Source organism: Halobacillus sp. B23F22_5 (assembly GCF_043497085.1).
In the GTDB taxonomy this organism is placed as follows: Bacteria; Bacillota; Bacilli; order Bacillales; family Halobacillaceae; genus Thalassobacillus.
In genome coordinates, this window is sequence record NZ_JBIEKI010000025.1 from 1 (window position 1) to 41,719 (window position 41,719).

A 41,719-nucleotide genomic window follows, 5' to 3' on the forward strand; every position below is an offset into this window, starting at 1 on the left:
AATTTGTATAGTGAAAGTTAAGGTTATGGTTGGAAAAATATTGAAAAAGAGATCGGTCATAACTCTCTTTTCGCAACACTCATTGTTAGCTTGACGGTTATGGGGAAATTGCGAGACTCCTATGGGATTAAAGTAGATGGTGAGATCCCGGAAGGCGAAGCCTGAGGAAGCTCACCGTACGCCCATGGAAAGCGAGTGATTTCCCGGACCTCCAGAGGTTCTCAACCGTAACAGAAACAGTTTCTCTCGAAACTGAGTCTTCAGCAAAAGGGAGCTTATATGTAAGAGCAGTACAGAGGTTTAATAGTGCCTTACCTTAATTAGCTTCTTAATTGTTATTTCGCTATCAATAAGGATAAATCCTTCTTCACCCAGACATAGGAAAAGGCCCGATCTCCTCCCTATCCATAGACAGATATTAAAGAGAACGGACCTATTTATTACTTTTCTTATTTATTTTTCATACGGTCATCTGCTGCTCGTGAGCGTGCTTGTGCTTCTTTATCTTCATGATCAGCGAATTCTTGTGAGAATTCAACATCACGTGCATGAGCTTTCTTCGCATACTTAGGAGTTTGCGGAAGTGAGGAATCGTTTTTCCCATTCGCTTTACGATGATCATCTCTACCCATTATTTCCACCCCTTTTCCTTTTTCATTAGGGTTATTATATGTAAGCTACAACAAAATAATCGGATGCTCACTTTTCCTATTTCTATATTGTTCTCCTTGAAATTCACTTACATATTAGTGATAATTATAATAATTGCTCTCTAGGGTTCCGCATGCTTAATTGGTCAGGTCCGAGAGGGAGCGCACAGCGAAGCTGTGACACGGAGGGACAAAAGCCCGGGAGATATCCACAGAGGTATCTCTCTTTTTTTATGAAGAAATGGGGAATGAAAATGAATGGAACATGGTTGAAAGTGGTGCTCGCTGCCGGATTTGAAGTTGGCTGGGTCATTGGGCTGAAACATGCTGATAGTGCATTGGAATGGACAGCTACAGTGATAGCTATGGTTGTCAGCTTTTATTACTTAGTTACTGCTGGACGGACTCTTCCAGTTGGAACAGTTTATGCAGTCTTTGTAGGGTTGGGGACAGCCGGTACTGTACTGTCAGAAATCTTGTTCTTTGGTGTTCCTTTTCAACTTTCTAAAGTTTTATGGATCGGCCTATTGCTTGTCGGTATCATAGGTTTAAAGGTCGTGACTGCAGATACAGCTCAGGAAGGTAGAGTTCAATGAGTTGGATTTACTTAATTGTTGCAGGAGCGTTTGAAATGAGCGGAGTTGTAATGATCAATAAAGTTAACCGTGATCGGAAGCTGACTACCCTATTATCCATGCTTATTTTGATGGCCTCCAGTTTTTTATTCTTGAAACTTGCCATGCAAAACCTTCCGATGGGTACAGCTTATGCAGTATGGACAGGAATCGGTACGGTTGGCAGTACCATTCTTGGGATGGTCTTTTATCAGGAACCAAGTGACTGGAAACGTATTTTCTTTATTACTGTCATTATCATAGCGACCATCGGATTAAGGGTTGTTTCATAAAACAGGCTGCCTCAGTTGGGGCAGCCTGTTTTAATCTTTCATCAATATCCTACTTCGATAGATGCATTTACCATATACATAAGATCGTTTCTGTCATCTTTATCCTCTAAAATGATTCCACTTGTAGTAGCCATCCCACCGTCTACTACTTCCACGGATACTGTGCCATACGGAATAGCTTGTTTGACTTCGCTTTCATCTAATTGACCTTGATCGCGAGGAATAGCAAGTTTGACATTCACCTTCATATTATCTAAGGAGTTTTCGGGCAGAGCTTCTTCAATACCTGGCATCGAGTTGAAGTTGATAGCATCCTGAATAGCTCTCAGGGAAGCTTTTGTAACGTTCTGTCCGTGCACATCGATACCCATACCTGTCTGGATGAATAGAATTTTATCCATAATTTCATGCTCCTTTCGATTCATAATTATTCTTTAGGACTGTCTTTACTTGTCACATATCCGTTATCCGGGATGTTAAATCCCCTATTTAGTCAAAATAATATTTTTGTAATATCCGTAACAATATACTACTCACAGCTAATTTATAGCCTATTCCGGCTGTTATCCTCTTATTTCTCTTTAATAAATAAGGATTTTATTTCCAATTGAAATATATCACTAAATTTGACCTAGTTTTCATCCATAAAGATGGGGTATCAACAACAGTAAGGGTCATCCCGATTCATTATTTTGGGAAAACTTCCAAAAGGAGGTCGTGTATGAGCAAAACGGATAAAGTGAAAGAAAATGCAGGAACAACCAGTTTAGCTGGGGGGCTTACCCTTGCTGCTTCTTCCCTGCTGCTTCCCAAAGTAAGGAAGAAGATGAAAAAAGGGGTGAAGCAATCCACTGAATTTGTGGAAGATAAACTCCCGAGAGTAGCAAGAATCGTAGATCGAGCTGATGACCCTACAGATCTAAAAGAAGAAACACAAGAAGAAATCAAAGATGAAATGGCCGATCAAATGAAAGAGCATTTTAAGGAAAGTATGCAGGATAAAGTAAACGAAGCTTCAGAGAATTTACAGGAAGCTAAAGATGAAAACGCAGATAAAGTTCATTCCAATGCTGAAAAAGTGCAGGAAAAAGCGCAAAACGCATTGCTGAAGTTTCGCGAGAAGTTATCCGGGGTAAAAGAAGCTGGTGAGGACTTTCAAGAGGAAATGAGCAAAAAAACCAATGGAAAGTCTAGTAACAAGATAAAAGGGGTCAATGATATCAAAGGCGCAAATGATATCAAAAGCGCCACAGACATCAAGAGTTCCACCAATATCAAAAGCGCTAATGATATCAAACACCCTTCAAATACAAAAACTTCCAGTTAGGAAATTAAAGAAAGGGGTATTTTATTTATGGCAGTACAAAAATCAACCGATAGCAGTAGCTTGGCAGAGGTTATTGACCGAATTTTAGACAAAGGGATTGTCATTGATGCCTTTGCACGAGTCTCAGTCGTAGGTATTGAATTAATTACCGTAGAAGCACGCGTTGTCATTGCAAGTGTGGATACTTGGTTGCGTTATGCGGAAGCGGTTGGACTATTACGCGATGAGGTAGAAGAAGATGGTTTATCAGACCGTCTATCTGCCCGTACAGACAGTCCTTCCAATTCTCAAAATAACGAGCGTAGTGAATTCAGTATTTAATGGTTCCGGAGTCAGAGCGCTGTCTCTGACTCCAACCTATGTTATGAAATATTATTAAATAAAGGTGAGGGTGATTGTGAGTCTTATGAAAGTAATGGATGAAGTAAATCAATTTTTCACTGAAAATATAGCACCTCCCCATAAGATAATCTCTGTCCGCAAACATAAGGAAGAAGACAGTGAAGAAAAGCAAGCAGGCTGGAAAGCCATGGTCGAAGTCATTGAGGAAAAGGAATATATGAAAAAGTATGCCAATGATCAAATGATTGGCCTTTATGAAGTATTTTTAGATAACAACGCAGAAATCACGGGGTTTTCCAGAATCAGTTTACGATATCGCAGTGACTTGGAAGATCAGCAGTCATCATGATAGCCGCCTGGATCTCCGAAGTTTTAGGAGGATGACGAATGACCGTATTGAAAGAAGCTAAACAGCAGCCCCATATCAATAATGAAGTATATAAACACTCTGCTTATTACCAGGGGCTGATCAAACGTTCACTAAGGTATCTTTCTTCCGGTTATCCGGTGCATTTCACAGGACCATCAGGAATCGGAAAAACAACACTGGCTCTTTTTATCGCCAAACAACGCAAACGCCCTGTCATGCTTATAAATGGAAATAAGGAATTATCAAATGAGGATCTGATCGGGGCTTTTACAGGTTACCAAAGCAGCAAAGTAAAAGATAATTTTATCAGAACTGTCTACAAAACAGAAGAAAACGTTACAGAATCCTGGACAGATGGAAAGCTGCTCGAAGCTGTAAAAAATGGATATACTTTGGTCTACGACGAATTCACCAGGTCACAGCCTGAAGCTAATAATATTTTTCTTTCTATATTAGAAGAGAGAATACTCCCTTTGTATGGAACTAAGAGGAAAGATGCCTTTATCCGGGTTCACCCTGATTTTTCGGTAATTTTTACAAGTAATCCAGCTGAGTATGCAGGGGTATTCCAATCTCAGGATGCTTTATTGGATCGAATGATCACATTACCATTGGATCATATGGATCATCAGGCAGAAGTAACTGCAGTTACGAGTAAAACGAGTTTATCCCAAAACGCAGCTGAGTCGATTGTAAATTTCGTAGTTACAGCCAGGGAGTTATGTGAGAGTAATGACCAGCTTCAAGGGCCGAGTCTTCGTGCTTCCATCATGATTGCAGAAATGGCAGAAAAGCATGACATTTCTATTGATGGTGAGGATGAAGAGTTCCAGGAACTTTGCCTTGATATTACTTGGTTTCCACTACAAACTTGTACACCAAAGGATCAACAGCCAGAAATGAGAGAAAAGCTTTTAGAAGCTTGTAAAAAAATCAAGGTTGGGTGATATGAATGGATAATGAAACAGGAATCTATATATTTTGTGCCATACAAACGAATGAAGAACATGACTTTGGAACGATCGACTTTGAGGGTGAAACACGAAAGGTTTTTACCATTCACTACAAAGATTCAGCTATGGTGGCGGCTGAAATGCCAATGAAAATTTACCACCCGAGCAAAGAGAATTTAATGATGCACCAAAACGTCATATCCGATGTGATGAAAAAAATGGATACAGTGGTTCCAATCAGTTTTGGAAATGTATTTAATTCTAAAGAGGATGTTGTTGCTTTATCAGAAAGCTTATACCCTCAATTCGAAGAGCTATTTCCAAAAATAAAAGGCAAAATCGAATTAGGCTTGAAAGTCATCGGTAAAAAGGAGTGGCTTCAAAAAGAAATCAATAAGAACCCTGAAGTTACAAAGCAGAAACAAACGGTCAATAAGAAAACCGAAGCAGCAGGGTATTTTGATCGAATCGAACTTGGTGAAATGGCATCGAAGTTTTTCCAATCCGTTCAGCAGGATATCGAAAAAGAAATTCACGAAGAGTTAAAAAATATAGCTGTAGCTGCTGAAGTAAATGAACCCATCGGTGAAAAAATGCTATTGAATGGTGCCTATCTCATAGACAGTAACAAGGAAGAAAAGTTTGATGAAAAGGTTAATGAATTACACGATAAGTGGAAAGATAAGGTCGATTTCAAATATACGGGACCTTGGCCAGCATACAACTTTATCAATATAAAATTAAAAGTGGAGGAAAACGCATGATTCATAAGTTATTCACTTCCCCATTGAATCTGGTTGTAAAAGTCGGAGAAAAGGTAAAGGAAGAAGTGGATAAAGAACTTTATGATTTAGATACGATTCAAAAAAAATTAGTACACCTTCAGATGATGTATGAATTAGATGAGATTTCTGAAGAAGCCTATAAACAACAAGAGAATGATTTGCTTATCAGGTATGAAGAAGCAAAAAGACGTGAAATGGAACAATGGAATGAATTGACTAAGCGTTGAAAGTGAGGAAGCACTAATGGCAGAACTAATTTATTTATACGGCATCATACCAACAAACGAAAAATCCACTACACCTCTTCCCTCTTTCAAAGGTTTAGATGACGAGCATGAATTATACACCCTCTCCTTTGATGGGATTGATGCAGTCGTATGTAACTTGGAAGAAAGTGAATTTAACCAATCTGCATTGGAAGAAAAAACATCAGATGTAGAGTGGCTTCATGAAAAGGCATTTCATCACCATGAGGCAGTCACCAAACTGCATGAAAAATATACCATTATCCCTATGAAGTTTAGTACGATTTATTCAGGGTATGAGAGTTTAGAGAGCACAATAAAAGAACATCACAAAAAAATGTCTGATTTGCTTGCATGGCTTTCAGATAAAGAGGAATGGAACTTGAAAATATATTGTGACAATGATGCGCTAAGGGAGCGTACATCTGCTCACAATTTGACTATAGAAGAAAAGAAAAAAGAAATTGAACAAATGTCACCTGGAAGACAATATTTAGAAAAGCGTAAGCTGGATCATCTTATCGATCAGGAACTGGAGAAGGATAAAGAAAACCACTCCTCCCGCATCCATGATCAGTTGGCTTCTTATAGTGAAAAAACGGATATAAAGAAAAATTGGAGTAAAGATGTTACAGGAAGATCAGACGAAATGTGCTGGAACAGTGTCTATTTGCTTAAGGAAACGAAGGTAGAAGATTTCTTAAGCCAGGTGAAGCACCTGCAAGAGGAATGGAAAGAAAATGGTTTCCAATTTGAGCTTACCGGACCTTGGCCCGCTTATCATTTCGCCAAACTGACGTAAAGTGAGGGGGATTCATGGCACAGAGAAAAGAGTTCGAAAATAAAGATGTTGCACTTATTGATATTTTAGATGTGGTTTTGGACAAGGGTGTGGCCATCAAGGGAGACATTATTATATCAATTGCTGGTATCGACTTAGTTTATCTTGACCTGAAGCTCTTAATTTCTTCAGTAGAAACACTTGTCCAATCGAAACTTGACTCAGATGGCCTATTATCCTCCAAACAATTTGATAAGGAAAAGGAGGAATTGGACCGTGTCACAAACAAAACTGGATCATCGTCCTGAGAAAAGCGGCAGAATCAACCTGGATTCACAAGGCGCCGAACAAGGTCTGGCACAACTTGTCCTGACAGTCATCGAACTGCTCCGGCAGCTGGTCGAACGCCAGGCTATCCGGAGGGTCGACGGAGGCACACTAACCGAAGAAGAAATCGAAAGGCTCGGAGTGGCTCTTATGAATTTGGAAGTAAAAATGGATGAACTTAAGGAAATTTTCGAGCTTGAGGATGAAGATTTAAATATCGATTTAGGTCCTCTTGGCAATTTACTCTAACTACTGAGAGCACTTTCAAGGAGGTGTTGAACATGGCAATAGAACAGTCCACTCAATCTAGTAATCTGGTAGATGTACTGGAAACCGTATTGGATAAAGGCGTTGTCATTGCCGGAGATATCCGTGTAGGAATCGCAGATGTTGAACTTTTATCAATCAAGATCCGGTTGATTGTAGCCTCTGTCGATAAAGCGAAAGAAATCGGTATGGATTGGTGGGAAACAGACCCATATCTTACTTCTAAAGCTGCTGAAAAACATCAAGATGATTTAAAAGAAGAAAATGATCAATTGCAAAAACGAATTGATGCGCTGGAAAAGAAAATGGCGCAAGATAATCGTTTAGTATAAATTATTAATTATTTATTATATTCAAGGAGGAATTAATCATGGCAGAACAAAAAACACAACTCAAGGAAGAAGCAAAGAATCAAACTGAGAAAGCGAAGAATGAAGCAAAAGACCAAACTCAGAAAGCAAAGCAGTCCATGCGAAGAAAAGACGTTATGACTGGTACGCTTGTAGGCAGCGTAATTGGAGCCGCAACCAGTCTGCTTTTCGCTCCAAAAACCGGTAAGGAATTGAGAAATGATATTTCTACCCAGACAGGTAATGTAGTAGACAAAAGCAAGCAATTTGGAAATTCCACTAAGACAAAATTTAATGACTTGAAAACCAGCACAACAGAAAAATCTCAGCAGCTGACAAGTAAATTCAAAAAGAACAAAGATGAAGAATCAAATGAAGAAGAAAACAAAGATCAAACTGCAGAAGGCCAGAATGAAGCTGCTGCTACTACAGAAACAGAATCTCCTCAAAAACAGCAAACAGAACAGAACAAACAAGACGGAGATACTCAAGAAAGCAATAACGCAGAGAATAAACAAAAAAACAATAAGAAAAACACTACTCAATCTAAGAATAATAACAAACAGCAAAACGAAGGTGAAACTACCCTAAAGTCAAACGACGATACAGCAAAATAATCCAGGTCGTGAGGAGGTAGAAGGTATGAGTGATGATGTGCTGGCCATGTATGTTAAAGCTGCAAATAAACATGATTTCTCATTAGCTATTACGCTTAATGTAAATGGTGCACTTGTAACAGGAACTACTATTTCCGCCCAGAGTTACTTCAAAAAAGTAAGCGAAAACTTTCAGGACGGAAATGACGTGGCTCAATCATTAAGCGAACAACTACAGGGTGCCAGTGAAAGTGCAGCTAAAAGCAATGATGAGGAAGCTAACTTCATTCACTTGGAAGAAGCACAAGTTTATTGTGGTGACAGCAACCCAACACCATCAAAAGGAAAATTCTTATGGCGAGGAAAGCTGTCTGAAGTAGAGGGCTTCTTTCTCGGAACCATTGCAAAAGATAAGTAATTAAAAAGGATGAACCGTAATTAGGTTCATCCTTTTTTGTTACGTTGATAATTCTTCTAGTACCCCGGTTTCCAGGTGGAACAAGTACCCTGCCAATTCCGTGTCTTTTCCATATTTCTTATAAACAGGATGTTGCTTCATCTTTTCTATCTGTTCTCTGATGTTTGCTTTTACAAGCTCATTCAATTCGTCTTGTGGCGAACGGTTTTGTGACTGAAAACCTTTCCTGATTCCCTTGATCCAACCCTTTAAATAAGGTTCCTCATTTCCATCCTTAGCAGCGGCTACCCCGCCACATCCAGTATGACCTTTAATGATAATTTTTTTTACTTTTAAATGCACGAGTGCATAATAAAGGCTGGCAGCTAAACTTTCATCATTTACATTCACTTGATTAGCGATATTGCGATGAACGAACATCGTTCCTAACGGTGTTTCAGAAATGACCGATGGACTGACACGGGAATCACTGCATGCCACCACAAAAAATTCTGGTGTCTGACCTTCCTTCAACTTATCGAAATAAGCTGGATCCTCTTTCAATATCTTATCTTTAAAAGTTTCGTTGCCCTTCACTAATTGATCAGGAGACATGGAATGACCCCCTTAAGGGCTGTAATGCCTGGTGGAGTGTCAAATACTCTATTTTTTCTCCATATTTTTCTTTCCACCCGGCCCGTTTCAATAAATCCATCACTGGACCTTTCACATGTGCCAGATGAAAATCTATCCCGGCTTCTTTATACTCATCCATTAACTTTTCCAATTCATCGATAGCTACTGCATCAATCGCGTTTACGCCTGAGAAATCAAGCACAACACGGTTGATGTCATCCTTATCGCTGATTTCTTTCCGTAATCGCTCTTCCAGGAAAGCTAAATTTGCAAAATATAAGGAAGCATCGATACGGAAAACCAGCGTATCTTTAAACATCTTTGCATGTTCATATCGATCTACGTTCTTGAATATGTCTTCTTCTTCAATATACCCAAGCTCTGCTGTGTGTGGGTATGCACTGCGCCAAATAAATAACAATAGCGACGCCCCTGCCCCAATCAATATTCCGGCCTCAATGCTGGTAAGCAATGTGGCAAAGAACGTTATGACCAGCACCCACCCATCGGATTGTTTAATGCGGAAAAGGTGTTTTGCTTCTTTTACATCAATCAACCCAAAAACCGCTACCATGATGATAGCCGCTAAAACGGCATTAGGAAGATAATAGAATAAATCGGTAAAGAACAAAAGCGTAAGCATGATCAATACTGCGGTGATTACCGACGCAAGTCCGGATTTTGCACCAGCCTGGTAGTTGACGGCTGTACGTGAAAATCCTCCAGTAACTGGTGAAGCGGAAAAGAAGGAACCGACAATATTAGCAGCTCCTAAACCAGTCAGTTCCTGGTTCGAGTCTACCTTATATTTTTCTTTAGATGCAATTGTCTTAGCTACAGCTATCGATTCCATAAACCCGACAAATGAGATCGTCAAGGCAATCGGTAATAAGGCTGTTATGGAGTCAACACTGAAAGCAGGTAGACTGAAGCCTGGCAAACCTCCTGGAACTTCTCGGATGATACTGACCCCATGCTCTTCCAGGTTAAAGAAATAAACCACTAATGTACTTCCTACAACCACCAACAGTGGGGCAGGGAATTTAGGAAATTTCTTTTTAAAGTAAATCAAAACAATAATACTTCCGATTCCTATCGCGAACGTAATCCAATTGATAACCCCTATTTTTTGGAACGCATCAAATAAAAGCAGGAACACATTTTTTCCACCTTCGAGCTTTACGCCCAACAGGTGTTTCAACTGACTGAATCCAATAATTAAAGCGGCTGCCGAAGTAAATCCACTTATTACGGCATGAGAAAGGAAATTTACGATAAACCCTAATCGGAACAACCCCATACTCAACTGTATGACCCCTACCATCAAAGACAGTAAAAGAGCATATGCTATGAACTGATCCGATCCAGGCTCAGCTAACGTCGACACACCTGATAAAACAAGCAGCGAAACCATTGCTACGGGGCCTACTGCCAATTGACGTGATGAACCCAGAAGGGCATATATGATCAGCGGTATCGTTGACGCGTAAAGACCAATTACAGGTGGCAGCCCTGCCAGCATAGAATAGGCCATGGCTTGCGGAATTAGCATAATCGCTACAATCAACCCTGCTGAAAAGTCACTTTTTAAAAAGTCTTTATTATAATGGGCAATCCAGTGATTGTTAGGCATGAAGTTTTTAAGCATCTAACCCCACCCCAATTTCATCCGTTTTATCAGTATCCTTATAATATTCAAAGGTTGTCCCTAACAAAGGATGGATTTCTTTCCTATAATGCTTGGCAGGGCATTCTTTTACGATAATATGTTTATTTACTTCATTAAGGTCTATTTCTAATGACATTTGGCATAACGGACATTTTTCTCTGGTTCGTATTTTTTTCATGTCCTTTTCCTCCCAAAAGTTTAATCGTCGTCTCTTTATATTTTGATTTTCTTTTTTATTTATACATCAGCTGTTGTCAGCTGGTATGATGGACAGCACAGCGGTTAGGTCCTATTTCTAATTCTTGCTGTCTCTCTTGAGTAGCTTCTTCGGTTCCCCGGTTCAGCGCAATGATTTCTTCAAAGTTCGGAGGAGTTTCAGAGCTTGCAGATTGCGCAACGAACTCGACAAAGTCCTTTTCACTTTGGTTAACCATCACTTCATTCTTACTGCGGATATCGCCTAGTTTTTCTCCAATAAACCCATCTTTATTGATTTCTTCTTCCAAGTCAGCATAGTGGGCTGGCAATACAATGACCTCATCCGCAATTTGCGATACTTTGTTGGAAATGGAATCGTAAAGGTCTTTCGCCCACTCTCTCACCTTTCCACCTAAATCAGGACGTCCCAAGCCACTGACAAAGATCGTATCGCCAGAAAATAGCAGTTTGTCATTTACAAAAAATGAAACAGAGCCTGGTGTATGACCTGGAGTTTTTAGCGCAATTACTTCAAGGGTTACGTTCTCGAACTTAATTTTTTCGTAATTTTCAAGGGGTTTAAAATCAAAGATTGCACCTTCACTCTTCATTAAATAGTAGTTAGCACCAGTCATTTCAGCCAGCTTGCGTCCGCCTGAAATATGATCGGCATGTAAATGAGAGTCTACAATATGAGTGATTTGGACACCATCTTGTTCAGCGGCCATCTGGTATTCATCAACAAACCTGGCTGGATCCACGATAAGTGCCTCATCTCCGGAAACGACCATATAAGACAGGCAGCCTTTTCCGGCACGAATGAATTGATATACTTTCATATCCTCATCTTGATAAACTTTTGTTTTATACAGCTGTTCACTCCACGACTTCATCCCCCCAGCCAGATAGGATGTTTCTAAGCCTTCATCACTTAACATTTCAGCTACCATTTTAGAAGATCCTTCTTTCGCACAGACTACAATAATCTCTTTGTCGGCTGAAATTTTATCTAATATACCCCCAACCCCATCAATCAACTCGAAATACGGGATGTTCAAATATTCGATGACGCTTCCTTCCACTTTCCAGTCTTCGAAATTCTTCACATTCCTAACATCAAAAATAAATATTTCTTCCTTATTTAATACCTTTTCCAATAGTTCTTCACTTGTGATTGCTTTCATAGTCATTTTTAAACGCACCTCTTTTAATTTTTTAAATTACCGTAACCCCTATGGGTATATTACAAAAGAAAACGCTTTCTGTCAACACAAAAAGAATGCCGACGATCGTCAGCATTCTTTTTTAAAGTACTTTATTAAGAAAGTCTTGGGCGCGAAGAGTTCCTGGCTTACTGAAAAATTTACTCGGAAGCGCTTCTTCCACGATTGAGCCATGATCCAGGAAAAGTATTTTATCAGCGACTTCTTTCGCAAAACCCATCTCATGGGTGACTACTACCATTGTCATACCCGTGCGGGTAAGTTTCTTCATCACATCCAATACTTCTTTGACCATCTCTGGATCAAGAGCTGATGTAGGTTCGTCGAAAAGCATGATTTCAGGCTTCATGGCAAGAGCCCTGGCGATCGCCACACGCTGCTTTTGACCACCGGACAAATGGTTAGGATAAGCACCTTTTTTGTCAGATAATCCTACAGTTTCCAATAGTTCTAATGCTTGAGATTCAGCTTCATGCCTATCCATCCCCTTTACTTGAATAGGAGCAAAAGTAAGATTGTCTAATACGGTCAGGTGTGGAAAAAGATGAAAATGCTGAAACACCATCCCGGTTTTGGCACGAATCTCATTCAATGACTTATTTGATATGGGCACCTCCGAAACTTTTATCTCTCCTGCAGTAGGCATTTCCAGTCCATTTAAACAACGAAGGAAAGTGGATTTCCCAGAGCCAGAAGGTCCGATGACAGCCACTACTTCTCCTTTTACAATCTCGGTGGATATTGCATTCAATACCTTTGTATTTTTAAAAGATTTATCAAGCTTCGTTACCTTAATCACTAAAACTCATCCTTTGCTCCAATTTTGCCCCGAATAAGGTCAGTATTCTTACCATTAAAAAGTAAATGACCAACGCCACCGTCAGCGGACCTAAATAGTTGAAGGTATCCGCCGATACGATCTGCGCACGTCTCATTATGTCCATGGCCCCTATGACAGAAACGACCGCTGACTCTTTCAAAAGCGTGATGTATTCGTTCATCAGAGCAGGCAAGATGTATTTGATTGCTTGTGGCAGGATGATTTTTTGCATCATGGTTCGGTAAGGAACATTTAATGCTTTAGCTGCCTCGAATTGTCCCTTATCCACTGCCTGGATTCCAGCCCGGATGATTTCAGACACGTAAGCTGCCGAATTTAATGAGAAGGCAATTACCCCGGCTGCAAAAGCTGTAATATCCCATGATGTCACTTGGGGAATGACAAAATATACATAGACAAGCTGAAGGATAAGCGGCGTTCCTCGGAAAAACGATGTATAAGCATCAGCAAGAACCTTCCATATACTCCGCTTTCCAAGCTTAGCCAATGCAAGCAATACCCCGATTAAAAAACCGATAATTCCAGAAACAATAACAAATTGTAGTGTTACACCTATTCCTTTTATAATGAACGGAATAGATGGCAGGATGTCACTCATGTTGCATACAACTCCTTCTATTTACTCGCCGCCAAACCATTTTTTAGCCAGCTCTTCAATCTCCCCGTTTTGTTTCATCTCTTGTAAATGTTCATTGTACTGCTCTGTCAAATCGCTTCCTTTTGGAAAAGCGGCAGCTGCCCCTTGTACCTCTGATTCATCTTCAATGATAAATTCACTCAGTTCTTCATTTTTTTCTAAGTAACCTTTTGATACAGTAGTTTCTACGATTGCTGCGTCAATTCGCCCTGCTTTCATTTCCTGGATTAGTTGCGGAATCGTATCACGTGCAGTCACCTGCATGCCTTCGACTTCTTTTTTCAATTCATCCGCGGTTTCTTCCTGAATGGACCCCAATTGAATACCGAGTTTTTTGCCTTTCAAGTCATCCACTGCCTTGATATCATCAGTTTTCTTACTCACAATGGCATCATTAGCAACATAGTAGATATCAGAAAAATCCACGGCCTTTTTCCTTTTTTCTGTCGGTGTCATACTTGCCATCACAAAGTCGACTTTATTGCTGTTTAATGCTGCAATCAAACCATTGAATTCCATATTTTTTATTTCTAAATCATACCCCATTTTATCCAGTACTCGCTTGGCAATATCAATATCAAAGCCAATAATCTCCCTACCGTTTGCCGTGTCGATATACTCGAATGGTTTATAATCTGCTGAGGTCCCCATAACTAATGTTTTTTGGGCACTTTCCGCTTTTTGCTCCCCGTCGGCACACCCTGCAAGTAATGCCACCATCAATACTAAAATGATAGCTGAGAATTTCTTCATGTTGAAATAACCCCCTATGTATTTTTATTAACACAAAAGGTATATTAATACATATAACAACCCGTAGTCAAGGGTTATTTTGTGTTATTATTCAATAATATGCATAAAAATAGATTTAAGCTATGTTGTATCCACTAATTGATGAGTTATGCTATAATGAGCAAACAACTTGAGAAGAAATGAGGATTGCAATGCTTAGCTTTGAACAAAAAATATCTATTCTTGAAGAATTCGCAGAGTTAACTCGTAAAGATGTCTCGCTCGGAAGAGTGAACTTTCATTTCTACGGGAGCGTATTCGATAAAACCATTGTTGCTTATCACATCCACCCAAATGGAAATGGTTTTGTTTATACAGGAGACATGGATGAATTTGATTCTAATCAAAAGGGCCTGGTCAATATAAGGGATTATAATGAAAAAGAACTCCGTAATATTGTTGAAGCTTCTATCGCTAACTTATCGAGTGATGCGGAAATATCCCACCAGCAAGTATGGAAAGGACCAGAGGATGAGTCACTACTCCTTGTCCAGGAAGACTATTTTTGGAACATTTATACTGGCGATATGTTAGAAGAAAGTTTTGAAACATATAATGAAGCGGAAGCTTATTTGAAGGAAGAAGGCTTCATCCGCCAATAAGAAAAAGACGAACTCGTTTTAGAAAGTTCGTCTTTTTCTTATTAGTAGAACATTCTGTTTTTAACAGCGGTGACTTGCAGTAGAGATCCCCATGTTTTATGCCCTCTATCTTGTATTCCTGCTATCGCTTCACAAAAAAGGTGCGCAGTAGTCAAAGCATCTCCTAAGGCGGTATGACGTTCGTATACCTTTGTATTCAACATATCTGCGTATTCAATCAGATCTTTTCTGCCTTCTGTAGGATACAAATATTTCAATAAACTGAGGGTATCTACTGCTCTCGGCTTGGGAAATTTATACCCTGCCCGTGACATTTCACATTTTATTAGGGTTAGATCGAACTGAATATGATGACCGATGAGGCAGGTAGCCTTATTTGCTTCCGCCTCTTGAAAAAAACCGCTGATTGCATGATAAGCAGCTGGTGCACTCTCCACGTCCCTATCCTGTATCCCTGTCAACTTGACAATTTGTTCAGGTATCTTCGTTTCAGGGTTTACATAGGTCTGGAACACTTTCTTTTCTTCTACAACTAATTGTCGAACCGGCACCGAGGCTATTTCAATCATGCGATCTTGTTTTTGAACATGAAAACCCGTAGCTTCTGTATCAACGACTTGAAAGTTGATATCTTCCAGCTTTGTCGATAAGGGAATGTCATCTTTCAAATTAAAATGGAATCGTTTCGCTTTTTTTATCATAGCTGTTTATCTCCTCCCATTCCCCTTAAAGCGAATACCGGCTCAACATAGTTGTTTGCAGTTTTCTCATTTCTTTTAAAGCTCGTATCAGCTTTTCTTTGTCACGTGTTGACAACTGAGAAAAAGTTACAATAGAAGACGGGGCCTTACCAACTGAAATACTTTCCCATTTCTGCTTAATATATAGGTCCATCACCTGGGACAAGGCATGCTTTAAATCTGTAGCCAGCCAATCAGTGATGATATCTTTTTCAACTAATGCATCAAGCTTTTCAATCGTTGTACCTTCCAGAATATGATGAGAAAGGGAAAGGATTTGTAAAGCATGGTGAAAAGGAAATAAGACTTGTTTTTTCAGGTCAAGCTGCTTTCGGTCAATTCTTAAAAGAGCCCTTATCGGCTGTTCTAAACTAGGTATTTGGTTTTCTTTTTCGACCTGGGCTAATCGATATAAAAAGATGCTTGATCTTTTAAGATCTTCCCTTACCATCCGAATGAATTCCGTATGTAAATCATCCGAACCGTAAAGTTTGCGGAAAGAAAAAAAGTTCTGTGCCAGCAGCAGGGTATCATTTGTGGACCTCATCGCCCACTTTCTTAAGGTTTCGTTCCACTTCCCCAACGACCCACGCCACATCGGTTCACTAGCCATCATCTTTCCTTTACATCGTTCGTACCCGGCTTGTTCAAGATAAGCGGTTATTTCTTCTCCCAGCTTTACAAAATAATCATCCACTTCTTTTTGATGGAGTTCCTCGACGTCTTCATAAACGAGAAAATGATCCTGGTCTGTCAAAACAAACTGTTCCCCTCGACCGGCACTTCCCATCTGATACCAGGCGAATGCCACAGGAGGCTCCCCTAAGCCTTTCTGTTTCAAGGTATCGATGGCAATCGTTACTGCCCGCTTCGTCAGACGGTCGTAAAGTTGAGTCAAAACATCCAGTACATGTAATGATGGAACATTATCACGAATCAGCAATGCCAATATGTCATAAATTTCTTTTTTGACTTCGCTTAAATGCTCTGCCTCTGTCTCCTCGACTTTCTTGATTGCCGAAAACATTTGACGGTTTTTCTTTCGCAGAAGGTCAGCCATGGTAATCATGCCGACTACCTTCTCTTCCCCATCCACTACTGGCAGATGCTTGACTCCTCTTAATATCATTTCAGATAGTGCATGATAGTAATAATCAGAACGATGTATTTGGTACGGTTGTTTAGTCATGATCGTCCCAGCATGCTCAGCGACCGACTTATTACGGGCAACTACTCGGTTCACAAAGTCCTTCTCGGTAATAATTCCTTCTAATCGCCCATTATTTGTGATAACAATGGAACTTGCTTTTTCACCTATCATCTTTTCAGCCGCCTCTTGTATCGTCACATAGCGATCGACCGCAGTTGCAGGTTTAGTCATAATATCCTGGACACGCAACAGGAATGGATCACTCTCACCCAATTCGTGGGCAAGCCTCACCTGCTCTGCCAATGACACGTATACATCCTTAAGCCTTGAAACAACCTGATGGAGGAAATAATCACGGATATTTTCGTGCCGCCATAACCTTTCCAGCACTCCATAAGGGATATAAAGACCCACCACAGTTTCCACAGCCCGGATTTCAACCATGTAGGAATAAGCATCCTCATTACTAATTCCGAGAAAATTGCTGAGGCTGCCAAGACCAAGAATACCACCCTCTTGGACAACCTCAAGCACTTCTCCTGCTTCCTGGTCTTCAGCAGCCGCATAAACCTCTGCTGTACCAGAAGTTATGACTAAAATTCCTTCACGACGCTTTCGAGCATGAGCAATAACTGCACCATCAGGATATAGTCTTTCTTCACATTGCTTATATAACTCATGGTAGTAATCATCCGTCAACTTTTGAAAAATCGGTTGATGCCGAAGCCTTTCCCGGACACGGTAACTACTTGGTGGAGTTTGGTACGTCTTCTGAGTCATCCATCCAGACCTCTCCATCTCTATATGTCATTTGTTCCGGATAACGAAGATCAATGACTTCTTCCTGCACTTCTTTAACTGGTTCTTTTGTAGCCAGAGAAACTATAACGTTGGTTAAAATGGCAGCACTGGCTCCAAATACACCTGCGCCTGTGTCAATTATGCCTAAAATCGTGAATCCGCCAAATTTAGCGGCGAATATATAACCAAGGGTAACAGATAAACCTACCACCATTCCCCATATGACACCTGGACCGTTTGACCGTTTCCACCAGACACCGAGTAATAAAGCTGGGAAGAACGATCCGGAAGCTAAAGCAAATGCCCAGGCAACAATTTGAGTAATAGCCCCTGGAGGATTTAAAGCAACCAGGCCGGCAACAACAGTGGCGATTACAATTGACCAACGTCCGACAAGAAGACGCTTTTTCTCACTGGCATTCGGATTAATCGAGCGGAAATAAATATCATGGGATAATGCAGCCGAAATGGCAATCATTAAACCACCAGCAGTAGACAATGCTGCTGCCATGGCACCAGCTGCCATCAAGCCAATCACGAAAATACCAAGGTTTGCGATTTCAGGTGTTGCCATAACAACAATATCGTTACTGATCACAATTTCCTGCCATTGTAAAATGTTATCCCCGTTTGTATCAGCAACAGACAGCAGACCAGTGTCTACCCACGACGCGGTCCATGCTGGCAAGTTGTTGATAGAGGACCCGGCCACCTGAGTCATTAAAATGAATCGTGAAAAAGCTGCATATGCAGGAGCCGACAAATAAAGTAATCCGATAAATAACAAAGCCCATGCACCACTCCAGCGAGCGGCTTTCATGGTAGATACGGTATAAAAACGAACAATGACGTGTGGCAGGCCGGCTGTTCCTGCCATTAAAGTAAACATTAAAGCGAGAAATTGCCATTTTGTTCCTTCTGTAAATGGAACAATATACTCTGTGATTCCGAGGTCCTGATCAAGTGCTCTCATTTCATCTATGACCTGTCCATAGGAGACCCATGGCATCGGATTGCCCGTCAACTGCAAGGCCATAAAAATGACCGGAATCAAATAGGCAATAATCAATACAATATATTGTGCCACCTGCGTCCACGTAATCCCCTTCATTCCACCAAGTGCAGAATAGAAAGCAATAAGAACGACGCCAATCAAAGTCCCCACAGCAGCATTCACTTCGAGAAGACGTCCAATAACCACGCCGGAACCAGAAAGCTGGCCAACAGAATAAGTGAAACTGATGATGATTGTCGCAACCGCTGCAATCAGCCTTGCAGTATTGCTGCGATAACGGTCTCCGATAAATTCCGGGACTGTATAACGTCCGTATTTTCTAAGCTGGGGAGCAAGTAAAAATGTCAGTAATAAATAGCCGCCTGTCCATCCCATAATATAAGCTAAACCATCATAGCCAAGAATCATGACTGTCCCTGCTAACCCGATGAAAGAAGCAGCACTCATCCAGTCAGCACCGATTGCCATGCCGTTGAATACAGGAGGGACGCCGCGTCCAGCTACATAAAAGTCCGATGTAGCCTTCGCTTTGTTATATAAGGCGATTCCTATGTACAGGCCGAATGTGGCAACTATTAGCGTAAGAGAAACAAGAAATTGTGCATCCATACGTTGACCTCCTTAAAATCTACAACTGGATCTAGATCCATATCTTTTTGTGGAATTAATGATCATTTGTTTTGCCTGCACTAATGGATTCATTTCTTTTTGCATCAATGCCATATTTTTTATCAATTTTATCGCTGACTACAGCATTGATGAAAAGCAGGATTATGAAAGTCAAAATAGCTCCTTGAGCGCCCATATAATAGTGTAATGGAAAACCATTGAAGGTGATTTGAGATAATGGCTCCGCAAATAGAACTACTCCATAAGAAACTATAACCCCGATAGCTAAATAAATGATGATCATGGTTGTTCTGGCACGGAAATAAGCATCTGCAACACTTTTTTCGATTTTCTTCATGTTTGGTCACCTCCTTTCATGTTCGCATTAAACGTTAAGCGCAAGCGTTCAGCCGCGCAGGTTAAAAATGAAGCGGATCGTTTCCCAAAATGGGACCGGTATCATGATGATTTTCACCAGCATAAAAATAAACACCGAAAGAAACGGTACAATCAGGAAAACTGGTTTTTTCTTGTTTAATGCAATGACTACAGACACAACTGTAATCAGTGCGAATATTAAAACCCATGTCATACGTTCAACCACCTTTGAAAGCGTTATCAAAAAAGTTAAAAATTATATGTAGTTAGTAACAACCAATAATACCCCTCCCATGCTTTAATTCATTAGTAAATAACAGAAAATTAATTCTATTGCTATTATTCTAAAGTTACAGTTTATTTGTCAAGTTATACGTGTATATCCATACATTGCAAAAAGGCATAAAAAAACCCCAGAAAAGCAATCTAATGGCTCTCTGGGGTAAAATGAATTTTTTTAGACTTTTTCAACTACATAAGCTTTTTTTTCCCGATAATATTTCTCTCCGTCTTGAGAAGAATGTTCAAAGAAACCTTCAAACTCCTGAATAACTTTATATTCGCGATCCGGCTCTGTGAATAATTGACTGCCATTGTTGGAAAGAAGCAATACGTCCTTCGTTGACACGAAACTATCCAGTTCTTGAGCGGAATAGTTATTTCCTGGTTTTAATGTATTGAAGCCACTGCTAGTCATAAAACAATCCACCTTCCTTTTTTTAGAACAAGTTCCCGGGAAGGAGGCGCCTAAAACATGAGTACGTCCTGTTACTCATGGAAATAGTTCACACACATGATGGGGAAAATCAGAAGCAAACTAACGATGTAAAGGGAAGGGGGTGTACGACGCGTGCAAAGACGAAATATCCAATGGCTTCCCATCATTGCATCTGTAGGTATTGGAGCGGCAACTTACAGCATGATGACCGGCCAAGGCGGGCAATTACAGAATATGATTCCAAGTTTAACGAACATGGCTGGGCAGAACCAACAACACAAGCAAGGGTAACTTGACCTTTGGGTCAAGATTAAATAAATGAAACGGACTCTCCTGTTAGGATGGGTTCGTTTCTTATCTTTATACAGCCATATGCAGGATGAATATATGGAATAGTTGGCAGGCTAAGGAATGGAGGTGAAGAAAATGAGCAAGAAATCGACAAACAGAAGCAAGGGGCGATCTGCTCCTAATATAAACCCTCAAGGGCTTACAGAAGACACAGCTGACCAGCAGCCCAAATCCCAGTTAGAACAACGCGCCAAAAAAAGCAACACAAAAATTTAGCAAATGAAAAAGGAGCACCTTACAGCGCTCCTTTTTTCCTTTCCTCAGCTGGAAACATGGACTACTACTTGATCAGAAATTTCATATCCCTGGTAAAAAAGGCGTTGATGATTGTTCAGGACCAATGCTACCTTGATTGCGTTTTTACCCTTGGGAAGTTCTAAGTTATAATAATCGCCGTACAACCGGTTTATCTTTACACCATTAATATATATATGCCCATGGCCTTTTTGAAAATCAATTGCAGATGAACCAGCCTGCTCCGGGGTGAATGTAAAATTCTTCTTATCGACTTGCAGCAGCCAGGATCCATCAGACAATTGGTCAACATTGACTTGGACTTCTGGAACCTCCACTCCCTCCGGAATTTCCACTGCAGGATGCCCAGAAGAATGCAAATGTTCATTTGTGCTGGTGAAATAGAAGAATAACACTAAGAATAACAAAAACAAACTGGAATAGCTCCATAAATTTCTCACGGTATCTCCCTCTTTCACTGACTTGCCACACGTGCCCGTCGTTTAATCATAAAACCGATACCCGCTAACAATAAACCAGAAGCCAGGAAGGCCAGGTCGTAAAGGAGTGGATTTTCAGACAATGGCCTTACTCGATGAACCTGGAGAATATGATGGTCGACAATTCCTTCGATTAAGTTGAAGACCCCTCCACCGATGAACATTCCTCCGACAAATAAATGACCACTTGTCCCTAACTGGTTATTTTTTGCATCAAAAAATATTTTAAAACCGCCCCAGATAAGCATGGCGGAGAATGCTGCTGTAAAGAGCCCATCCGTTATAATCTCCATACGGATATTTCCGCTATCAATCATGTGGTGCCACTGCAACAGCTGATGAAATACAATTCCATCCACTGCTCCCAGTATCCCGTGTCCTAATATCAAAGCGGCAAAAAATAAATTTTTATCTTTTTTGTTCATAATAATCCCACCTATTCGATCACTGCTATCGGTCTGTCCAATATAGGAGGAATTTATACATACAAAAGAGCCAGCCCTTAGGCTGACTCTTTTATATTAATCCAGTTCCAGGTCTGTTACAGCACCTTTTGCAGAGGATGACACAAGTCGAGCATACTTTGCCAGTACCCCTGTTTTATGTTTAGGTTTCGGCCTTTGCCATTTTTGCCGGCGCTGGTCAAACTCTTCTTCTGTTATATCAAAATTGATCTCTTGTGTTTCACTGTCAATCGTAATGGTATCCCCTTCTTCAAGGAGTCCAATCGGTCCTCCTACAACAGCTTCAGGGGCGACATGGCCGATGACAAAGCCATGAGATCCACCTGAGAAACGACCGTCCGTCATTAGAGCTACTTTACCACCAAGACCTCTTCCGACGATCATAGATGTGATCGAAAGCATTTCCGGCATGCCTGGTCCACCCTTCGGTCCAACATTGCGAATGACCAGCACATCCCCTTCTTTAATTTCTCCGCCTTCAATCGCTTTTGTAGCGTCTGCCTCACTATCATAAACTCGTGCAGGGCCCTCAAAGCGGCTGATTTTCAAGCCAGACATTTTAGCAACGGCCCCTTCAGGTGCCAGGTTGCCCCGCAGTACAACAAGAGGCCCCTCAGGTTTAATTGGTTTATCAAACGGCAGAATCACTTTCTGTCCTTCTTTTAAAGGTGGAGCTTCCGCGAGGTTTTCAGCTACTGTTTTCCCCGTCACCGTCATGCAGTCGCCATGCAATAATCCATGCTCATGAAGCAGCTTCATAACAGCTGGTACACCGCCAGCCTCATAAAGATCCTGCATGACATATTTTCCGCTCGGCTTCATATCTGCGATAAATGGTACCTTCTTACGTACACGCTCGAAATCATCCAGCGATAAATCGACGCCAGCTGAATGAGCCATTGCAGTTAAATGTAAGAGAGCATTAGTTGAGCCTCCCAGCGCCATTACAACTGTGATTGCATTTTCAAAAGCTTCTTTTGTCATGATATCCCTTGGATATATTTCTTTCTCCAGCAATTCAACCACTAATTCACCGGCTTGGCGGCATTCTTGTTCTTTATAATCATTTACCGCCGGAGTGGAAGATGAACCTGGGATACTCATTCCTAAAGCTTCCACTGCGGATGCCATGGTGTTGGCTGTGTACATACCGCCACAAGCTCCGGCACCAGGGCATGCATTGCATTCTACCCTGTGAAGCTGTTCATCATTTATTGTGCCTTCCTGATATTGACCTACCGCTTCAAAAGAAGAAACGATATCAATATCTTTTCCGTCCAATTTTCCTGGCTGGATTGTCCCTCCATATACATAGACAGAAGGTATATTCATCCGCCCAATTGCCATCACACAAGCCGGGGTTGTTTTATCACATCCGCCGATGGCTACTACTCCATCAAGTCGTTCAGCGTTTGTCACTGTTTCAATCGAATCGGCAATTACTTCCCGGCTAGGCAAGGAATAATGCATCCCTTCATGACCCATCGCAATACCGTCAGAAACAGTAATGGTGTTGAAAATCATTGGCGCTCCGCCATTGTCTGACGCGCCACTTTTAGCTTCTCGTGCCAGACGATCGATATGTACATTACAAGGAGTGACTTCGCTCCAGGTACTTGCCACACCAATCATAGGTTTTTTGAAATCTTCATCTTCAAATCCAACTGCTCTAAGCATGGAACGGTTCGGAACACGGTTAACGCCTTCACTGATCACTTTACTACGTATGCGTAAGTCTTTTTTGTTTTCCATTGACTACACCTTCCTATTCAGATATTTAAGTCAGACGATTAACCTGAATCGAGACTATTATTATGTAATGATACTAATTTGTCGCCTGCTTCGCAATTAATTTTCTGAATATATCAAGTTTTTACATAATTAAAGCGCTTTCTTTATTGTCAGCCCGCCTATATAAAAAATTTGACAGTTATGTGAAGGATAAGAGGTACTGGAACGTGAACGTAAACACCTTGTAACTTCACCTAGGCACCGCTCATATGCTAATATATTAGAATGACTGGTGACGATCATAATTTTTTAACGGGAATGATGTGCATGGAAAACAAACAGAAAATCTATGATAAATTGATGGAAATTGTAAAAGAAGAAAATGTGAAAGTCGATGAAATGCTGAGAGACCACTTATATACTAAACTTGGCGGAAAGGCTGATTTCTTTATCACCCCGACCACTTATGAAGAAGTACAAAATGTGGTCAAGTTTTCAAATGAAGAAAATGTACCTTTCACCCTGCTCGGTAATGGCTCAAACCTGATTATCAAAGATGGCGGTATTCGTGGGATTGTCATCAATCTAAAACATCTTGACGATATCTCCGCAGATGGCAATACCGTCGTAGCGCAAAGCGGAGCACGTATAATCGATACTTCCTACTATGCTTTGGAAGAACACCTATCCGGCTTAGAGTTCGCATGCGGGATCCCAGGGACAGTCGGAGGAGCATTGTATATGAATGCGGGTGCCTATGGAGGAGAAATCAAAGATGTACTCGACTATGCCTACGTGGTCGACAAAGAAGGCAACCTTGTCAAACGCCTCGCTTCCGAACTTGATTTAGATTATCGAACAAGTAATATACCGGACAATGGAGACATAGTCCTCGAAGCCACTTTCAACTTGAAGCCTGCTAAATATGAGGAAATTAAAGCTGTCATGGATGACTTAACGCACAAAAGGGAATCTAAGCAGCCTCTCGAATACCCCTCATGCGGTAGTGTCTTCAAGCGCCCGCCAGGCTACTTCGCCGGCAAATTGATCCAGGACAGTAAACTCCAGGGTACCAGCATCGGGGGCGCTGAGGTTTCTACAAAACACGCAGGATTCATCGTTAACAAAAACAATGCTTCTACAACAGACTATATTTCTTTGATTGAACATGTTCAAAAGACAGTAAAAGAAAAATTCGGGGTTGATTTAGAGAGGGAAGTCCGGATAATCGGAGAAGACCCTGAGTAAAAGGTAACTGCACATCATGGCATGTGCAGTTTTTTCTTTTTTCTTTTCAGCAAAAACCTACAATGCTTTTCATTTCTCAACTACATATTACACACAGTTGTCATCAAACGACACTTTTCCACCCAGTCAACTCGATGTTTGTAGAAAGTTTTATTGTTTAACCTTCTGCAAAAGGCGGTATAAGGCTTATATATAGAACTTTGCAGCTCCTCAGCCCACCTCAACATGATGATCTCCAGAACATTCCAAAACTAATTAAGGAGAGAAAATTCATGAAAATCAAAGTACGTAGTTGGCAGATGTTAACCAAGCAAGATAAACTGTTTATCTTAAAAGCAGTCAGTCAACGGTCCAGGGTGAAGAAAAGTGCTTGATTATAGAGATAACAAAATCAATACTTATAGTTCTCAAATACTTATCCATTCTTAAGCTTCCGTGACAAAACTAGCACAGTCACGGAAGTTTTTTATACCTTTGTTAAAAGCTTTAGTTAAATAGATGAATACTATTGTACTAATGACTTGGCAAAAGCCAAGTTTTTCTTATGTCTTCTTCCTTTCCCATTATACTTCTTGTATATTTTCCTTTGCACTAATTCTAAGTTTACAAATATTTCAACAGTAATTAGATTAAAATTATTATAAAAAAATATTGATTTTTGATTAATAAGTGTTATCATTATTTCAGGTAGTAAAATTACTCAATACGAGGTGGTACTTTTATGAGCGAAAATAAAAAGAAACTGACGACAAGCTGGGGGGCCCCTGTTGGAGACAACCAAAACTCCATTACAGCAGGTGCACGCGGTCCTGCCCTGATCCGGGATGTCCACTTGCTGGAAAAACTGGCCCACTTCAACAGAGAACGAGTACCTGAGCGTGTGGTGCATGCAAAAGGTGCAGGGGCACATGGCTACTTTGAAGTTACCAATGATGTATCCAAATATACGAAAGCTGATTTTTTGTCTGAAATAAGGAAACGCACCCCGTTATTTGTACGATTCTCCACAGTAGCAGGAGAGAATGGTTCTGCTGATTCTGTCCGTGACCCACGGGGGTTCGCAGTCAAATTTTACACCGAAGAAGGCAACTACGATTTAGTCGGTAATAACACACCAGTTTTCTTTATCCGGGATGCGATTAAGTTCCCTGATTTCATTCATACCCAGAAGCGTCATCCAAAGACACATTTAAAGAACCCTAACGCGGTTTGGGACTTCTGGTCTTTGTCTCCTGAATCACTGCACCAGGTTACCATATTAATGTCAGACCGGGGGATACCGGCTACATACCGTCATATGCACGGTTTCGGCAGCCACACATTCAAATGGACAAATGAAGATGGTGATAGCGTCTGGGTCAAATATCATTTCAAAACTGAACAGGGGATCAAGAACCTGACAGAAGAAGCAGGTACAAAAATTGCTGGAGAAAACCCGGATTACCATACTGAAGACCTCTTCAATGCTATTGAAAATGGCGATTATCCAGCCTGGAAGTTATATGTTCAGATCATGCCGCTTGAAGATGCTGATACTTACCGCTTTGATCCATTCGATGTCACTAAAGTTTGGTCTCAGAAAGACTATCCTTTAATTGAAGTCGGCCGAATGGTGTTGAACAAAAATCCGGAGAATTATTTCGCAGAAGTAGAACAAGCTACCTTCTCTCCTGGTACACTGGTTCCCGGCATTGATGTCTCCCCTGACAAAATGCTGCAAGGGCGCTTGTTCGCTTACCACGACGCCCACCGTTATCGTGTCGGAGCCAACCACCAGGCACTGCCGATCAACCGGGCGCGGAATGAAGTAAACAATTATCAGCGTGACGGGCAAATGCGTTTCGATGACAACGGCGGTGGATCCGTCTATTACGAACCAAACAGTGCCGGAGGACCAGTTGAGAATCCGGAGGACAAACAAGCCTCCTACCCTGTATCAGGGGTTGCAGAAAGCGTAGCTTATGATCATAACGACCACTACACGCAGGCTGGAGATTTGTATCGCTTGATGTCTGAAGAAGAGCGCGCACGCCTTATCTCAAATATCGTTGGTGCGATGAAACCAGTCGAAAGCGATAAAATTAAACAACGGCAAATCCAGCATTTCTATAAAGCCGACCCTGAGTACGGTCAGCGTGTAGCAGAAGGTCTAGGCTTGGCTGTAAAACAGGAAGTATGACGAAGAAAACCGATTCATTCTCAATTAAACCTCAATAATTATCAATTAAAAAGGAGATTCTCATTTATAGAGAATCTCCTTTTTTCAATTATTTATCTTTACCATCTTTCATTTCCCAGTTTTGTATCTGATCTGTTTCAATAATTGCGATAACCACATCATCTACATCAGGATCTGCTAAGACACTGTCCCTTACCCTGTATTTAATATCATCCGCTTCTGCTAACGTCATTCCTCCTCTTAACTCGATGGCACTATCGACATGGTAGTCATCCCCTTCTCGGATGATACGAAGCCTTTGGATATCCTCTACGTCTTTTTCGGCAAGTATAATGGAAGCAATCCTATTTTCTATAATCTCAGGAGCAGCAGCTCCAATTAATCCCAACGTGTTTTCATAACCCAGCATCAATGCGATGATGACCAGCAATACACCGATCAGCATCGTTCCAATGCCGTCAAGTATATATAAACCAGTGAAGTGAGCTAAAACCACGGATATAAGCGCCAAAACCGCTCCTGAAGTAGCAATGATATCTTCATAAAAAACAAGCTTCGTTGGCGGGGCTGCGTATTTGACATTTTTGAATGATGAAGAAATTATCTGCAGGCCTGAGGCATCGACTCTCGATTCTTTAACTACTTCTTTCATCGCTTTTATTAAAATAAAACCATCAACCGCAATGGATGCCAGTAAAATCAACACGTTAAGCCAAAAGCTTGTCGATGCTTTCGGATGCTGGATGATTTCCCATCCTTTTAAAATCGTTTCATAGGCCATAATGCCAATGATAATAACAGCGGCCAGAACGAATAAATTGACTACCCGCCCGAATCCCGTCGGAAACCGCTTGGTCGGCTCTTTTTCTGCCAGGGCACTGCCAAAATACACAAGCCCCTGGTTCGTAGCATCAGCAATGGAGTGGATGGCAGTAGCCATCATAGCCCCGCTTCCACTTACTGCCGCAGCTATGCTTTTGATGATCGCAAGGCCGGTATTCCCCAGAGCAGCCACACCTGAAGACTTATTACCTTTTTTCAAAAGTTCCAAGAAAGCCATATGTTCAACTCCTTTAACAGGCTAACTAAGACTAAGACATAATACTATTATTAGCTGCTACAACGTTTTAATGTATATAGTAAATGTTCATGTTATGAATTAATGCTGTATCAGTATATAAACTCTTTCCCTGTTTAAAAGGAGAGAAACCAAAATCGCGCATAAAAAATAGACCAGCTAATGCTGATCTACTACGTAGTTTGATGGAGACGGTGGGACATGTGCTTCCATGCTTTCGTCATGGCACTGACTATATCTTGAACCTGTTCTAACAGGTCCTCTGGCGTTTTATGTGAACTTTAGATTTCCTTAAGGAGAGTTCACATCCTAGTACTACCACTGCAAGTTGGCAGCCTATAAGTCGATACACGGCTGTTGGATTACTCCACATACCGCTCGGTATTGCCTTATCACCCGAAGTGACTTAGGTTTCACCGATAAAGCCAGATTTTCACTTATGTGTTGCCACATAAGGCGACTATAAACTAATCGAACCCACGTCCAGAGATATCGGCACTCAGGCTTCTACAAGCGTAGTCGGTATATTATGCTTCGCCACCTGTTCAGCCTACCAACAGGCTTCCCAGGCGCTAGCCTGATTAGTCTCTTCGTTTCTCCTCAGGCGGTGGAGAAACGCGTAGTCCGCTTCAGTTTGGGACCCTTCAATCTGGCACACGGACAATGCCAGGAAGGATCAGCTCAAGTCAGCTTACGCTGCTAGAGCTAGGTTATCGTTAGATTCGCCAGTTATATTTAGGCAAATGACGTTTTACGAGCCGTCGCCTCGACTTGCAACCTGAGCTCGACCTATCCCTGTCGAATCCGTAACGTCCCCGTTAGGATTAAATAGGCAAGCTATTATTTATTTGTGTTTCTTGTCTTCATCGACAACTACTATTATAACACACCCTTATGCATTTTCAAAAGAGATGCCTGACAGCATTACCATAATTTAGTATCTCTCTTTCAATGCCCGGTCGATGTCCCGTTTCATTTGTTTCTCTTTCAATACCTGACGTTTATCATATTTCTTCTTCCCCTTACCAAGGCCAAGCAATACTTTTGCAACGCCATTCTTAATATAGACCTTTAGGGGTACCAAAGAATAACCCTCTTGCTGGGTTGCACCGATTAAACGGTCGATTTCTTTGCGATGAAGGAGCAGTTTTCGCGTCCTTGTCGGTTCATGATTATACCTGTTTCCTTGTTCATAAGGAGAAATATGCATGTTATGGAGAAACACTTCTCCTTTACGAATGGTGGCAAAACTGTCTTTCAGGTTAACCCGCTTCGCCCGGATTGATTTAATTTCTGTTCCCTGCAGAACCATGCCGGCTTCGAAAGTTTCTTCTATAAAATAATCATGACTGGCTTTTCTGTTTTGTGCTATTGCATTTCCTTTTCCTTTAGGCATAATGGTTCCTCCTCTATTTGCCGTGAAGATTATTGTACCAAAAAAGCGCGGATATTCCAATAAACAGGCATGGTAATAGACATTCACAATTGGCATATGAGATTATATTTTTGGGAATTTCTTTTAGAAAAACTTGGCTTATTATCAGATACTTATAGTGAAAGGCTTAGTTTTTCTAAAACTTTAATCCTTTAACAAGGTTAAACTTTCTTAAAGTATAAAAAGGGGCGGGGACATTGGAAAGACAAGTGCTGGATATTAGAAAGCTGGAGCGGGAGGATTTGGAAAACCTAAAACAAATGGATACAGGAATTGTAGATGATTATGTCATCCGTATCTTTCCAAAACTAATTGATTCAAAAGAACATCAGATTTTCGGCTTATTCCAAGGAGAATCATTATTGAGTGTAGCAGGTTACACCATTTTTTCCGGAAAATTTGCCATGCTTGGCAGAATGCGCAGTGATCGACGCTACATCGGGAAAGGTTATAGTACCGAAGTGATGACCTTCATTGCTGATTTATTAAGTAAAGACCCGGATATCCAATGGATCGGCGCTAACACACAAACCCATAATTACCCCGCCCAGCGCGTAATTGAAAGATCGGGAATGAAACCTGGACCTGTGCATTACTATGCGATATTGAAAGAAAAAATAGATCATTTAGGCGTGAAAGGACAGCTATGGAAGAAGGTCGATGAACTTGCCCGGAAGAGGAGCCTGTTATCTTCCCTTGATTATAATGTCCTTGGGGCTTTTCCTTACGAGTGCTACTACCCGCTGCCGTTTGATGAGAAACTATTCACAGACGAATATTTAAACGAATGTACCTTTTACATAAATCCGGAAGAAGACAGGTTTGTCATCTTCCGCAATGACCAAAAAGGTGCCCTTCATACCCATGTAAAATATTTTTGGGACGATCACTTCGAACAGCCAGGCTTTTTTGAAACTGTCTATCATAACTGGGACGATAACCCTGAAGCTGTTGGAGCGTGGATCGATTTTTCTGAAACTGGCTACAAAAACATCCCTGATACATCTATCTTTGAAGTGCAAAAGCCTTGGCGACTATATTGTAGATGGTTTTAACTTCCCACCCATATGAAAAGCTGCCGGCATTACCGGCAGCTTTTTGTATAAAGTTACTTCTTTTTCTTTTTATTTTTCTTTTTTTGTTTCAGCCCTTTGTTATTATAAAAAGGCTTTTTACTTTTATCTTTACCCTTTTCTTTCTTTTTCCCACTTTTGTTTTCAGAAGTACGATTGGAACTTCTTGTTTTGATGACTTTTGGCCGTGCGTCCGGATCACGTTCTTTGCGTGGCTTCATCCCGACAATCTCAAAATCGACTACCCGTTCTTCCAGATTCACGTTCGTCACACGGACGGTCACTTCATCACCAATCCGGAAGACATTGCCGGTCCGCTCACCGATCATTGCGTATTGCCGTTCTTCAAAATGATAATAGTCATCCGTCAGATAACTTACATGGACCAGTCCTTCAACTGTGTTCGGCAATTCAACGAACAATCCAAAGCTCGTCACAGAACTGATAACACCTTCAAACTCTTCGCCGATTTTATCTTGCATATACTCCGCTTTCTTCAAATCATCGGTTTCTCGTTCTGCATCGACGGCTGCGCGTTCCATTTCAGAGGAATGACGTGCAATTTCAGGCATTTTCTCTTTCCAATGCTGCTGTGTTTTCTCATCCAGTTTCTTTTCTACCAAATAAGTCCGGATTAAACGATGGACGATCAAGTCTGGATAACGCCTGATTGGTGACGTGAAGTGGGTATAAAAATCAGTTGCCAGCCCAAAGTGGCCGATACTTTGCGGATCATATTTCGCCTGCTGCATCGAACGGAGCATCAATTTAGAAATAATCATTTCTTCCTGTGCACCCTCGATACCCTCCAACACTTTTTGCAATGCTTGTGGGTGAATTTCGTTAGCGGTACCGCGTACCACGTATCCAAGGTTTGCAACGAACTCAAAGAAATGCTGGAGTTTATCCGGGTCTGGATCCTGGTGAATCCGATGTATAAACGGCACATCCATCCAATGGAAATGTTCTGCCACTGTTTCGTTGGCAGCCAGCATGAATTCTTCAATCAACCGCTCAGCAATAGAGCGTTCACGAAGCTTTACATCAATGGCTTTACCTTGTTCATCAACAATGACACCGGCTTCTTTAAAATCAAAATCGATAGCTCCGCGTCCCATACGTTTTTTTCTTAATGTTGCAGCTAGCTTTCCCATGTCAGTGAACATCGGGATAAGCTCCTTATACCGTTCCATCAATTCAGGGTCCTGATCTTCCAGTATCTTGTTTACATCTTTGTATGTCATCCGCTCATTGGTCTTAATGACACTCTGGAAAATCTCATGATTGACTACCTCACCGCTTGAATCGATTTCCATCTCACAAGACAGCGTCAATCTGTCAACCTGGGGATTCAAGGAACAGATTCCATTAGATAACCGATGCGGAATCATAGGGATTACACGATCGACCAGATAGACACTTGTCGCTCGTTCAGCTGCTTCCTGATCAATAGGAGAACCCTCCTCCACATAGTAAGAAACATCTGCGATATGGACACCAAGCTTGAAGTTGCCATTGTCCAGCCTTTTGACCATGACAGCATCATCCAAGTCCTTCGCATCGGCTCCATCAATCGTAACAATCATTTCATCGCGTAAGTCACGGCGATTTTTGATTTCCTCCGGTGAGATTTCATCCGGAGTATTTTTTGCCTGTTCTAACACCTCATCAGGAAAATCAAGTTTGATACCATGTTTATAAATAATTGAAATGATATCGATCCCCGGGTCATTCTTATGGCCAAGAATTTCCTCTATTTCCCCTTCTGCACTCATCCGGTCTTCTGGGTACTTAGTTATTTTAACAATAACCTTATGTCCGTCCGCGGCTCCATTAGCCGCTCCTTTTGGAATAAAAATATCGTTCGGTATCCGTTTATCATCTGCAATGACAAACCCAAAGTTTCTACTTGGCTGATACGTACCGACTACTTTGTCCGTAGCCCTTTCCAGAATACGAATGACTGTTCCTTCCGGCCTTGCTCCTGATTCGTCTCTTTTCTCTACGCGAACCAGCACTTTATCATTATTCATGGCCGAGTGCAGGTCAGAATGGTGAATATAAATATCATCTTTTCCTTCTTCGTCCGGGATCAAAAACGCAAACCCTTTTGCATGCATCTGGATGCGGCCGCGAATCAAATTCATTTTTTCCGGCAGGCCAAAACGATTTTTACGTGTCCGTACTAATTCACCTTGTTCTTCCAACTCATTCAGTGTCTTCATGAGGTCTGAAAAGTCATCGGCTCCATCGAGCTCAAGCGTTTCTTCTAGTTCTTGCACTGATAGTGGTTTAGATGCTGATTCATGAAAAAAGTCCAATACTTTGTTCTTCAATTCCATATTCAAAACGCTTCATCCTCCTTTATCGTTCCGTGACATTCCGACCTTGAATGGACATTATATTAATCCCAGTCCAACGATTCTAAAAACTCGAGTACATCTTGATGAAGTTCATCTTTTTCCTGGTCCATAGTGATGACATGCCCCGAATTCTCATACCATTTGATATCTTTTTGATCGGATTCCACGTTCTCATATATATAATTAGCGCTGTCTTTGTTGATCATTTCATCTTGAGCGGCCTGAACAACGAAAGTCGGGGTATAAATGTGATCGATATGATCATGGACTTCATTGATAAACTGCCCCAGCTGCTTGAACATATCTTGTGACTGATCCATCAGGTCTTCTATTTCCTGCTGGATAGTCTCCTTGTCTTTACCCTCTAACTGTTTATATTCTTTTGCTTTGAAGCGAAATCCTCCCGTTAATTGTTCTTCATTATCAAAGAACATCGGCGCGCACATTGGAATGACTCCTCTAATCTTTTCTGTATAAGCAAGTTTCAGTCCAAGTACCCCTCCAAGAGAAAGACCTGCGACAGCGATTTTTTCGTATCCTAAATCACGCAGATGATTCAAGGCTTGCTCCACATCTTCCCACCATTGATCTGGCGATGCCTTCGTCAATTCTTCTGGAGGCAGGCCATGTCCACGATAAATGGGTGCATGACTAGTATAACCATGTTTCTGCAGAAAGCGTCCCATCATACGGACATCAGCGGAATGTCCTGTGAATCCATGTAGTAACAATACCGCACGTTCTCCTTCTTCAAACGTGAACGGTTGTGGTTGTTTTATTTTCATAAGTCAGTTCTCTCCTTACTTTTGTAATTCCCTATATCAGTAGTTTTCATTCTCATTCAGTCAGCCTTTTTATTTTAGCAAACTGCTTCTTATCGTTCATTATGTTTGCTTAGGAAGATGGATATTCAGAAAATAAGAAAGCCGCGCTAAATAGCGCGGCTTTCTTATTACTTTGGTTAACTTAACACATAAGCAGCTAAAAATGCGAAAACGAAGAATAGCACTCCAGTAACAATAGTAGCTTTGTGGAGCACAGCATCGATTCCTCTTGCTTTTTGCTTACCGAATAATTGTTCAGCCCCACCGGAAATGGCACCTGAAAGGCCTGCGCTTTTACCGGATTGAAGAAGAACTAGAACGATCATGACAAGTGTATCGATTGTTAATAACGTGATTGCGAGTGTTTGCATGATGTGACTGACACCTCCTAAGAACGCACAAATACATAATGTAAATGTAGCACAAATTCCCATTCTGGGCAAGATAATATCAATGTTTCAAGCGACAAATCGAAAGAGTTCATAATGCTCGTTTTCTTTCTTATAGCATTCTTCAACTATTGCTAGTATATAAGAAATGCGCACGTGAATGTTTCTGATTGATACCGTTCACAATCATGACATATTTTGATTGTTTATGAGCGTTTTTGATTGAAAAATGTAAGGGCTTCCTTTATGATGTAGATAGGATATTTTGAAAGGAGTGTCAGCCAGTGTTGACTCCTGAACGCCATCAAATGATTCTGCAGCTGCTCCAGGATAGAAAAACAGTGAAGATGAAGGATTTGGTTGAAGCTACCAAGGCTTCAGAATCGACTATCAGGCGAGATCTCAGCTTCTTAGAGGAACAAAAAAAGCTCCGTCGCGTACATGGGGGAGCTTCGATAAAGAGTGCAACCAGTGAAGAACCGAGTCTACAGGAAAAAAGGACAGTCCAGCTGGCTGAAAAGCAAGCCATCGCCAAATATGCGTCAAGCCTGGTACGGGAAGGTGATAGTATCTTTCTTGATGCAGGATCGACCACTTACGAAATGATTCCTTTTTTGGCTCAAAAGAATGTATTGGTAGTCACTAATGGGCTTTCGCACTTGGAAACCCTGACCAGCTATGACATAGAGACATACGTTATCGGTGGCCGGATCAAACGAAAGACGCGGGCAGTAATCGGAGCACACGCTGTCGAAAGCTTAAAACATTATCGTTTCGATAAAAGTTTTCTCGGTATTAACGGGGTTCATCCCAAAGAAGGATTTACTACTCCCGATCCTGAGGAAGCGGTTGTAAAGAACACCGCCCTTCAGCTGGCCGGTGAGACTTTTATATTAGCGGATGCCTCAAAATTCAATGAAATTACATTTGCGAAAGTGGCAGATATTCAGGATGCAGTCATCATTTCTGATGCACCGGAAGATTTATTGCCATCCTTTAAAGAACTAACAGAAGTAAAGGTTGTGACATCATGATATATACTTGTACGCTGAACCCTTCCATCGACTACATTATGCATGTAGACCAATTTGAACCTGGAGGGTTGAACCGCGCTGAAAAAACTTTCTATTACCCTGGAGGTAAAGGAATCAATGTTTCCCGGGTGTTAAACAAACTGTCTACCCCATCCATCGCTTTAGGGTTTGCCGGGGGATTTACTGGACAGTTCATCCGTTCTTTCTTAGATGGCGAGGGTGTTTCCCACCATTTCATCGAAACGGATGAACCCTCCCGCATTAACGTCAAAATGAAAGCGGGTAATGAAACAGAGATTAACGGACCCGGACCGTCAATCACCTCTGCCCAGGAAACTGAATTATTAGCTTCCATAGAAAAATTATCACTGGAAGATACATTAGTGATTGCGGGAAGTGTTCCTGCTTCCCTGGATAAAGATATTTATTTGAAGATCTCCAATATATGCAAGCAGCAAAATATCTCATTAGTTGCGGACACGTCAGGCGCTGCCCTTAAACAGCTGGTGGGGTCCCCAGTAATGCTGTTAAAACCGAACCACCACGAGTTAGGCCAATTGTTCGGCACAGCAATCACTACGAAAGACGATGCGGTCTTTTATGCGAAAAAACTGGTTGAGAAAGGAGCCCATAACGTCATTGTTTCCATGGGCGGTGATGGAGCTGTACTGGTTGATTCCAAACGTGCTTTGTACGCGAATGTACCGCAAGGAATAGTCAAAAATTCTGTGGGTGCCGGAGATTCAGTAGTAGCCGGGTTCTTGTCAGCGATAACGACCGGAAAGAGCCTCGAAGACTCTTTACAATATGGCGTTGCTGCCGGAAGTGCTACGGCATTCAATGATGACCTCTGTAATGAAAAAGAAGTAGAGTCACTACTCAAAGATATTGATGTTATCGGGTTAAAATAAAGGAGGGAAAGCCATGAAAATCACAGATTTATTGAAAAAGGACACGATCCTATTGAACCTATCCGCTCGTTCTAAAGCGGAAGCCATCGATGAACTTGTAGGTAAACTGGATCAAGCAGGCCGTTTAAATGATAAACAAGGGTTCAAAGATGCCATATTAGAACGCGAATCACAAAGTACGACAGGAATAGGTGAAGGAATTGCTATCCCGCACGCTAAGACCAGTGCTGTAAAAGAACCAGCCATCGCATTTGGCCGCTCATCAGAAGGGCTTGATTATGAATCCCTTGATGGCCAGCCGACCAACTTGTTTTTCATGATTGCGGCTTCGGAAGGTGCAAATAAGACACATCTGGAAACTTTATCCCGCTTATCCTCTTTCTTAATGGATAAAAATTTCCGCGACCAACTTGAGCAAGCGAAAACAGAAGATGAAATTATAGAAGCAATCAATGCCAAAGAGGCAGAAGAAGATGAGGGTGAAGTGGAAGCAGAAGGCACTGATAGCCGAATTCTAGCGGTTACTGCCTGCCCTACTGGTATCGCGCATACCTATATGGCTGCCGATAAATTAAAAGAGACTGCGAAAGAAAAAGGAATTAACATCAAAGTACAGACCAATGGTTCCAGCGGAGTCAAGAACCGTTTGACTGAGCAGGATATTCAAGATGCAGACGCAATCATTGTGGCAGCTGATACAAAAGTAGAAATGGAAGGCTTCAAAGGCAAGCCTGTCATTGAAGTTCCAGTAGCAAAAGCTATCCACGAACCAGATAAACTCCTTGATCGTGCAGTAAACAAAGATGCGCCAATTTACCAGGGAGGCGGCAATACTTCCGAGCGTTCTTCTAATGAGGGAAATCAGCGTTCAGGTATCTACAAACACTTGATGAACGGTGTTTCCAACATGCTTCCATTCGTTGTAGGGGGCGGAATCCTGATTGCCATTTCCTTTTTGTTCGGAATCAATGCAGCAGACCCGTCCAGCGATGAATACAACCGTTTTGCAGAAATGCTCAGCATTATCGGCGGTGACAACGCCTTCTTCTTACTTGTTCCAGTACTGGCTGGTTTCATTGCATCCAGTATTGCTGATCGCCCCGGCTTTGCTCCTGGTATGGTTGGTGGTTTAATAGCGATTACCACAGGTGTAGAAGGAACCAGCGGTTCTGGTTTTCTTGGCGGTCTGATCGCAGGTTTCCTTGCTGGTTACTTGACGCTTGGAATTAAAAAAATGCTTGAAGGGTTACCTGACATGCTTGATGGTTTAAAAACCGTGTTATTTTATCCAGTCCTGGCTATTTTCGGTACCGGGATGGTTATGCTTCTTATCAATCCTCCATTAACCAGGATTTACAGTGGTGTACTGAGCTGGTTAGAAGGTATGGGTGGCACGAACCTGGCTGTCGTAGGATTGTTGTTAGGCGGTATGATGGCTATCGACATGGGTGGACCGATCAATAAAGCGGCTTATACATTCGGACTTGCGATGATTGACGCACAGAACTATGAATTCATTGCGGCTATCATGGCTGGTGGTATGGTTCCTCCATTAGCTATGGGTATCGCTACTTTGATCTTTAAAAACAAATTCTCACCACAGGAACGAGAAGCTGGTAAAACAGCCCTTCCATTAGGTGCTTTTTTCATTACAGAAGGTGCTATTCCTTTCGCTGCTGCTGATCCGGTACGTGTCATCCCTTCTCTGGTAGTAGGTTCAGCTGTCGCCGGCTCACTTACTATGTTGTTCGGAATCCAGTTATTTGCCCCACATGGAGGGATTTTCGTCTTCCCGCTTGTAGAAGGTGGCTGGTACCTTTATACAATAGCTATCCTGATTGGATCATTTATCAGTGCCCTTATTGTAGGATTCTTGAAAAAGGACCTGCAAAAAGCTTAAAATGGTATAGTTAAGGTATGAACAAAGAGAACTCTTTTGAGGAGGAATAAATCATGAAAGAAAAAACTTTTACAATTACATCGTCTGACGGGGTACATGCGCGTCCAGCTACCGTACTTGTTCAGAAAGCAGGAAACTTTGAAGCTGATATCAACCTGCAGTATAAAGAGAAAGCTGTAAATTTAAAATCCATCATGGGGATTATGAGTCTTGGCATCCCATCCGGAGCAGAAGTAAAAATTACAGCTGAAGGCAATGACGAAGAAGAAGCTATTCAGAAATTAGAAGAAACCATGAAAAACGAAGGCCTGGGGGAATAACAACATGAGTCACATCAAAGGGATTGCCGCTTCCAGTGGTATTGCTATCGCAAAGGTATACCGCCTGGAGGCTCCAGACCTTTCCTATAAAAAAAATAATGTCGACGTTCCGGAAGATGAAGTGAAACGGTTGCATGAAGCACTGGATATTTCCAAATCTGAACTTGAGAAAATCAAGGAACATACGAAGAAATCACTTGGAGATGAGCATGCAGAAATTTTTTCCGCTCACCTGTTAGTACTGAGCGATCCTGAATTGATTCAACCGATTGAAGATAAGATCAAATCTGAAAATGTAAATGCTGAAGCTGCTCTAGATGAGACGGCAAATATGTTCATCGATATGTTCAAAAATATGGACAATGAGTATATGCGCGAACGTGCAGCTGATATCCAGGATGTCACCAAACGCGTGATGGCCCATTTGCTTGGTGTAACTTTCCCGGATCCTGCTTTGATCAATGAAGAAGTTGTCATCGTAGCGGACGACCTCACCCCATCTGACACAGCTCAACTGAACAAACAGTATGTCAAAGGGTTCACGACAGACATTGGTGGTCGTACTTCCCATTCAGCTATCATGGCACGCTCCCTGGAAATTCCTGCCGTAGTAGGAACGAAAGAAATTACCAGCAATGCTCAAAAAGATGAAAAAATTATTGTTGATGGAATTGACGGTGACGTCATCGTCAATCCTACTCAAGAAGAACTGGATACGTATCAACAAAAAATGGCTGATTTTGAAAAACAAAAGCAAGAATGGGCAAAATTGAAGGACGAGCCTACAATCACCGCTGATGGTACACACGTTGAATTAGCAGCGAATATCGGAACCCCGGAAGATGTAGAGGGTGTTCTTAATAATGGCGGCGAAGGTGTCGGACTTTACCGCACCGAGTTCCTTTACATGGGTAAAAGCCAGCTCCCGACCGAAGAAGAACAATTTGGTGCTTATAAATCTGTCCTGGAGCAAATGGGAGACAAACCTGTCGTCGTCCGTACGTTAGACATCGGCGGGGACAAAGAATTGGATTACCTTGACCTTCCGAAAGAATTGAATCCATTCCTAGGTTTCCGTGCCATCCGTCTGTGTCTGGAACGCGATGACATTTTCCGTACCCAATTGCGGGCGCTTTTACGTGCAAGTGTTCACGGTAACTTGAAAATCATGTTCCCGATGATCGCCACTCTGGAAGAATTCCGCGAAGCGAAAAACATGCTTGATGAAGAAAAGTTGAAACTGAAAGAAGAAGGTCACGACATTTCCGATGATATTGAAGTTGGTATCATGGTTGAAATCCCAGCTACTGCGATGATTGCACGCCAGTTTGCCAAAGAGGTTGATTTCTTCAGTATTGGAACAAATGACTTGATTCAATATACCATGGCTGCTGACCGAATGAATGAACGTGTTTCCTACTTGTACCAGCCATACAATCCGGCAATATTGAATTTGATCAATAATGTCATTGAAGCTGCTCATGCAGAAGGTAAATGGGCAGGTATGTGTGGCGAAATGGCCGGTGACTCAATCGCTATTCCTATCCTGCTTGGACTGGGACTTGATGAATTCAGTATGAGTGCCACATCCATATTACCTGCACGTACGCAACTGAAAGATCTTTCGAAAGAAGACATGGCTTCTTTTAAAGAAACACTCCTTTCAATGGGAACGGCCGATGAAGTGGTCGCTTTCATTAAAGAAAAAACAAATCAGTAATGGTAATTTGAAGCATATTGTGCACAATAAATAAAAAGAAGGGGATTCGCTCTCCTTCTTTTTCACTCACTTTTTTTAGGAAAGAAGTGTTAGCATGACTTACACGATCATTATGATTGTTTCCGTGCTCATTGTTTTGGGTATTGCAGCAGCTTTTGGCCTGGCTGTCAATGCAGGTTATAATTATAAACACACCGTTGATCCTCTTCCTGCTAAAGAAGATGGTCATGAAATTAATTCCCGGCAGGAAGAATCGAATACAAAAAGCTGATGCCCTATTATAAATAGGTATATTGAAAAGAAAGCTAAAAAAACTTTTATTTTAGGGTAGAAAATAACAGCAAAAGACAAACTCAGGGTTGATATAGCTCTGAGTTTGTCTTTTTTTTTTGGGCTTTTTTTGACGATTTATGCCTTACTTGTTGTTTTCCTATTACATGCGAGAGAATTTAGGTTTACGAATGAGAAATTAAAGGTATTACCATAAACATCTATTTTAAAGCATATATTTTATTAGACGTATTAAGGGGATTATTTAGACCTTGCATTCACGTTATCGTTAATTTTTGATAACGTGGTTAAATCGTACTATTACTTATCTTTAGGAGGCACACAATGAGATTTGCAGGGGTAGGCTTAGTAATGCTAGCTGCTATATGCTGGGGCATTAGTGGGGGAATTGCAGATATTTTAATGACCAAGGGCTGGGACCCAATGGTAATCTCCTTTTACCGAGGTGCTGTTGGGTTTATATGTTTCTTGACGTGGTTTCTCATTCGGTTTAAAAAGAATTGGACTTTCTCTCCTCGTTTATACTTTTGGTCACTATTAGCAGGGGTTGGTGTTGCTGGAAATTTCACTTTTTATTTTCTCGGCATCCAGGCCTCAAGCATTGCTGTTGCGGCTACCTTGATGTACACCGCACCTGTGTTTGTCCTGTTAATCTCCTTTTTATTTCGTATAGAACGGTCGACTTGGTTTAAATGGGCGTGCATTTTCGGTGTACTTATGGGGATTGTGCTGCTTACAGGCGCATACAATACTGAGTCCATTTCCGTAAGTTTAGCAGGGGCGGCAGCGGGGCTTGCTGCTGGTCTTTCCTATGCTTTGTTTATATTCGGTTTTAAAAACGCTTCTGCTATCGGAAAGCCCCAGACCACCTTAACCATCGCCTTTTTTTCTTTCTGTCTCATCCTTTTATTCTTTACAGGAAGTGGTGAAGCAACTAAGGTGTTGACCTCTAGCGACCTGGGATGGTTCATTCTCTTAGGACTTGTAGGGGCTGGAATATCGTTTATATTCTATGTGATCGGGGTTCGGAAGACTGCCCCGACTACTGCTTCGATGGTCGCAATGGTAGAGCCGGTTACAGCTTCCATATTTGGCGTTTTGCTTCTCGGAGATAATTTGGGACTCATTCAATTTCTGGGAATGGTGCTAATTCTGGTTACAGTCACCGTACTTAGTGTAAAACAGGCTGACTGAAAAATTTATGTCCATTAAAGTAATTAAAAGATTTAGTCATCAATAGGAACCGAGTAGGCGTCGCCATTACTGACCACGCCTCTCACAGAGCACACACGTGCGGACCTTCGCATGCGGCTCTTCCCATATATCTCTTTTAGAGATAACGTTCATCGTAAACAGATAAAAGACTCA

General features: G+C 41.5%; 50 protein-coding genes, 1 other RNA gene and 1 riboswitch. Of the genes, 27 read left to right on the top strand and 24 right to left on the bottom strand.

Going from position 1 to position 41,719, the window contains the following annotated elements; all coding sequences use genetic code 11:
• Positions 1-449: 449 nt before the first annotated feature.
• Positions 450-632, bottom strand: a complete 183-nt coding sequence (locus ACGTN9_RS19945) for a YfhD family protein (protein WP_499596179.1) — start codon at positions 630-632, stop codon at positions 450-452.
• A 129-nt stretch (positions 633-761) separates the two neighbouring features.
• Positions 762-857, top strand: a riboswitch (guanidine-I (ykkC/yxkD leader).
• A gap of 47 nt (positions 858-904) precedes the next feature.
• Between ACGTN9_RS19945 and ACGTN9_RS19950 the strand changes: the two genes are divergently transcribed.
• Both ACGTN9_RS19950 and ACGTN9_RS19955 read left to right on the top strand, forming a co-directional pair.
• Positions 905-1,246: a DMT family transporter gene (locus ACGTN9_RS19950; protein WP_499596248.1), complete on the top strand. Its 342-nt coding sequence runs from the start codon at positions 905-907 to the stop codon at positions 1,244-1,246.
• Positions 1,243-1,557, top strand: a complete 315-nt coding sequence (locus tag ACGTN9_RS19955) for a DMT family transporter (RefSeq protein WP_499596181.1) — start codon at positions 1,243-1,245, stop codon at positions 1,555-1,557. The genes ACGTN9_RS19950 and ACGTN9_RS19955 overlap by 4 nt, the downstream gene beginning before the upstream one ends.
• Before the next feature lie 41 nt (positions 1,558-1,598).
• Here ACGTN9_RS19955 and ACGTN9_RS19960 read toward each other — a convergent pair whose 3' ends face one another.
• Positions 1,599-1,958 (bottom strand): Lin0512 family protein, encoded by a 360-nt coding sequence (locus ACGTN9_RS19960; RefSeq protein WP_499596183.1) that lies wholly within the window; start codon positions 1,956-1,958, stop codon positions 1,599-1,601.
• Between the two features lie 320 nt (positions 1,959-2,278).
• Here ACGTN9_RS19960 and gvpQ point away from each other — a divergent pair, with 320 nt between their 5' ends.
• The 12 genes from gvpQ to gvpU all read left to right on the top strand — a co-directional run bounded on the left by gvpQ (position 2,279) and on the right by gvpU (position 8,318).
• On the top strand, positions 2,279-2,884 hold the full coding sequence (gene gvpQ / locus ACGTN9_RS19965) for a gas vesicle protein GvpQ (protein WP_499596185.1): 606 nt from the start codon (positions 2,279-2,281) through the stop codon (positions 2,882-2,884).
• A 27-nt stretch (positions 2,885-2,911) separates the two neighbouring features.
• The gene (gene gvpA, locus ACGTN9_RS19970) at positions 2,912-3,205 is read left to right on the top strand and encodes a gas vesicle structural protein GvpA (RefSeq protein ID WP_499596186.1); all 294 of its coding nucleotides are present in this window, start codon (positions 2,912-2,914) and stop codon (positions 3,203-3,205) included.
• 85 nt (positions 3,206-3,290) lie between these two features.
• The gene (gene gvpO, locus ACGTN9_RS19975; RefSeq protein ID WP_499596250.1) at positions 3,291-3,575 is read left to right on the top strand and encodes a gas vesicle protein GvpO; all 285 of its coding nucleotides are present in this window, start codon (positions 3,291-3,293) and stop codon (positions 3,573-3,575) included.
• 38 nt (positions 3,576-3,613) lie between these two features.
• Complete coding sequence (gene gvpN, locus ACGTN9_RS19980; protein ID WP_499596187.1) at positions 3,614-4,543, top strand: gas vesicle protein GvpN; 930 nt, start codon at positions 3,614-3,616, stop codon at positions 4,541-4,543.
• A 5-nt stretch (positions 4,544-4,548) separates the two neighbouring features.
• Positions 4,549-5,313 (top strand): GvpL/GvpF family gas vesicle protein, encoded by a 765-nt coding sequence (locus tag ACGTN9_RS19985; protein ID WP_499596188.1) that lies wholly within the window; start codon positions 4,549-4,551, stop codon positions 5,311-5,313.
• Entirely contained in the window at positions 5,310-5,561 is a 252-nt protein-coding gene (locus ACGTN9_RS19990) for a gas vesicle protein GvpG (protein ID WP_499596189.1), read from the top strand. The genes ACGTN9_RS19985 and ACGTN9_RS19990 overlap by 4 nt, the downstream gene beginning before the upstream one ends.
• Positions 5,562-5,577: 16 nt before the next feature.
• Positions 5,578-6,381 (top strand): GvpL/GvpF family gas vesicle protein, encoded by an 804-nt coding sequence (locus ACGTN9_RS19995; RefSeq protein ID WP_499596190.1) that lies wholly within the window; start codon positions 5,578-5,580, stop codon positions 6,379-6,381.
• A 14-nt stretch (positions 6,382-6,395) separates the two neighbouring features.
• Positions 6,396-6,668 (top strand): gas vesicle protein, encoded by a 273-nt coding sequence (locus ACGTN9_RS20000; protein ID WP_499596192.1) that lies wholly within the window; start codon positions 6,396-6,398, stop codon positions 6,666-6,668.
• The gene (locus ACGTN9_RS20005) at positions 6,637-6,936 is read left to right on the top strand and encodes a gas vesicle protein K (protein WP_499596193.1); all 300 of its coding nucleotides are present in this window, start codon (positions 6,637-6,639) and stop codon (positions 6,934-6,936) included. Before ACGTN9_RS20000 ends, ACGTN9_RS20005 begins: the two co-directional genes overlap by 32 nt.
• Positions 6,937-6,968: 32 nt before the next feature.
• A complete protein-coding gene (locus ACGTN9_RS20010; RefSeq protein WP_499596195.1) occupies positions 6,969-7,286 on the top strand; it encodes a gas vesicle protein in 318 nt (105 codons plus the stop codon).
• A gap of 38 nt (positions 7,287-7,324) precedes the next feature.
• On the top strand, positions 7,325-7,921 hold the full coding sequence (locus ACGTN9_RS20015) for a YtxH domain-containing protein (protein ID WP_499596197.1): 597 nt from the start codon (positions 7,325-7,327) through the stop codon (positions 7,919-7,921).
• 25 nt (positions 7,922-7,946) lie between these two features.
• Positions 7,947-8,318, top strand: coding sequence for a gas vesicle accessory protein GvpU (gvpU, locus tag ACGTN9_RS20020; protein ID WP_499596199.1), 372 nt, complete (start codon positions 7,947-7,949; stop codon positions 8,316-8,318).
• Positions 8,319-8,357: 39 nt separating this feature from the next.
• Here gvpU and ACGTN9_RS20025 read toward each other — a convergent pair whose 3' ends face one another.
• The 7 genes from ACGTN9_RS20025 to ACGTN9_RS20055 form a co-directional block, all read right to left on the bottom strand.
• A complete protein-coding gene (locus ACGTN9_RS20025; protein ID WP_499596201.1) occupies positions 8,358-8,912 on the bottom strand; it encodes a carbonic anhydrase in 555 nt (184 codons plus the stop codon).
• Positions 8,902-10,581: a SulP family inorganic anion transporter gene (locus tag ACGTN9_RS20030; RefSeq protein WP_499596203.1), complete on the bottom strand. Its 1,680-nt coding sequence runs from the start codon at positions 10,579-10,581 to the stop codon at positions 8,902-8,904. The genes ACGTN9_RS20025 and ACGTN9_RS20030 overlap by 11 nt, the downstream gene beginning before the upstream one ends.
• Positions 10,574-10,780, bottom strand: coding sequence for a hypothetical protein (locus ACGTN9_RS20035; RefSeq protein ID WP_499596205.1), 207 nt, complete (start codon positions 10,778-10,780; stop codon positions 10,574-10,576). The genes ACGTN9_RS20030 and ACGTN9_RS20035 overlap by 8 nt, the downstream gene beginning before the upstream one ends.
• Before the next feature lie 76 nt (positions 10,781-10,856).
• Positions 10,857-11,990, bottom strand: a complete 1,134-nt coding sequence (locus ACGTN9_RS20040) for an MBL fold metallo-hydrolase (protein ID WP_499596207.1) — start codon at positions 11,988-11,990, stop codon at positions 10,857-10,859.
• Positions 11,991-12,105: 115 nt separating this feature from the next.
• Positions 12,106-12,822 (bottom strand): amino acid ABC transporter ATP-binding protein, encoded by a 717-nt coding sequence (locus tag ACGTN9_RS20045; protein ID WP_499596209.1) that lies wholly within the window; start codon positions 12,820-12,822, stop codon positions 12,106-12,108.
• A complete protein-coding gene (locus tag ACGTN9_RS20050; protein WP_499596211.1) occupies positions 12,815-13,462 on the bottom strand; it encodes an amino acid ABC transporter permease in 648 nt (215 codons plus the stop codon). The genes ACGTN9_RS20045 and ACGTN9_RS20050 overlap by 8 nt, the downstream gene beginning before the upstream one ends.
• Before the next feature lie 21 nt (positions 13,463-13,483).
• Positions 13,484-14,254 carry a transporter substrate-binding domain-containing protein gene (locus tag ACGTN9_RS20055; RefSeq protein WP_499596213.1) on the bottom strand — a complete coding sequence of 257 codons (771 nt, stop codon included), beginning with the start codon at positions 14,252-14,254 and terminating at the stop codon, positions 13,484-13,486.
• 191 nt (positions 14,255-14,445) lie between these two features.
• On the opposite strand from ACGTN9_RS20055, the gene ACGTN9_RS20060 reads away from it, so the two are divergent.
• Positions 14,446-14,895, top strand: coding sequence for a hypothetical protein (locus ACGTN9_RS20060; protein ID WP_499596215.1), 450 nt, complete (start codon positions 14,446-14,448; stop codon positions 14,893-14,895).
• A gap of 41 nt (positions 14,896-14,936) precedes the next feature.
• Here ACGTN9_RS20060 and ACGTN9_RS20065 read toward each other — a convergent pair whose 3' ends face one another.
• The 6 genes from ACGTN9_RS20065 to ACGTN9_RS20090 form a co-directional block, all read right to left on the bottom strand.
• The gene (locus ACGTN9_RS20065) at positions 14,937-15,596 is read right to left on the bottom strand and encodes a 3'-5' exonuclease (protein WP_499596216.1); all 660 of its coding nucleotides are present in this window, start codon (positions 15,594-15,596) and stop codon (positions 14,937-14,939) included.
• Positions 15,597-15,621: 25 nt separating this feature from the next.
• Entirely contained in the window at positions 15,622-17,565 is a 1,944-nt protein-coding gene (locus ACGTN9_RS20070; protein ID WP_499596218.1) for a DUF294 nucleotidyltransferase-like domain-containing protein, read from the bottom strand.
• Positions 17,531-19,210 carry a sodium:solute symporter family protein gene (locus tag ACGTN9_RS20075; RefSeq protein ID WP_499596220.1) on the bottom strand — a complete coding sequence of 560 codons (1,680 nt, stop codon included), beginning with the start codon at positions 19,208-19,210 and terminating at the stop codon, positions 17,531-17,533. The genes ACGTN9_RS20070 and ACGTN9_RS20075 overlap by 35 nt, the downstream gene beginning before the upstream one ends.
• 55 nt (positions 19,211-19,265) lie before the next feature.
• Positions 19,266-19,568 carry a DUF4212 domain-containing protein gene (locus ACGTN9_RS20080; RefSeq protein WP_499596221.1) on the bottom strand — a complete coding sequence of 101 codons (303 nt, stop codon included), beginning with the start codon at positions 19,566-19,568 and terminating at the stop codon, positions 19,266-19,268.
• Between the two features lie 48 nt (positions 19,569-19,616).
• A complete protein-coding gene (locus tag ACGTN9_RS20085) occupies positions 19,617-19,802 on the bottom strand; it encodes a hypothetical protein (RefSeq protein WP_499596222.1) in 186 nt (61 codons plus the stop codon).
• A gap of 243 nt (positions 19,803-20,045) precedes the next feature.
• Positions 20,046-20,285: a hypothetical protein gene (locus ACGTN9_RS20090; protein ID WP_499596224.1), complete on the bottom strand. Its 240-nt coding sequence runs from the start codon at positions 20,283-20,285 to the stop codon at positions 20,046-20,048.
• 153 nt (positions 20,286-20,438) lie between these two features.
• Between ACGTN9_RS20090 and ACGTN9_RS20095 the strand changes: the two genes are divergently transcribed.
• Positions 20,439-20,597, top strand: coding sequence for a hypothetical protein (locus tag ACGTN9_RS20095; protein WP_200865953.1), 159 nt, complete (start codon positions 20,439-20,441; stop codon positions 20,595-20,597).
• 135 nt (positions 20,598-20,732) lie between these two features.
• A complete protein-coding gene (gene sspL, locus ACGTN9_RS20100; protein WP_499596225.1) occupies positions 20,733-20,873 on the top strand; it encodes a small, acid-soluble spore protein L in 141 nt (46 codons plus the stop codon).
• A 44-nt stretch (positions 20,874-20,917) separates the two neighbouring features.
• Here the strand turns inward: sspL and ACGTN9_RS20105 are convergent, their stop codons facing one another.
• From ACGTN9_RS20105 to ilvD, 3 genes are all read right to left on the bottom strand, one after another.
• The gene (locus ACGTN9_RS20105) at positions 20,918-21,352 is read right to left on the bottom strand and encodes a hypothetical protein (protein ID WP_499596227.1); all 435 of its coding nucleotides are present in this window, start codon (positions 21,350-21,352) and stop codon (positions 20,918-20,920) included.
• A 14-nt stretch (positions 21,353-21,366) separates the two neighbouring features.
• Positions 21,367-21,816 (bottom strand): DUF2243 domain-containing protein, encoded by a 450-nt coding sequence (locus tag ACGTN9_RS20110; RefSeq protein ID WP_499596229.1) that lies wholly within the window; start codon positions 21,814-21,816, stop codon positions 21,367-21,369.
• A 96-nt stretch (positions 21,817-21,912) separates the two neighbouring features.
• On the bottom strand, positions 21,913-23,607 hold the full coding sequence (ilvD, locus tag ACGTN9_RS20115) for a dihydroxy-acid dehydratase (protein ID WP_499596230.1): 1,695 nt from the start codon (positions 23,605-23,607) through the stop codon (positions 21,913-21,915).
• Positions 23,608-23,913: 306 nt separating this feature from the next.
• On the opposite strand from ilvD, the gene murB reads away from it, so the two are divergent.
• Together murB and katA are read left to right on the top strand one after the other, a co-directional pair.
• Positions 23,914-24,834 carry a UDP-N-acetylmuramate dehydrogenase gene (gene murB, locus ACGTN9_RS20120; protein WP_499596231.1) on the top strand — a complete coding sequence of 307 codons (921 nt, stop codon included), beginning with the start codon at positions 23,914-23,916 and terminating at the stop codon, positions 24,832-24,834.
• 721 nt (positions 24,835-25,555) lie between these two features.
• Entirely contained in the window at positions 25,556-27,013 is a 1,458-nt protein-coding gene (gene katA / locus ACGTN9_RS20125) for a catalase KatA (RefSeq protein WP_499596232.1), read from the top strand.
• An 88-nt stretch (positions 27,014-27,101) separates the two neighbouring features.
• On the opposite strand, the gene ACGTN9_RS20130 is transcribed toward katA, so the two are convergent.
• The 3 genes from ACGTN9_RS20130 to smpB form a co-directional block, all read right to left on the bottom strand.
• On the bottom strand, positions 27,102-28,073 hold the full coding sequence (locus tag ACGTN9_RS20130; RefSeq protein WP_499596233.1) for a cation diffusion facilitator family transporter: 972 nt from the start codon (positions 28,071-28,073) through the stop codon (positions 27,102-27,104).
• Positions 28,074-28,559: 486 nt separating this feature from the next.
• Positions 28,560-28,900, bottom strand: a transfer-messenger RNA (tmRNA) gene (ssrA, locus tag ACGTN9_RS20135).
• Positions 28,901-29,025: 125 nt separating this feature from the next.
• Positions 29,026-29,487 (bottom strand): SsrA-binding protein SmpB, encoded by a 462-nt coding sequence (gene smpB, locus ACGTN9_RS20140; protein ID WP_093045943.1) that lies wholly within the window; start codon positions 29,485-29,487, stop codon positions 29,026-29,028.
• 236 nt (positions 29,488-29,723) lie between these two features.
• Here smpB and ACGTN9_RS20145 point away from each other — a divergent pair, with 236 nt between their 5' ends.
• The gene (locus ACGTN9_RS20145; protein WP_499596234.1) at positions 29,724-30,581 is read left to right on the top strand and encodes a GNAT family N-acetyltransferase; all 858 of its coding nucleotides are present in this window, start codon (positions 29,724-29,726) and stop codon (positions 30,579-30,581) included.
• A gap of 53 nt (positions 30,582-30,634) precedes the next feature.
• Here ACGTN9_RS20145 and rnr read toward each other — a convergent pair whose 3' ends face one another.
• From rnr to secG, 3 genes are all read right to left on the bottom strand, one after another.
• Complete coding sequence (gene rnr, locus ACGTN9_RS20150; RefSeq protein ID WP_499596252.1) at positions 30,635-32,941, bottom strand: ribonuclease R; 2,307 nt, start codon at positions 32,939-32,941, stop codon at positions 30,635-30,637.
• A gap of 62 nt (positions 32,942-33,003) precedes the next feature.
• Positions 33,004-33,747: an alpha/beta hydrolase gene (locus ACGTN9_RS20155; RefSeq protein ID WP_499596235.1), complete on the bottom strand. Its 744-nt coding sequence runs from the start codon at positions 33,745-33,747 to the stop codon at positions 33,004-33,006.
• A 176-nt stretch (positions 33,748-33,923) separates the two neighbouring features.
• Positions 33,924-34,157: a preprotein translocase subunit SecG gene (gene secG / locus ACGTN9_RS20160; protein WP_028783660.1), complete on the bottom strand. Its 234-nt coding sequence runs from the start codon at positions 34,155-34,157 to the stop codon at positions 33,924-33,926.
• Between the two features lie 302 nt (positions 34,158-34,459).
• Here secG and ACGTN9_RS20165 point away from each other — a divergent pair, with 302 nt between their 5' ends.
• From ACGTN9_RS20165 to ACGTN9_RS20195, 7 genes are all read left to right on the top strand, one after another.
• Positions 34,460-35,209, top strand: a complete 750-nt coding sequence (locus tag ACGTN9_RS20165; RefSeq protein ID WP_499596236.1) for a DeoR/GlpR family DNA-binding transcription regulator — start codon at positions 34,460-34,462, stop codon at positions 35,207-35,209.
• A complete protein-coding gene (gene pfkB / locus ACGTN9_RS20170; RefSeq protein WP_499596237.1) occupies positions 35,206-36,120 on the top strand; it encodes a 1-phosphofructokinase in 915 nt (304 codons plus the stop codon). Before ACGTN9_RS20165 ends, pfkB begins: the two co-directional genes overlap by 4 nt.
• Positions 36,121-36,133: 13 nt before the next feature.
• Positions 36,134-38,020, top strand: coding sequence for a PTS fructose transporter subunit IIABC (locus tag ACGTN9_RS20175; protein WP_499596239.1), 1,887 nt, complete (start codon positions 36,134-36,136; stop codon positions 38,018-38,020).
• Positions 38,021-38,073: 53 nt separating this feature from the next.
• Positions 38,074-38,340 carry a phosphocarrier protein HPr gene (locus ACGTN9_RS20180; RefSeq protein WP_499596241.1) on the top strand — a complete coding sequence of 89 codons (267 nt, stop codon included), beginning with the start codon at positions 38,074-38,076 and terminating at the stop codon, positions 38,338-38,340.
• 4 nt (positions 38,341-38,344) lie between these two features.
• Complete coding sequence (ptsP, locus tag ACGTN9_RS20185) at positions 38,345-40,060, top strand: phosphoenolpyruvate--protein phosphotransferase (protein ID WP_499596242.1); 1,716 nt, start codon at positions 38,345-38,347, stop codon at positions 40,058-40,060.
• A gap of 94 nt (positions 40,061-40,154) precedes the next feature.
• Positions 40,155-40,331 carry a YtzI protein gene (gene ytzI, locus ACGTN9_RS20190; RefSeq protein WP_499596244.1) on the top strand — a complete coding sequence of 59 codons (177 nt, stop codon included), beginning with the start codon at positions 40,155-40,157 and terminating at the stop codon, positions 40,329-40,331.
• A gap of 344 nt (positions 40,332-40,675) precedes the next feature.
• Positions 40,676-41,545, top strand: a complete 870-nt coding sequence (locus ACGTN9_RS20195) for a DMT family transporter (protein ID WP_499596246.1) — start codon at positions 40,676-40,678, stop codon at positions 41,543-41,545.
• The last annotated feature ends 174 nt before the right edge of the window (positions 41,546-41,719 follow it).

Excerpts from the sequence above, each read along its gene's own strand:
- ACGTN9_RS19945 (WP_499596179.1), bottom strand. The coding sequence starts at position 632 with ATGGGTAGAGATGATCATCGTAAAGCGAATGGGAAAAACGATTCCTCA.
- ACGTN9_RS19950 (WP_499596248.1), top strand. The coding sequence starts at position 905 with ATGAATGGAACATGGTTGAAAGTGGTGCTCGCTGCCGGATTTGAAGTT.
- ACGTN9_RS19955 (WP_499596181.1), top strand. The coding sequence starts at position 1,243 with ATGAGTTGGATTTACTTAATTGTTGCAGGAGCGTTTGAAATGAGCGGA.
- ACGTN9_RS19960 (WP_499596183.1), bottom strand. The coding sequence starts at position 1,958 with ATGGATAAAATTCTATTCATCCAGACAGGTATGGGTATCGATGTGCAC.
- gvpQ (WP_499596185.1), top strand. The coding sequence starts at position 2,279 with ATGAGCAAAACGGATAAAGTGAAAGAAAATGCAGGAACAACCAGTTTA.
- gvpA (WP_499596186.1), top strand. The coding sequence starts at position 2,912 with ATGGCAGTACAAAAATCAACCGATAGCAGTAGCTTGGCAGAGGTTATT.
- gvpO (WP_499596250.1), top strand. The coding sequence starts at position 3,291 with ATGAAAGTAATGGATGAAGTAAATCAATTTTTCACTGAAAATATAGCA.
- gvpN (WP_499596187.1), top strand. The coding sequence starts at position 3,614 with ATGACCGTATTGAAAGAAGCTAAACAGCAGCCCCATATCAATAATGAA.
- ACGTN9_RS19985 (WP_499596188.1), top strand. The coding sequence starts at position 4,549 with ATGGATAATGAAACAGGAATCTATATATTTTGTGCCATACAAACGAAT.
- ACGTN9_RS19990 (WP_499596189.1), top strand. The coding sequence starts at position 5,310 with ATGATTCATAAGTTATTCACTTCCCCATTGAATCTGGTTGTAAAAGTC.
- ACGTN9_RS19995 (WP_499596190.1), top strand. The coding sequence starts at position 5,578 with ATGGCAGAACTAATTTATTTATACGGCATCATACCAACAAACGAAAAA.
- ACGTN9_RS20000 (WP_499596192.1), top strand. The coding sequence starts at position 6,396 with ATGGCACAGAGAAAAGAGTTCGAAAATAAAGATGTTGCACTTATTGAT.
- ACGTN9_RS20010 (WP_499596195.1), top strand. The coding sequence starts at position 6,969 with ATGGCAATAGAACAGTCCACTCAATCTAGTAATCTGGTAGATGTACTG.
- ACGTN9_RS20015 (WP_499596197.1), top strand. The coding sequence starts at position 7,325 with ATGGCAGAACAAAAAACACAACTCAAGGAAGAAGCAAAGAATCAAACT.
- gvpU (WP_499596199.1), top strand. The coding sequence starts at position 7,947 with ATGAGTGATGATGTGCTGGCCATGTATGTTAAAGCTGCAAATAAACAT.
- ACGTN9_RS20025 (WP_499596201.1), bottom strand. The coding sequence starts at position 8,912 with ATGTCTCCTGATCAATTAGTGAAGGGCAACGAAACTTTTAAAGATAAG.
- ACGTN9_RS20030 (WP_499596203.1), bottom strand. The coding sequence starts at position 10,581 with ATGCTTAAAAACTTCATGCCTAACAATCACTGGATTGCCCATTATAAT.
- ACGTN9_RS20035 (WP_499596205.1), bottom strand. The coding sequence starts at position 10,780 with ATGAAAAAAATACGAACCAGAGAAAAATGTCCGTTATGCCAAATGTCA.
- ACGTN9_RS20040 (WP_499596207.1), bottom strand. The coding sequence starts at position 11,990 with ATGACTATGAAAGCAATCACAAGTGAAGAACTATTGGAAAAGGTATTA.
- ACGTN9_RS20050 (WP_499596211.1), bottom strand. The coding sequence starts at position 13,462 with ATGAGTGACATCCTGCCATCTATTCCGTTCATTATAAAAGGAATAGGT.
- ACGTN9_RS20055 (WP_499596213.1), bottom strand. The coding sequence starts at position 14,254 with ATGAAGAAATTCTCAGCTATCATTTTAGTATTGATGGTGGCATTACTT.
- ACGTN9_RS20060 (WP_499596215.1), top strand. The coding sequence starts at position 14,446 with ATGCTTAGCTTTGAACAAAAAATATCTATTCTTGAAGAATTCGCAGAG.
- ACGTN9_RS20065 (WP_499596216.1), bottom strand. The coding sequence starts at position 15,596 with ATGATAAAAAAAGCGAAACGATTCCATTTTAATTTGAAAGATGACATT.
- ACGTN9_RS20070 (WP_499596218.1), bottom strand. The coding sequence starts at position 17,565 with ATGACTCAGAAGACGTACCAAACTCCACCAAGTAGTTACCGTGTCCGG.
- ACGTN9_RS20075 (WP_499596220.1), bottom strand. The coding sequence starts at position 19,210 with ATGGATGCACAATTTCTTGTTTCTCTTACGCTAATAGTTGCCACATTC.
- ACGTN9_RS20080 (WP_499596221.1), bottom strand. The coding sequence starts at position 19,568 with ATGAAGAAAATCGAAAAAAGTGTTGCAGATGCTTATTTCCGTGCCAGA.
- ACGTN9_RS20085 (WP_499596222.1), bottom strand. The coding sequence starts at position 19,802 with ATGACATGGGTTTTAATATTCGCACTGATTACAGTTGTGTCTGTAGTC.
- ACGTN9_RS20090 (WP_499596224.1), bottom strand. The coding sequence starts at position 20,285 with ATGACTAGCAGTGGCTTCAATACATTAAAACCAGGAAATAACTATTCC.
- sspL (WP_499596225.1), top strand. The coding sequence starts at position 20,733 with ATGAGCAAGAAATCGACAAACAGAAGCAAGGGGCGATCTGCTCCTAAT.
- ACGTN9_RS20110 (WP_499596229.1), bottom strand. The coding sequence starts at position 21,816 with ATGAACAAAAAAGATAAAAATTTATTTTTTGCCGCTTTGATATTAGGA.
- ilvD (WP_499596230.1), bottom strand. The coding sequence starts at position 23,607 with ATGGAAAACAAAAAAGACTTACGCATACGTAGTAAAGTGATCAGTGAA.
- murB (WP_499596231.1), top strand. The coding sequence starts at position 23,914 with ATGGAAAACAAACAGAAAATCTATGATAAATTGATGGAAATTGTAAAA.
- katA (WP_499596232.1), top strand. The coding sequence starts at position 25,556 with ATGAGCGAAAATAAAAAGAAACTGACGACAAGCTGGGGGGCCCCTGTT.
- ACGTN9_RS20130 (WP_499596233.1), bottom strand. The coding sequence starts at position 28,073 with ATGGCTTTCTTGGAACTTTTGAAAAAAGGTAATAAGTCTTCAGGTGTG.
- smpB (WP_093045943.1), bottom strand. The coding sequence starts at position 29,487 with ATGCCTAAAGGAAAAGGAAATGCAATAGCACAAAACAGAAAAGCCAGT.
- rnr (WP_499596252.1), bottom strand. The coding sequence starts at position 32,941 with ATGGAATTGAAGAACAAAGTATTGGACTTTTTTCATGAATCAGCATCT.
- ACGTN9_RS20155 (WP_499596235.1), bottom strand. The coding sequence starts at position 33,747 with ATGAAAATAAAACAACCACAACCGTTCACGTTTGAAGAAGGAGAACGT.
- secG (WP_028783660.1), bottom strand. The coding sequence starts at position 34,157 with ATGCAAACACTCGCAATCACGTTATTAACAATCGATACACTTGTCATG.
- pfkB (WP_499596237.1), top strand. The coding sequence starts at position 35,206 with ATGATATATACTTGTACGCTGAACCCTTCCATCGACTACATTATGCAT.
- ACGTN9_RS20175 (WP_499596239.1), top strand. The coding sequence starts at position 36,134 with ATGAAAATCACAGATTTATTGAAAAAGGACACGATCCTATTGAACCTA.
- ACGTN9_RS20180 (WP_499596241.1), top strand. The coding sequence starts at position 38,074 with ATGAAAGAAAAAACTTTTACAATTACATCGTCTGACGGGGTACATGCG.
- ptsP (WP_499596242.1), top strand. The coding sequence starts at position 38,345 with ATGAGTCACATCAAAGGGATTGCCGCTTCCAGTGGTATTGCTATCGCA.
- ytzI (WP_499596244.1), top strand. The coding sequence starts at position 40,155 with ATGACTTACACGATCATTATGATTGTTTCCGTGCTCATTGTTTTGGGT.
- ACGTN9_RS20195 (WP_499596246.1), top strand. The coding sequence starts at position 40,676 with ATGAGATTTGCAGGGGTAGGCTTAGTAATGCTAGCTGCTATATGCTGG.